Annotated in this window: 51 protein-coding genes and 1 tRNA gene (2 of these 52 only partly in view); 40 read left to right on the top strand and 12 right to left on the bottom strand. The window is 70.9% G+C overall.

The window, feature by feature from the left end; genetic code table 11:
* On the top strand, window positions 1-1906 hold the 3' portion of the coding sequence (locus AQJ54_RS26525) for an exo-rhamnogalacturonan lyase family protein (protein ID WP_062241508.1). The gene continues 833 nt to the left of window position 1, outside the view; only the last 1906 of its 2739 coding nucleotides appear in the window; its start codon lies off the left edge, out of view; it ends in the stop codon at window positions 1904-1906.
* Between the two features lie 69 nt (window positions 1907-1975).
* Here AQJ54_RS26525 and AQJ54_RS26520 read toward each other — a convergent pair whose 3' ends face one another.
* Window positions 1976-4390 (bottom strand): SCO7613 C-terminal domain-containing membrane protein, encoded by a 2415-nt coding sequence (locus tag AQJ54_RS26520; protein WP_248845445.1) that lies wholly within the window; start codon window positions 4388-4390, stop codon window positions 1976-1978.
* Window positions 4391-4474: 84 nt separating this feature from the next.
* Between AQJ54_RS26520 and AQJ54_RS26515 the strand changes: the two genes are divergently transcribed.
* Window positions 4475-4921 carry an SRPBCC family protein gene (locus tag AQJ54_RS26515; protein ID WP_030321425.1) on the top strand — a complete coding sequence of 149 codons (447 nt, stop codon included), beginning with the start codon at window positions 4475-4477 and terminating at the stop codon, window positions 4919-4921.
* A 39-nt stretch (window positions 4922-4960) separates the two neighbouring features.
* Window positions 4961-5032: transfer RNA gene (locus tag AQJ54_RS26510), tRNA-Val, on the top strand.
* 56 nt (window positions 5033-5088) lie between these two features.
* Here AQJ54_RS26510 and AQJ54_RS26505 read toward each other — a convergent pair.
* Complete coding sequence (locus AQJ54_RS26505) at window positions 5089-5814, bottom strand: 3'-5' exonuclease (protein ID WP_062241505.1); 726 nt, start codon at window positions 5812-5814, stop codon at window positions 5089-5091.
* Between the two features lie 191 nt (window positions 5815-6005).
* On the opposite strand from AQJ54_RS26505, the gene AQJ54_RS26500 reads away from it, so the two are divergent.
* The 3 genes from AQJ54_RS26500 to thrS all read left to right on the top strand — a co-directional run bounded on the left by AQJ54_RS26500 (window position 6006) and on the right by thrS (window position 9863).
* Window positions 6006-6572, top strand: a complete 567-nt coding sequence (locus AQJ54_RS26500) for a DUF4365 domain-containing protein (protein WP_020138054.1) — start codon at window positions 6006-6008, stop codon at window positions 6570-6572.
* Complete coding sequence (locus AQJ54_RS26495; protein ID WP_062241502.1) at window positions 6569-7783, top strand: hypothetical protein; 1215 nt, start codon at window positions 6569-6571, stop codon at window positions 7781-7783. Before AQJ54_RS26500 ends, AQJ54_RS26495 begins: the two co-directional genes overlap by 4 nt.
* A gap of 103 nt (window positions 7784-7886) precedes the next feature.
* Window positions 7887-9863 carry a threonine--tRNA ligase gene (thrS, locus tag AQJ54_RS26490; RefSeq protein WP_062241500.1) on the top strand — a complete coding sequence of 659 codons (1977 nt, stop codon included), beginning with the start codon at window positions 7887-7889 and terminating at the stop codon, window positions 9861-9863.
* A 61-nt stretch (window positions 9864-9924) separates the two neighbouring features.
* Here the strand turns inward: thrS and AQJ54_RS26485 are convergent, their stop codons facing one another.
* Complete coding sequence (locus AQJ54_RS26485; protein WP_062241876.1) at window positions 9925-10533, bottom strand: potassium channel family protein; 609 nt, start codon at window positions 10531-10533, stop codon at window positions 9925-9927.
* Window positions 10534-10822: 289 nt separating this feature from the next.
* Between AQJ54_RS26485 and AQJ54_RS26480 the strand changes: the two genes are divergently transcribed.
* Window positions 10823-11401, top strand: coding sequence for an HIT family protein (locus AQJ54_RS26480; protein WP_063802996.1), 579 nt, complete (start codon window positions 10823-10825; stop codon window positions 11399-11401).
* A 99-nt stretch (window positions 11402-11500) separates the two neighbouring features.
* Here AQJ54_RS26480 and AQJ54_RS26475 read toward each other — a convergent pair whose 3' ends face one another.
* Window positions 11501-13162 carry a hypothetical protein gene (locus AQJ54_RS26475; RefSeq protein ID WP_062028286.1) on the bottom strand — a complete coding sequence of 554 codons (1662 nt, stop codon included), beginning with the start codon at window positions 13160-13162 and terminating at the stop codon, window positions 11501-11503.
* 227 nt (window positions 13163-13389) lie between these two features.
* Window positions 13390-15588 carry an elongation factor G-like protein EF-G2 gene (locus AQJ54_RS26470; protein ID WP_062241498.1) on the bottom strand — a complete coding sequence of 733 codons (2199 nt, stop codon included), beginning with the start codon at window positions 15586-15588 and terminating at the stop codon, window positions 13390-13392.
* A gap of 271 nt (window positions 15589-15859) precedes the next feature.
* Between AQJ54_RS26470 and pgsA the strand changes: the two genes are divergently transcribed.
* The 15 genes from pgsA (at window position 15860) to AQJ54_RS26395 (ending at window position 31230) form a co-directional block, all read left to right on the top strand.
* On the top strand, window positions 15860-16576 hold the full coding sequence (gene pgsA, locus AQJ54_RS26465; protein ID WP_062028282.1) for a phosphatidylinositol phosphate synthase: 717 nt from the start codon (window positions 15860-15862) through the stop codon (window positions 16574-16576).
* Complete coding sequence (locus tag AQJ54_RS26460; protein WP_062241497.1) at window positions 16573-17490, top strand: phosphatidylinositol mannoside acyltransferase; 918 nt, start codon at window positions 16573-16575, stop codon at window positions 17488-17490. The genes pgsA and AQJ54_RS26460 overlap by 4 nt, the downstream gene beginning before the upstream one ends.
* Window positions 17487-18656: a glycosyltransferase family 4 protein gene (locus AQJ54_RS26455; protein ID WP_062028278.1), complete on the top strand. Its 1170-nt coding sequence runs from the start codon at window positions 17487-17489 to the stop codon at window positions 18654-18656. Before AQJ54_RS26460 ends, AQJ54_RS26455 begins: the two co-directional genes overlap by 4 nt.
* Window positions 18657-18823: 167 nt before the next feature.
* Window positions 18824-19366, top strand: a complete 543-nt coding sequence (locus AQJ54_RS26450; RefSeq protein ID WP_062028276.1) for a LemA family protein — start codon at window positions 18824-18826, stop codon at window positions 19364-19366.
* A 138-nt stretch (window positions 19367-19504) separates the two neighbouring features.
* Window positions 19505-20410 carry a pyridoxal 5'-phosphate synthase lyase subunit PdxS gene (gene pdxS / locus AQJ54_RS26445; RefSeq protein WP_062028275.1) on the top strand — a complete coding sequence of 302 codons (906 nt, stop codon included), beginning with the start codon at window positions 19505-19507 and terminating at the stop codon, window positions 20408-20410.
* Window positions 20411-20417: 7 nt separating this feature from the next.
* Window positions 20418-21029 (top strand): pyridoxal 5'-phosphate synthase glutaminase subunit PdxT, encoded by a 612-nt coding sequence (pdxT, locus tag AQJ54_RS26440; RefSeq protein ID WP_062241495.1) that lies wholly within the window; start codon window positions 20418-20420, stop codon window positions 21027-21029.
* A gap of 49 nt (window positions 21030-21078) precedes the next feature.
* On the top strand, window positions 21079-21831 hold the full coding sequence (locus AQJ54_RS26435) for a YebC/PmpR family DNA-binding transcriptional regulator (protein ID WP_030321453.1): 753 nt from the start codon (window positions 21079-21081) through the stop codon (window positions 21829-21831).
* A 120-nt stretch (window positions 21832-21951) separates the two neighbouring features.
* A complete protein-coding gene (ruvC, locus tag AQJ54_RS26430; RefSeq protein WP_062028271.1) occupies window positions 21952-22494 on the top strand; it encodes a crossover junction endodeoxyribonuclease RuvC in 543 nt (180 codons plus the stop codon).
* On the top strand, window positions 22491-23096 hold the full coding sequence (ruvA, locus tag AQJ54_RS26425) for a Holliday junction branch migration protein RuvA (protein ID WP_062028269.1): 606 nt from the start codon (window positions 22491-22493) through the stop codon (window positions 23094-23096). The genes ruvC and ruvA overlap by 4 nt, the downstream gene beginning before the upstream one ends.
* 10 nt (window positions 23097-23106) lie before the next feature.
* Complete coding sequence (gene ruvB, locus AQJ54_RS26420; protein ID WP_062241493.1) at window positions 23107-24177, top strand: Holliday junction branch migration DNA helicase RuvB; 1071 nt, start codon at window positions 23107-23109, stop codon at window positions 24175-24177.
* Between the two features lie 174 nt (window positions 24178-24351).
* A complete protein-coding gene (gene yajC / locus AQJ54_RS26415) occupies window positions 24352-24876 on the top strand; it encodes a preprotein translocase subunit YajC (RefSeq protein ID WP_062028265.1) in 525 nt (174 codons plus the stop codon).
* 131 nt (window positions 24877-25007) lie between these two features.
* On the top strand, window positions 25008-26768 hold the full coding sequence (secD, locus tag AQJ54_RS26410) for a protein translocase subunit SecD (protein ID WP_211278590.1): 1761 nt from the start codon (window positions 25008-25010) through the stop codon (window positions 26766-26768).
* 2 nt (window positions 26769-26770) lie between these two features.
* Window positions 26771-27883, top strand: coding sequence for a protein translocase subunit SecF (gene secF / locus AQJ54_RS26405; protein WP_062028262.1), 1113 nt, complete (start codon window positions 26771-26773; stop codon window positions 27881-27883).
* Entirely contained in the window at window positions 27880-28419 is a 540-nt protein-coding gene (locus AQJ54_RS26400; protein ID WP_062241490.1) for an adenine phosphoribosyltransferase, read from the top strand. The genes secF and AQJ54_RS26400 overlap by 4 nt, the downstream gene beginning before the upstream one ends.
* Before the next feature lie 279 nt (window positions 28420-28698).
* Window positions 28699-31230, top strand: coding sequence for a RelA/SpoT family protein (locus tag AQJ54_RS26395; RefSeq protein ID WP_062028260.1), 2532 nt, complete (start codon window positions 28699-28701; stop codon window positions 31228-31230).
* A gap of 82 nt (window positions 31231-31312) precedes the next feature.
* Here AQJ54_RS26395 and AQJ54_RS26390 read toward each other — a convergent pair whose 3' ends face one another.
* Both AQJ54_RS26390 and AQJ54_RS26385 read right to left on the bottom strand, forming a co-directional pair.
* Window positions 31313-32542 (bottom strand): DUF349 domain-containing protein, encoded by a 1230-nt coding sequence (locus AQJ54_RS26390; RefSeq protein ID WP_030321472.1) that lies wholly within the window; start codon window positions 32540-32542, stop codon window positions 31313-31315.
* A 135-nt stretch (window positions 32543-32677) separates the two neighbouring features.
* Window positions 32678-33496 (bottom strand): peptidylprolyl isomerase, encoded by an 819-nt coding sequence (locus AQJ54_RS26385; RefSeq protein ID WP_020138077.1) that lies wholly within the window; start codon window positions 33494-33496, stop codon window positions 32678-32680.
* A gap of 180 nt (window positions 33497-33676) precedes the next feature.
* Between AQJ54_RS26385 and AQJ54_RS26380 the strand changes: the two genes are divergently transcribed.
* Together AQJ54_RS26380 and hisS are read left to right on the top strand one after the other, a co-directional pair.
* A complete protein-coding gene (locus AQJ54_RS26380; protein WP_062241488.1) occupies window positions 33677-34390 on the top strand; it encodes an MBL fold metallo-hydrolase in 714 nt (237 codons plus the stop codon).
* Window positions 34391-34401: 11 nt separating this feature from the next.
* Complete coding sequence (gene hisS, locus AQJ54_RS26375) at window positions 34402-35664, top strand: histidine--tRNA ligase (protein ID WP_062241874.1); 1263 nt, start codon at window positions 34402-34404, stop codon at window positions 35662-35664.
* A 94-nt stretch (window positions 35665-35758) separates the two neighbouring features.
* Here hisS and AQJ54_RS26370 read toward each other — a convergent pair whose 3' ends face one another.
* Genes AQJ54_RS26370 through AQJ54_RS26355 form a run of 4 tightly spaced genes read right to left on the bottom strand, consistent with a single transcriptional unit; the run spans window position 35759 to window position 39286 of the window.
* A complete protein-coding gene (locus tag AQJ54_RS26370; RefSeq protein WP_062241486.1) occupies window positions 35759-36385 on the bottom strand; it encodes a response regulator in 627 nt (208 codons plus the stop codon).
* Window positions 36385-37620 carry a sensor histidine kinase gene (locus AQJ54_RS26365; protein WP_248845444.1) on the bottom strand — a complete coding sequence of 412 codons (1236 nt, stop codon included), beginning with the start codon at window positions 37618-37620 and terminating at the stop codon, window positions 36385-36387. Before AQJ54_RS26365 ends, AQJ54_RS26370 begins: the two co-directional genes overlap by 1 nt.
* On the bottom strand, window positions 37578-38423 hold the full coding sequence (locus AQJ54_RS26360) for an ABC transporter permease (RefSeq protein WP_062241484.1): 846 nt from the start codon (window positions 38421-38423) through the stop codon (window positions 37578-37580). The genes AQJ54_RS26365 and AQJ54_RS26360 overlap by 43 nt, the downstream gene beginning before the upstream one ends.
* Window positions 38420-39286, bottom strand: coding sequence for an ABC transporter ATP-binding protein (locus AQJ54_RS26355; protein ID WP_062241482.1), 867 nt, complete (start codon window positions 39284-39286; stop codon window positions 38420-38422). The genes AQJ54_RS26360 and AQJ54_RS26355 overlap by 4 nt, the downstream gene beginning before the upstream one ends.
* A 145-nt stretch (window positions 39287-39431) precedes the next feature.
* On the opposite strand from AQJ54_RS26355, the gene AQJ54_RS26350 reads away from it, so the two are divergent.
* The 3 genes from AQJ54_RS26350 (at window position 39432) to rpsD (ending at window position 42395) form a co-directional block, all read left to right on the top strand.
* Window positions 39432-40094: a vitamin K epoxide reductase family protein gene (locus AQJ54_RS26350; protein WP_062241480.1), complete on the top strand. Its 663-nt coding sequence runs from the start codon at window positions 39432-39434 to the stop codon at window positions 40092-40094.
* 46 nt (window positions 40095-40140) lie between these two features.
* Window positions 40141-41496 carry a replication-associated recombination protein A gene (locus AQJ54_RS26345; RefSeq protein WP_062028252.1) on the top strand — a complete coding sequence of 452 codons (1356 nt, stop codon included), beginning with the start codon at window positions 40141-40143 and terminating at the stop codon, window positions 41494-41496.
* Between the two features lie 284 nt (window positions 41497-41780).
* Window positions 41781-42395, top strand: a complete 615-nt coding sequence (rpsD, locus tag AQJ54_RS26340) for a 30S ribosomal protein S4 (protein ID WP_020138086.1) — start codon at window positions 41781-41783, stop codon at window positions 42393-42395.
* Window positions 42396-42426: 31 nt separating this feature from the next.
* Here rpsD and AQJ54_RS26335 read toward each other — a convergent pair whose 3' ends face one another.
* Window positions 42427-44760 carry an ATP-binding protein gene (locus AQJ54_RS26335; RefSeq protein ID WP_063806461.1) on the bottom strand — a complete coding sequence of 778 codons (2334 nt, stop codon included), beginning with the start codon at window positions 44758-44760 and terminating at the stop codon, window positions 42427-42429.
* A 150-nt stretch (window positions 44761-44910) separates the two neighbouring features.
* Between AQJ54_RS26335 and AQJ54_RS26330 the strand changes: the two genes are divergently transcribed.
* The 13 genes from AQJ54_RS26330 to nusB all read left to right on the top strand — a co-directional run.
* The gene (locus AQJ54_RS26330; protein ID WP_030321490.1) at window positions 44911-45339 is read left to right on the top strand and encodes a DUF948 domain-containing protein; all 429 of its coding nucleotides are present in this window, start codon (window positions 44911-44913) and stop codon (window positions 45337-45339) included.
* Between the two features lie 10 nt (window positions 45340-45349).
* Window positions 45350-45691: a hypothetical protein gene (locus tag AQJ54_RS26325; RefSeq protein WP_020138089.1), complete on the top strand. Its 342-nt coding sequence runs from the start codon at window positions 45350-45352 to the stop codon at window positions 45689-45691.
* On the top strand, window positions 45691-48363 hold the full coding sequence (gene alaS, locus AQJ54_RS26320) for an alanine--tRNA ligase (RefSeq protein ID WP_062241478.1): 2673 nt from the start codon (window positions 45691-45693) through the stop codon (window positions 48361-48363). The genes AQJ54_RS26325 and alaS overlap by 1 nt, the downstream gene beginning before the upstream one ends.
* Entirely contained in the window at window positions 48363-48827 is a 465-nt protein-coding gene (gene ruvX, locus AQJ54_RS26315) for a Holliday junction resolvase RuvX (protein WP_062028249.1), read from the top strand. The genes alaS and ruvX overlap by 1 nt, the downstream gene beginning before the upstream one ends.
* Before the next feature lie 122 nt (window positions 48828-48949).
* Entirely contained in the window at window positions 48950-50698 is a 1749-nt protein-coding gene (gene mltG, locus AQJ54_RS26310; RefSeq protein ID WP_062241476.1) for an endolytic transglycosylase MltG, read from the top strand.
* Between the two features lie 68 nt (window positions 50699-50766).
* The gene (locus AQJ54_RS26305; protein WP_062241474.1) at window positions 50767-51606 is read left to right on the top strand and encodes a shikimate dehydrogenase; all 840 of its coding nucleotides are present in this window, start codon (window positions 50767-50769) and stop codon (window positions 51604-51606) included.
* A gap of 196 nt (window positions 51607-51802) precedes the next feature.
* Window positions 51803-52987 carry a chorismate synthase gene (gene aroC / locus AQJ54_RS26300; protein WP_062241472.1) on the top strand — a complete coding sequence of 395 codons (1185 nt, stop codon included), beginning with the start codon at window positions 51803-51805 and terminating at the stop codon, window positions 52985-52987.
* 26 nt (window positions 52988-53013) lie between these two features.
* Window positions 53014-53496, top strand: a complete 483-nt coding sequence (locus AQJ54_RS26295) for a shikimate kinase (RefSeq protein ID WP_062028865.1) — start codon at window positions 53014-53016, stop codon at window positions 53494-53496.
* Window positions 53493-54584, top strand: a complete 1092-nt coding sequence (aroB, locus tag AQJ54_RS26290) for a 3-dehydroquinate synthase (protein WP_020138095.1) — start codon at window positions 53493-53495, stop codon at window positions 54582-54584. The genes AQJ54_RS26295 and aroB overlap by 4 nt, the downstream gene beginning before the upstream one ends.
* 235 nt (window positions 54585-54819) lie before the next feature.
* Window positions 54820-55743 (top strand): Pro-rich N-terminal domain-containing protein, encoded by a 924-nt coding sequence (locus AQJ54_RS26285; protein WP_079070022.1) that lies wholly within the window; start codon window positions 54820-54822, stop codon window positions 55741-55743.
* 137 nt (window positions 55744-55880) lie between these two features.
* Window positions 55881-56987, top strand: a complete 1107-nt coding sequence (locus AQJ54_RS26280; RefSeq protein ID WP_062241468.1) for an aminopeptidase P family protein — start codon at window positions 55881-55883, stop codon at window positions 56985-56987.
* 51 nt (window positions 56988-57038) lie between these two features.
* A complete protein-coding gene (efp, locus tag AQJ54_RS26275; RefSeq protein ID WP_020138098.1) occupies window positions 57039-57605 on the top strand; it encodes an elongation factor P in 567 nt (188 codons plus the stop codon).
* A 2-nt stretch (window positions 57606-57607) separates the two neighbouring features.
* Window positions 57608-57671 carry the 5' end (the start) of a transcription antitermination factor NusB gene (nusB, locus tag AQJ54_RS26270; RefSeq protein ID WP_062028239.1) on the top strand. It continues 371 nt past the right edge of the window, so 64 of the gene's 435 nt are visible here — the first part of the coding sequence; the start codon lies at window positions 57608-57610; its stop codon lies off the right edge, out of view.

Raw genomic sequence — 57671 nt, 5'->3', positions numbered from 1 at the left:
CGACCAGGCGTACGACCGCCACATCCGCATCGGCGGCGAGGGCACCGGTCTGCTGCGCGAGGCCGTCAAGGGCATCACCGGGCTGCGGCGCGACCCCGGCATCGCCGTGCAGGAGGCCCAGTACGCGGGCAAGAAGCTGCCGGACCCCGCCACCTGGGACCAGCGCGTCACCACCCGGCTCCAGTACATCCCCGAGTGGGGCGACTACACGCTCTCCCAGCTCTCCGCTGACGGCTTCACCCTGCGCAAGCGCACCAAGAAGGGCCACGGCTGGATCGGCGCGGGCGGCGGCCGACGGGCCTCCGGATTCGGCTACGTCGGTGGCGCGAGCGGCGGACTCTCCTTCGGGCTGCGGGACTTCTGGGAGCGCCACCCCTCCCAGCTCGACATCCGCGACGCCCAGACCGACGAGGCCGAGGTCACCCTCTGGCTCTGGTCGCCCGAGGCGCAGCCCATGGACCTGCGCTTCTACCACGACGGCATGGGCCAGGACACCTTCGCCGAACAGCTCGAAGGCCTCAACATCACCTACGAGGACTACGAACCCGAGTTCGGCACGCCCTACGGCATCGCCCGCACCTCGGAACTGCTGTTCTGGGCCAACGAGTCGACGCCGGCCCCCGAGACCCTGGCCGAACAGGTCGCGGCCGTACGGGTGTTGCCACAGCTCGCCGCGCCGCCGAAACAGCTCATCAAGGCGAAGGTGTTCGGACCGGGCCTGTACTCCGAGCCCGACCGCTCCACCCCGGCCAAGGCGAGGATCGAGGACCACCTCGACTTCCTCTTCACCTACTACAAGGACCAGGTGGAGCAACGCCGTTGGTACGGCTTCTGGGACCACGGCGACATCATGCACACCTACGACACCGTCCGGCACCAGTGGCGCTACGACATCGGCGGCTACGCCTGGGACAACTCCGAGCTGTCGCCCGACCTCTGGCTCTGGTTCGCCTACCTCAGGTCGGGCCGCGCGGACATCTTCCGGTTCGCCGAGTCCATGACCCGGCACACCGGAGAGGTCGACGTCTACCACCTCGGCAAGTGGGCGGGCCTCGGCACCCGGCACGGTGTCCAGCACTACGCCGACAGCGCCAAGCAGCAGCGCATCGCCAACACGACGTATCGGCGCTACTACTACTTCCTCACCGCGGACGAGCGGGTCGGCGACCTCATGCACGCCAACGTCGACTCCGACGAGACGTTCCTCGTACTCGACCCGCTGCGCAAGGTACGCACCGATCCGTACACGCCCGACCGGCACGCCCTGTCCATCGGCTTCGGCACGGACTGGAGCGGGCTGGTCTCGGCCTGGCTGACCGAGTGGGAGCGCAAGGGCCCCAAGTGGGAGAAGGCCAAGGCGCGCGTGCTGTCGACCATGGAGGGCATCGCCGCCCAGCCCAACGGGTTCGTGCAGGGCAGTGGCCTCTACGACCTCGACACGGGGCGTTTCGCCGTGGCCTCGGCGCCCGTCGTGGGCGTGTCCCATCTGTCCGCGGTGTTCGGGCTCAACGAGCTGTGCGCCGAGCTGATCGACCTCGTCGACATGCCGAAGTTCAACGAGGCGTACTTCGACTACTGCCGCTACTTCAACGCGACCAAGGCCGAGCAGGCGGCGCGGTACGGGTCCAACTTCGGGACGCTGCTGCTGTTCCAGGGGCACTCGCGGCTCGACGCGTACGCGGCGGTCAAGACCGGGGACGCGAAGCTGGCCGCTCGGGCGTGGGACAAGTTCTACAACTCCGACGGCTACAAGGAGGCTGCGCCGTGGAGGACGGAGGCGTTGAGCGGGCCGGTGTCTTTGGTCGCGGGGAGTGAAGCGGCCTGGGTGTCGAGCAATGACACCGCGCTGTACGGGCTTGCCGCTATCGAGAACCTGGCGCTTCTTGGGGACAAGATGCCGTCGTAGGGGCTGAGGTGGTGGGGAAGTGCGCGTTCGTTGTGGCTGGTCGCGCAGTTCCCCGCGCCCCTAAGGGAGTCAGCTCATCCTTCCTAGGATGTCCCGCATTCTTCGGACGTCCCTGATGCGGCGCTCGTACGTTGCTCCCAGGGCGAGGAGCAGGAGGCCTGCCAGGGCCGGGGGGACCCAGCGGGGGAGGGCGTCCGCCATCTGGACTATGTACGGGGCCAGTTCGTGGAGGGCGTCCAGGGTCAGGACCGAGCCGCCCAGGACCAGGGGGGCCTGGAGGCTGTAGCCGCCGCCCATCAGGGTGAGGGACAGCGCCGCCAGGCCCAGCAGCAGCGGGCGGGTCCAGTCGGGGTCGCCCCAGGCGGTGACCAGGCTCGGCAGGAGCGTGGCGGCCAGACCCGGGCCGTACGCCGTCCAGGACGAGGTCTCCGGGACGCGCCGCCTGCGCAGGTGGCCGACGAAGAGGGCCGGGATCGTGACCGGGAGGGTGTACGCCTCGGGGGTGCCGACCTCCCAGGCCGCCAGACGGACCCAGGTCGCCAGGAGGAACAGGGCGGCCGCTGCGTAGCCGAGGGGACGGCGGTCCTCGCGGATCGCCGTGCCCGCGCTGATCACCGCACACAGGGCCAGGACCAGGGCGAGGATCGGGAGGTCGGTAACGGCCATGCTGATCGCCACCAGTGCGGTCACCGCACCCGTCAGTTCGATCGGCACGGTCGCGGGGGAGTCGCCGAGCCGCCAGGCCAGCAGGGCCGCGGTCGCCGGGACTGTCAGGACGAGCAGGGCGGTGTGCGGAGCCGACCAGTCGGCGGCGGCGCCGGTCGCGCAGGCGAGGGCGACGGCGTACCCGAGGGCGGTCGGCGCTGTGACGGCCGCGGCCCGCCAGGAGGCCGCCGCGAACAGCACGACCAGGGCGCCCAGCGTGATCAGGGTCGCCGACTGGGTGGCGAGGGACAGGAGGGCGAGGCTCGCGGAGGCGACCAGTGCCGGGACGAGCTCGACGGTCCGGGACCGCCACACGGCCACCGCGAGGGCGCCCGCGGTCGTCGCACCCTGGATCAACAGGCCTGCCGCATAAGGCAGTTCCAGAACCGCCGGGACGGTGACCAGCGCGGCCCAGACCAGGGTCGGAGCGGCCGTCAGGGCCCTCGGGCGCCAGGTCGTGTCGCGCACGGCCAGGAACAGGACGCCGGCCAGCACCGCCAGGACCAACGGGACCGTCCCGGCGTACGGCGGCCACGTCAGGTTGACGGTCACCGCGGCGCGGGCGTCCGGCGGGGTGCCGGTCCACGCCTGCGAGGCCCAGGAGAGCGGCCCCAGCACGACCACGCCGACCACGGGCAGCGTCCACAGGAGGGACAGCGCCTGCACCGCACCGGACGCCCACAGCAGACCCCGCCGTACCGTCTCCGGCAGCCGGTCGGCCCGGAGCGCCGCCAACAGGGCGATGCCGAGGGCCAGATGGACCGGGACCGTCCACACCTCGGGCAGCGCGGACCGGGCCACGCCACCGAGGGCGGCCACCATGAGCAGACCGGCGGTGAGAGCGAGAGCGAGGGAGTGTTCGGCGCCGGGCGCGCGGGTCGGCGTACGGCTGCCCTGCCAGGCTGCGCCCAGGGCGGTCGCGCTCGCGAGGAGGAGGAGCGCCGCCGCACGGGCGGCGGCGCTCGGGCCGGAGGCTGCCCAGGTCAGCCAGCCGGCCGCCAGTGTGCCCGCGGCGCCCACGCCGTACGCGCCGATCGTGGCGATCACACGGACGGACCGGCGCGTCACCCGCAGCGCCAGGACGGTGTCGGAGGCGGCCGTCACGAGAAGCGCTGCCGTGAGCCCGTAGGAGTCGGCGTCGGCTGCGATCGCCCAGAAGAACAGCGGGAGTTGGGCCGCGACCACGGCGGCCGGGCGGGGCAGGCGCAGGGTGTCGGCGCCCGGCAGGAAGCCGTACGCCGTCCACAGGCCGGCCAGCAGCGCGGAGGCGACGGCCGTGTAGGGGGCGCCGGCGGTCTCCGGGAACACGGCCCCGTGCAAGGCGACCGCGTCCAGGACCGTCAGGGCCAGACCCAGGCCCGCCACCGACTCGGCCGTCGAGCGCAGCCCCCGCTTCAGCAGGAGGAGCGGGGAGCCGAGCGCCGCCACGGTGACCGCGCCGAGCACCAGGGCCCGGCCGGTGATCCCCAGGTGACCCCAGCTGACCAGCGTGAACACCATCGCCGCGACCGTGAGCAGGGTGCCGCCGAGGATCAGGAGCACGTTCTGCACGCTCGGTGCGCTCGCGTCGGGGCGGGGGACTGCGGGCGTCGATCCGGGCGGCCTCGGCGCCTGCCACTGCGGCTGGAGCGACGGGCGGGCCTGAGGCGTCTGGAGCTGCTGGAGCGCGGCGACCAGCCAGGCCCGACGGGTCAGCAACTGGGAGCGGCGGGCGTCCAGTTGCCACAGCTCGGCGTCGATGAGCCGCAGCTCCTCGGCCGGGGGCGGGGTGTTCGTCATGTCCTGAAGTGTGGGCTCGGTCACGGCGGGCGACATGAGTACGCGTACTCAAGAGGTACTCGGATCCGATGCCAGACTCTGTCCATGGACTGGTGCCACTACCGTTTCCGCAGCCTGTGGGCCCTGCCCGCGAAGCCCGCCGCCGTCTACGACGCGCTGGAGCGCGCCGAGGACTACCCCCGCTGGTGGCCCCAGGTCCGTGAGGTACGACGGCTCGACGACACCAGCGGCCTGATCACCATCCGGGCCACCCTGCCGTACGACCTGGTCTTCACGGCCCGCGAGGTGCGGCGCGACCGGGAGGCAGGCGTGCTGGAGATCGCGATGGAGGGGGACCTGGAGGGCTGGGCGCGCTGGACCCTCACCGCGGACGGCGAGGGCACACTCGCCCGCTACGACCAGGTCACCGAGGTGAACAAGCCGCTGCTCCGGCGCTTCGCCGTGCCCGGACGCCCCGTCTTCCTGGCCAACCACCGGCTGATGATGCGCGCCGGACGGCGGGGTCTTGTCGCCTACTTGGAAGCGGTTTGAAGGAAGGCCGCGGGGACCTGTATTGTTCAGTGCGTTCCCGGGCGATTAGCTCAGTGGGAGAGCGCTTCGTTCACACCGAAGAGGTCACTGGTTCGAACCCAGTATCGCCCACCGGGAAAAGCCGGTCCGTCCCAGACGGACCGGCTTTCTTCATGAACCCCGCTGTCTCATGCCGCCGCCGGCAGGTCCGGGCGCAGTGGCCACGCCGGGTCCACCAGTTCCTCCTGGCCGCTGCGCGCGAACCAGGCCTGGAGGCCCCGGGCCTGGGCCGCGTGCCAGACCGTCTGGAGGTTGTGCAGCTCCGCGGGCGCGAGCCGCTCCAGCCGGGCGGCGAAACGGCGCCCCAGAGCCCGTACGACATCCAGCGCCGCCTGCGCGTCGGCAGCCGCGTCGTGCGCGCCCTCCAGCTCCACGCCGTAGTGCGCGCAGAGGTCGGTGAGGGTGCGGCGGCCCTTGCGGTAGCGGTCCAGGTGCTTGTCGAGGACCCGCGGATCCAGCACCAGCAGCGGTGAGGTGTCCAGCCAGCGGTCCAGGGACGAGGCCCGATGGCGGCGCAACTCCCGGTCCAGCAGCGTCAGATCGAACGGCGCGTTCATCACCACCAGCGGACGGCCCGCCACCGCCTGCTCCGCCAGCACCTCGGCTATCTCGAACATCACCGGCGCCGGCCAGCGGCCGTTGCGCTGGAGATGCTCGTCCGTCAGCCCGTGCACCGCCGTCGCCCCGGCGGGCACCGGCACACCCGGATTGACCAGCCACCGGCTCACCCGTGGCCGGGTGCCCGCCGCGTCCTGGACGACGACGGCGGCCGACACGATCCGGTCGGTCTCGACGTCCACGCCCGTGGTCTCCGTGTCGAAAGCGGCCAGGGGCCCTTCGTACCAGCACGTCATACCTACACAACCCCTCGTTCACCCACGGCAGCTGACGCCCCGTCTTCTGCCAGTTTGGTGATACCCGGGCTGTTTGCGCCGTACGCCGGAAGGACACAACAGGAGTACGGGTCTTTGCAGTTCAGCGGCCCGGTGTGCGATTCATGTGGCCCCTGTGCGGGCATGTCACTTGGCTTGGAAGGCTGTTGGTCATGGCGATAGCGCAGCCCGAGCGGGGCGGGCTGCTGCCCGAACGTACGGGACCCCTTCGCGGCACGCTCGCCACCACCGCCTGCATGGAGACCTTGCAGGTGGGATATCTGCACGCCGTCGCGGCGGCGGCCGGCTGCTCGCTGTCCCAGCCCTTCCCGGACAACGGCATCGACTGGCACGTCAGCCACGGCTCGCCCGGACACACCGTCGACGACGAGGTCACCATCAAGGTGCAGCTCAAGTGCACCTACCAGGTCGCGCCCAACCCCCCGGGCCGCTTCTTCTCCTTCACGCTCGACAACGACCACCTGCGCAAACTCGCCCGCACTCCGGTGTCGGTCCACAAGATCCTGGTGGTCATGCTCGTGCCGAGAACCCAGGACGACTGGCTGCGCGCCAGCCACGACCGCCTCGACCTGAGGCACTGCTGCTACTGGGTCAACCTGGCCGGCCACCCGATCACCGGCCGCACTCGGACCACCGTGCGGATCCCCACCAACCGCATCTTCGACGACCGGGCCCTGTGCGAGATCATGACGCGGGTCGGGACGGGAGGCAGACCATGACCCACCGCCCCATCGAGGAGCCACTGCGCGCGGTACGCCCCCACCCGGAGGCCCACTGGGACCGTCCGCCGACCCCCGGCGAGGTCGACCCCGCCGTCCTGGGCGCCCTGCTGCACCGGCACGGCTGGCAGCGGCGCGGCGGTGCCCCCGGACGCTACGGCCGCTGGACCCCGCCGGGACCGGGCGCGAGCGGGACCAGCCTGCTCGTGCCCGAGAGCCGCGCCTTCCCGGACAGCGAGGACCTCCTCGGCGAGGCCCTCGTCGCCCTGTCCCGCAGCGGCACGCCCTCCGCACGTGAGGTGCTCGTCGGCCTTGCCGTGCCCAGCGACGAGATCCGCTGGTGGCGGGACGTCCCGAGCGGCCCCGCCGACGCCACGCCCTGGACCGTCGAGGAGCACCTGCGCACCGCCGCCCGCCAGACCCTGCTCGCCGGCGCCCTCGCCACGCGTGCGCGGGCCGGCTACTACGGCGCCCGTTACCGCCGTACGGCCGCCGCCGCCCTGGACAACGTCCTGGTCGGCCCCGCCACGGGCGGCCGCCGGCTCACCGCCTTCGTGCCCGTCGGCACCGGCCGGCCGCTCGCCGTCCGGCTGCACCAGGCGCTCTACGCCGCCCGCGAGGCCATCGACTACCAGCGGGCCACCGGCGGCATGGACGCCTTCGACGGGGCCGTCGAGGCGGGGGTCAGCCGGGAGCTCACCGAGGCGCTGATCTCGCTGGTGCGCGGGACGGAGGGCGCCCGGATCGCCGTCGAGTGGGCGCCCGCGGCCGGGGTGCCCGAAGGGTGCGCGGCGCGCTCCGAGGCCGTCGAGTTCTCCCCGGGGGACCTGCCCGTACTGCGCGAGGCAGGGGCCCGCTACCTGCGCGAGGAGCCCTCCGTGCCGGTGCGGATCACCGGCACGGTCGTACGGATGCGCCGGTCGGGGCCGCGCGGGGACGGGTCGGTACGGCTGCGGGTGATCGCCGGCGCCGAGATCCCGCACCTCAGGCTGACCCTGGACGAGGAGGCCTACCGGATCGCCGGGCAGGCCCACCTCGTCGGGCTGCCGGTGCGGGTGCACGGCCGGCTGGAGAGCCGAGGCGGCTTCCGCAGGCTCACCGGGGCCACGGACGTCGTGCCCGTGCAGGTGGACGAGGCCGAGCGGGACCGGCTGATGAAGTCGCTCCAGGAGAATCTCGACTTCTTCGAGGAGGCCTGCGGAGGGGACTGAGACCGGGACTGATTTCGCGGAGGTGGGGGCCGGGTCGGTACGATCCCCTATTGCGCGCGCTCCCGGTATGGGCGCCGCATCCACCTTCAGTCAGGAGAGACCGGTGTCAGACGTCCGTGTGATCATCCAACGCGATTCCGAGCGGGAAGAGCGCGTGGTGACGACGGGCACTACGGCCGCCGAGCTCTTCGCCGGCGAGCGCTCCATCGTCGCCGCGCGCGTGGGAGGCGAGCTCAAGGACCTCGCCTACGCGCCGGCCGAGGGCGAGGTCGTGGAGCCGGTCGAGATCTCCTCCGAGGACGGTCTGAACATCCTGCGCCACTCCACCGCGCACGTCATGGCGCAGGCCGTGCAGGAGCTGTTCCCCGAGGCCAAGCTCGGCATCGGCCCGCCGGTCAAGGACGGCTTCTACTACGACTTCGACGTCGAGAAGCCGTTCACGCCCGAGGATCTCAAGGCCATCGAGAAGAAGATGCAGGAGATCCAGAAGCGGGGGCAGAAGTTCTCCCGCCGCGTGGTGACCGACGAGGCGGCCCGTGAGGAGCTGGCTTCGGAGCCGTACAAGCTGGAGCTGATCGGCCTCAAGGGCTCGGCCTCCTCGGACGACGGCGCCGACGTCGAGGTCGGCGCCGGTGAGCTGACGATCTACGACAACCTCGACGCCAAGACCGGCGACCTGTGCTGGAAGGACCTGTGCCGCGGTCCGCACCTGCCGTCGACCCGCAACATCCCCGCGTTCAAGCTGATGCGCAACGCGGCCGCCTACTGGCGCGGCAGCGAGAAGAACCCGATGCTCCAGCGCATCTACGGCACCGCGTGGCCGACCAAGGACGAGCTGAAGGCGTACCTCGACTTCCTCGCCGAGGCCGAGAAGCGCGACCACCGCAAGCTGGGCTCCGAACTCGACCTGTTCTCCATCCCCGAGCAGATCGGCTCCGGCCTCGCCGTCTTCCACCCCAAGGGCGGCATCATCCGCCGGGTCATGGAGGACTACTCGCGCCGGCGGCACGAGGAGGAGGGCTACGAGTTCGTCTACACCCCGCACGCGACGAAGGGGAAGCTCTTCGAGCAGTCCGGGCACCTGGACTGGTACGCCGACGGCATGTACCCGCCCATGCAGCTCGACGAGGGCGTGGACTACTACCTGAAGCCCATGAACTGCCCGATGCACAACCTGATCTTCGACGCGCGCGGCCGCTCGTACCGTGAACTGCCGCTGCGCCTCTTCGAGTTCGGGACCGTGTACCGCTACGAGAAGTCGGGCGTGGTGCACGGCCTCACCCGTGCCCGCGGCTTCACGCAGGACGACGCGCACATCTACTGCACCCGTGAGCAGATGTCGGAGGAGCTCGACAAGACGCTCACCTTCGTCCTCGGCCTGCTGCGCGACTACGGTCTGACCGACTTCTACCTGGAGCTGTCCACCAAGGACCCGGAGAAGTTCGTCGGCTCGGACGAGGTCTGGGAGGAGGCGACCGAGACCCTGCGCCAGGTCGCCGAGAAGCAGGGCCTGCCGCTGGTTCCCGACCCGGGCGGCGCCGCCTTCTACGGCCCGAAGATCTCCGTCCAGACCAAGGACGCGATCGGCCGCACCTGGCAGATGTCGACGATCCAGCTGGACTTCAACCTGCCGGAGCGCTTCGAGCTGGAGTACACCTCGCCCGACGGCTCCAAGCAGCGTCCGGTCATGATCCACCGCGCGCTGTTCGGCTCCATCGAGCGGTTCTTCGCGGTGCTCCTGGAGCACTACGCGGGCGCCTTCCCGGCATGGCTGGCCCCGGTCCAGGCGGTTGGCATCCCGATCGGCGACACGCACGTCGAGTACCTGGAGAAGTTCGCGGCCGCGGCCAGGAAGCAGGGCCTGCGCGTCGAGGTGGACTCCTCCTCCGACCGGATGCAGAAGAAGATCCGCAACGCCCAGAAGCAGAAGGTGCCCTTCATGGTCATCGCGGGCGACGAGGACATGTCGGCCGGCTCGGTGTCCTTCCGCTACCGCGACGGCTCGCAGGAGAACGGCATCCCCTTCGACGAGGCCATCGCGAAGATCGCGAAGGTCGTGGAGGAGCGGGCGCACGTCTGACGTTCCGTACGCCTGAAGTTCCGTACGTCTGATGTTGCGTACGGCGGGGCCCTCGGGGAGTTCAGCTCCCCGGGGGCCTTTCGTCGTCCTCGCGGGCGAAGACCTGGAGCAGCCAGGAGGCGAAGGTGCCGGTCACGGCGGCGAGCAGGGCCAGCCCGATCATCATCACGCCGACCGCGATCAGACGCCCCAGCGGAGTCACCGGGGCGACATCGCCGTAGCCGACGGTGGTGAGGGTGGCGCAGGTCCACCAGACGGCGTCGCCGAAGGTGGGCATGGTCGTGCCGGGGGCATCGCGTTCCTGCTGGAAGACGGCCAGGGCACCGGTGAAGCCCAGCAGGAGGGTCGACAGGCCGGAGTACGCCATCACCCGCCCGTGCAGCGGGAGCCGGGGCTGTCCGTGCCGGCGCTGGATGGCCTCGTACGCCTTGACGATCCTGAGGGGCCGCAGCAGCGGCAGCAGCAGCACGACGGTGTCCAGCACGTGTCGCCGTACGAAGCGCCGCCCCTGCCCGCTGAGCCGCCAGCGCACCGCGTAGTCGACGGCGAACAGCGCCCAGGCGGCCATGGTGACCGCCAGACAGAGATCGAGCGCGGCCTGGGGAAGACCGGTGGCCAGGACGCGGACGGCGTAGGCGACGAGGAAGGCCATGGAGGCGACGGCGAGCATGATCTCGGTGCGCTGCTCCCAGAGGGTGAGGCGGTGGGGGGCGCCGGGGGCGTGGGCGGAGGGGCTTGTGTCGGTGCCTGGATGGGTGCCGGTGCCGGTGCCGGTGCGCGGGGGCCGGTCGGTGCCGTGGCTCTGGTGCCCACCCGTGCCATGGCCTTCGTGCCCGCCGTCGCCGTGGTCCATGTGATCGTCGTCGGGGTGTGTGCCGGTGTCGTCGTCCACGTGCCCAGCTTGGCCCGGGCCGCTTTTCGCACAACCCCGCCGACACGGCGCGAACGGGCGAAGCCATATGCTGCATGGCATGACGAGTGAGCCGGAGCAGCAGTTGGGAGTGGGGACGCAGGACGCGTTCCAGCGTCTGTGGACACCCCACCGGATGGCCTACATCCAGGGTGAGAACAAGCCGACCGGCCCGGGTGCCGACGACGGCTGTCCCTTCTGCTCGATCCCGGCCAAGTCCGACGAGGACGGCCTGATCGTCCGCCGCGGCGAACTGGTGTACGCGGTGCTCAACCTCTACCCGTACACCGGCGGCCACCTCATGGTCGTGCCCTACCGTCATGTGGCCGACTACACCGACCTCACCGAGCCGGAGACCGCCGAGCTGGCCGCGCTGACCAAGCAGGCGATGACGGCTCTGCGCACGGCCTCCGGCGCGCACGGTTTCAACATCGGCATGAACCAGGGCACGGTTGCGGGCGCGGGCATCGCCGCCCACCTCCACCAGCACATCGTCCCCCGCTGGGGCGGCGACACGAACTTCATGCCGGTCGTCGGCCACACGAAGGTGCTGCCGCAGCTGTTGGGCGACACGAGGAAGATGCTGTCGGAGGCCTGGCCTAAGACAGGCAGCCCGTCCGGCGTTTGAGGACGAGGCCGCAGGCCGAAGGGGGGTCTGGGGGCGCAGCCCCCAGGGACCGCAACCCCGACCCACCCGCACGCCAAAGACGGCCCAACCGCCGGAGGCCTACGCGTCGTAGACGTCCGCCTTCCGCGGCGACACATCCTGCACCTGCGTGCTCAGGAACCCCGCGCGCGTGCCGAACTTCTCGGTGTCCACGCCGTTCTCCGCCAGGACCCTTATCGCCGCCGAGTGCACGACCCGCAGGACCGGAGTCGCGGCGCGCAGCGCGTCGTCGGCCATGAAGCGGTGCCGCCACGGCCGGTCCGCCCAGGCGTGCCGCAGACCGAACGGCTCGGGCAGGGCGAGCGAGCCGCCGAGCCAGTTGAGCAGCGGGGGATAGCGGGTCAGGGGGGCCCGGGCGGCGAGGCGGACCACCTCGTCGGCGTCGACCAGCGGGAGCTTGATCTTCCGGGTCTCCCAGAACCGGATCGACTTGGCGACCTCCTTCTCCTTGGCCGCCGGCTTCGACGTGAACAGTCCGTGCACCGGCCCCAGCGCGTGCCCGGTGACCTCGATGCGCAGCGTCTCGTGCAGCACGGTCACGGTGATCAGCATGGTGAGGACCAGCTGGCCCTCCCACAGCGTCCACTGCACGCCCAGGTAGTGCCGGTCGCCGCCGCCGAACTGCTGCTTGTTGCAGATGTCCTGTATCGCGTGGCTCTTGACCTGGTACGCGTCCACGTCGGTGCCGCCGGGCCGGGACACCTCCTTCGAGCCTTCCGCGATCGGGGTGACGATCCAGTGCCGTACGGTCGGCTTCGGGAAGCCTCCGGTGTTGATGGTGTTGCGCTCCAGCATCCGCAGCTGGTCGTGGATGGAGCGGATGACGTCCCAGCTGCGGAAGGGGTGGATCTCCCGGGTGGGGTCGGCGGAGACCAGGTCCTCGGCCAGCTGCCAGCTGCCCCAGCGGGTGCCCATGCCGAGTATGCCCTTGGGCCCGGCGTAGAAGACCGAGTTGGACTGCTGCTCGGCGCTGAGGTGGGCGAGGGACTGGCGCAGTTGCTCGGCCGCGGTCTCGCCGGGGTTGCTCGGCACCGCCTCGGGCACCTTGGCGCCCACGCTGCTGCCGGCCAGCAGACTCGCCCAGCGCTCCCGCAGATCCGTCGCGGTGCGCTCGCAGATCTGCTTGGCCCAGAACCAGCCGACCACGGGCAGGACCACGCACGCGCGTGCGTACCAGCCCCAGAAGCCTGCGAACGGCATCTTGATCAGGAAGAGCACGGCGAGCGCGCCCACCGCGACCAGCAGTGCGGTGGCGAGCGCCCCGGCCTGCTTGTCCTCGCGCCGGGCGACATTGGTGCGCAGGGTGAAGATCAGCAGCCAGACCAGGAGGCCGGGCAGGAAGAGCAGCCCGCACAGCACCATGACGGCGGTCAGCCAGTTGTCCCGGTCCCGGCGGATGTTGTTGGCCGCGAGGCAGTGCTCGACCACGACCTGGGGCTCCGCGCCGAAGGACTGGATGAGGGGCTTGCGGCCCTTTCCGAGCATGCGGATGATCACCGCAGTGGAGAAGGCCTCGCCCAGGTTGGGGCGGAAGATCCTCGCCCACTTGCGGCCGCCCTTGACGGCCGACTCGTGCCATTCGTTGTTGGCCTTGAGGATCTCCTCCACCGGACTGTCCCGATAGGCCGCCGAGGCCAGCGCGAAGGTGGCCGTCTGTGCCTCGTCACCCGTGCGCGGCACCTGCGGACCGAAGATGTCCGCGTAACCGCCGTCAACGGTCATTCCCGCCCCCGATCGCCGCCGGACTCACCCACTGCGGCCTTCCCGACTTCCGTACTCCGCACACCTGTTGATCAGGTCATCAGCGTATCTGTCGGCGCTGACATTAGTCGGCGGACGGCCGAAGCCGCCCGCCGAATCGGAAGGAAGCGTTCCGTACGGGTCACTTGTGGGGCGCGGAACGCCACCCGTGCGCCGCCGGAAGCCACTTGTCCCCGGTCCCGCACCAACTACGAGGCCTCACGCGCCTCTTCACGGATCCTCTCGGCGATCTGCGGCGGCATGGGTTCGTGCCGCGCGTAGGAACGGCTGAAACGCGCGGTGCCGTGCGACAGGGACCTCAGGTCGACCGCGTACCGGCCGATCTCGATCTCGGGCACCTCGGCCTTGATCAGCGTGCGTGCGCCGTTGGTCTGCTCGGTGCCGAGCACCCGGCCCCGCCGCCCGGACAGGTCGCTCATCACGGCGCCCACGTAGTCGTCGCCGACCAGCACGGACACCTCGGCGACCGGCTCCAGCAGATGGATGCGGGCGTCCGCCGCGGCCTCCCTGAGCGCCAGCGCGCCGGCGGTCTGGAACGCGGCGTCCGAGGAGTCCACGGAGTGCGCCTTGCCGTCCAGGAGCGTCACCCGTACGTCGATGAGCTGATGGCCGGTCGCGACCCCCTTGGCGGCCTGCGCCCTGATCCCCTTCTCGACGGACGGGATGAACTGCCGTGGCACCGCGCCGCCGACGACCTTGTCCACGAACTCGATGCCCGAACCGCCCGGCAGCGGCTCCACCTCGATCTCGCAGATGGCGAACTGCCCGTGCCCGCCGGACTGCTTGACGTGCCGCCCGCGCCCAGCCGCCTTCTGGGCGAACGTCTCCCGCAGCGACACCCGGTGCGGTACGACGTCCACCTGCACGCCGTACCGGCTGCGCAGCCGCTCCAGGGCCACGTCGGCGTGCGCCTCGCCCAGGCACCACAGCACCACCTGGTGGGTGTCCTGGTTCTGTTCGAGCCGCATGGTCGGGTCCTCGGCGACCAGCCGGGACAGGCCCTGGGAGAGCTTGTCCTCGTCCGCCTTGCTGTGCGCCTGGATGGCGAGCGGCAGCAGCGGGTCGGGCATCTCCCACGGCTCCATGAGCAGCGGGTCGTCCTTGGCGGAGAGCGTGTCGCCGGTCTCCGCGCGGCTGAGCTTCGCCACGCACGCGAGGTCGCCCGCGATGCAGTGCGACAGCTGCCGGTGCTGCTTGCCGAAGGGCGCGGACAGGGCGCCGATGCGCTCGTCGACGTCGTGGTCCTCGTGCCCGCGGTCGGCGAGCCCGTGCCCGGAGACATGGACCGTCTCGTCCGGGCGCAGGGTCCCGGAGAAGACCCGCACCAGCGAGATACGGCCGACGTACGGGTCGGACGCGGTCTTCACGACCTCCGCGACCAGCGGGCCCTCGGTGTCGCACGCCTTGATCTCGCGCGGCTTGCCGTCGATGGTCGTGACGCCCGGTGTGGGGTGCTCGAACGGCGTCGGGAAGCCGCCCGTGACCAGTTCCAGCAGCTCGACCGTGCCGAGCCCCTGCCGGGCGCCGTCGGCGGCCGGGGCGGCGGCCAGGACCGGATGGAACACCCCCCGCGCGACGGCCCGCTCCAGGTCCTCCACGAGCGTCTTGAAGTCGATCTCCTCGCCGCCCAGATAGCGGTCCATGAGGGTCTCGTCCTCGCTCTCCGAGATGATCCCCTCGATGAGCCGGTTGCGGGCCTCCTCGATCTCCGGCAGCAGGTCCTCGCCGGGCTCCGACTCCTTGCGCTCCCCGGACGAGTAGTCGAACAGCTTCTGCGACAACAGCCCGGTCAGACCGGTCACGGGCGCGTGCCCGTCGGGTCCCTGCGGGCCGCGCAGAGGCAGGTAGAGCGGCAGTACGGCGTCGGGGTCGTCGCCGCCGAAGGTCTCCGCGCAGATCCGGGTCATCTCCTCGAAGTCCGCCCGCGCGGCCTCCAGGTGCGTGACGACGATGGCCCGGGGCATCCCGACGGCCGCGCACTCCTCCCACACCATGCGCGTGGAGCCGTCCACCCCGTCCGAGGCCGAGACGACGAAAAGGGCCGCGTCCGCCGCTCGCAGACCGGCCCTGAGCTCCCCGACGAAGTCGGCGTATCCGGGGGTGTCCAGAAGGTTGATCTTGTACCCGTCCCATTCGACGGGCACCAGGGAGAGCTGGACCGAGCGCTGCTGCCGGTGCTCGATCTCGTCGTAGTCCGAGACGGTGCCGCCGTCCTCCACGCGGCCCGCCCGGTTCACCGCCCCCGCCGTCAGCGCGAGAGCTTCCACCAATGTCGTCTTGCCCGAACCGGAGTGGCCGACCAGCACCACATTCCGTACGGACGCGGGGTGGTCGGCCGCTGTTGCCCTGCCGGCGGCTCCGGGGTGTGCGTTCGCCTTGTCGCCCATGGCCTTGCCTCCCGTGCACGGTGAGGTCATCTGTGGGCGCGGACATGCGGACCCGCGTGCGGTGCGGCTCCGGTGACGCCCGCGGTCCTTCGAGCTTTCCACTCCCGTCACGGTGCGTCCATACGACGGACGCGATCCCGCCGCGGTCCGGGGCGGCACGTCCGCCACGGACGCTCCGGGTGCCCGGCCGCCGCCCGCGCGCGCGTGGCTACGATGGGCCAGCCGGTGGCCAGCAGGGGCCGAGCCGGCCACACCGACCGTCGGGAAGGCCATGCTGAACAAGTACGCGCGTGCATTCTTCACGCGTGTCCTCACCCCGTTCGCCTCATTTCTGATCAGAAGGGGCGTCAGCCCCGACACGGTCACGCTCCTCGGCACGGCCGGCGTGATGGCGGGCGCGCTGGTCTTCTACCCCATGGGCGAGTTCTTCTGGGGCACGGTCGTGATCACGCTGTTCGTGTTCTCCGACCTCGTCGACGGCAACATGGCCCGCCAGCTCGGCCGCTCCAGCCGCTGGGGCGCCTTCCTCGACTCCACGCTCGACCGCGTCGCCGACGGCGCGATCTTCGGCGGCTTCGCCCTCTGGTACGCCGGGGGCGGCGACGACATCGCCCTGTGCGCGGTCTCCATCTTCTGCCTGGCCAGCGGCCAGGTGGTGTCGTACACCAAGGCCCGGGGCGAGTCGATCGGGCTGCCGGTCGCCGTCAACGGCCTCGTGGAGCGCGCCGAGCGCCTGGTGATCTCCCTCGTCGCGGCCGGTCTCTCGGGCCTGCACAAGTTCGGTGTGCCGGGCATCCAGTACCTGCTGCCGGTCGCCCTGTGGATCGTCGCCGTCGGCAGCCTCGTCACGCTGATCCAGCGGGTCGTCACGGTCCGCCGCGAGTCGGCGGAGGCCGAGGAGGCCGCAGCCGCGGCCCCCGGCACGACATCGACCCCAGCCACGGCCGAGGAGCAGCCCCGGCAGCAGGGGAGCGAGGCCGCGAAGTGAGCGCCCAGGAGCGGCTGACGGACTCGCTGTACGGCCTCGGCTGGGGCGTGGTCAAGAAGCTCCCCGAGCCGGTCGCCGTGCGTCTCGGGCGGAGCATCGCCGACCTGGCCTGGAAGAAGCGCGGCAAGGGCGTCCTCAGGCTGGAGAGCAACTACGCGCGCGTGGTGCCCGACGCGAGCCCCGAGCGCCTCGCGGAGCTCTCGCGCGCGGGCATGCGGTCGTATCTGCGCTACTGGATGGAGTCCTTCCGGCTGCCCGCCTGGAGCAAGGACCGCATCAAGGCCGGCTTCGACCCCAAGGGCCTGCACCACCTCACCGACGGCCTCGCCGCCGGCAAGGGCGTCATCCTCGCGCTGCCCCACATGGCCAACTGGGACCTCGCCGGCGCCTGGGTCACCACCAAGCTGGAGACGCCCTTCACCACGGTCGCCGAACGGCTCAAGCCCGAGACGCTCTACGACCGTTTCGTCGCCTACCGCGAGGGCCTCGGCATGGAGGTCCTCCCGCACAGCGGCGGCACCGCCTTCGGCACCCTGGCCCGGCGGCTGCGCGACGGCGGCCTGGTCTGCCTGGTGGCCGAGCGCGACCTGTCGTCGTCCGGCGTCGAGGTGCGGTTCTTCGGCGAGGCCACCCGCATCCCGGCGGGCCCCGCCCTGCTGGCCCAGCAGACGGGCGCGCTGCTGCTGCCGGTGACACTCTGGTACGACGACTCGCCCGTCATGCAGGGGAGGGTGCACCCCCCGGTCGAGGTGCCCGAGTCAGGTACCCGGGCCGAGAAGACGTCTGTCATGGCACAGGCGCTGGCCGATGCCTTCGCCACCGGGATCGCCGACCATCCGGAGGACTGGCACATGCTCCAGCGCTTGTGGCTGAAGGATCTCGAACCCCGCCCGTCGGACGGGGCCCGCCCGTGAGAATCGGCATCGTCTGCCCGTACTCCTGGGACGTGCCAGGAGGCGTGCAGTTCCACATCCGCGACCTCGCCGAGTACTTCATCCGCCTCGGCCACGAGGTGTCCGTCCTCGCCCCGGCCGACGACGACACCCCGCTGCCGCCGTACGTCGTCTCGGCCGGGCGTGCGGTGCCGGTGCCGTACAACGGCTCGGTGGCCCGGCTGAGCTTCGGCTTCCTGTCGGCGGCCCGGGTGCGGCGCTGGCTGCACGACGGCGAGTTCGACGTGGTCCACATCCACGAGCCGTCCTCGCCGTCCCTCGGGCTGCTGACCTGCTGGATCGCGCAGGGCCCGATCGTCGCCACCTTCCACACCTCGAACCCGCGCTCCCGGGTCATGGTCGCCGCGTACTCGATCCTCCAGGCCGCCCTGGAGAAGATCAGCGCCCGCATCGCGGTCAGCGAGTACGCCCGCCGCACGCTCGTCGAGCACCTCGGCGGGGACGCCGTGGTGATCCCGAACGGCGTGGACGTCGACTTCTTCGCCGAGGCCGAGCCGAAGCCCGAGTGGCAGGGCGGCACGATCGGCTTCATGGGCCGTATCGACGAGCCCCGCAAGGGCCTTCCCGTGCTGATGAAGGCCCTGCCGAGGATCCTCGCCGAGCGCCCGGGCACGCGGCTCCTGGTCGCAGGGCGCGGCGACGAGGAGGAGGCCGTGGAATCCCTCCCCGAGGAACTGCGCGCGCGGGTGGAGTTCCTCGGCATGGTCAGCGACGAGGACAAGGCCCGCTTCCTGCGCAGCGTCGACCTGTACGTCGCCCCCAACACCGGCGGCGAGAGCTTCGGGATCATCCTGGTCGAGGCCATGTCGGCGGGCGCCCCGGTGCTGGCCTCGGACCTGGACGCCTTCGCCCAGGTCCTGGACCACGGCTGGGCCGGCGAGCTCTTCGCCAACGAGGACGCGGACGCGCTGGCGGACGCGGCGGTACGACTCCTCGGCGACCCCGGTCGGCTGGCCGAACTGCGCGAGCGCGGCAGCGCCCACGTCCGCCGCTTCGACTGGTCGACCGTCGGCGCGGACATCCTGTCGGTCTACGAGACGGTGACCGCGGGCGCGGCGGCGGTGGCGGCGGCGGACGACGACCGGGGCACGGGTCTGAGGGCTCGGCTGGGACTGGCACGGGACTGAGCGGCACCGGGGCCCGCGGGCCCAGGGTGCGGTGCGGTGGGGCTTGTGGGCCGAGGGTGCGGTGGGTCTTGAGGGCTGGGGGTGCGCTGGGGCTTGCTTGACCGCCCCCAGTCGAGGCCCCGTGCCTGCCCCACTCCTCCCCACCCGGCCCCGATAGCCTGCTCCCCGTGACTGCCACCCTCATCTGGATCGTCGTCGCGCTCGTCGCGGTCGGCCTCTACCTCAGCTGGACCGCGGGCCGTCTCGACCGCCTGCACGCCAGGATCGACGCCACGCGCGCCGCGCTGGACGCCCAGCTGGTGCGACGGGCCTCCGTGACCCAGGAGCTGGCCACCTCCGGAGTCCTCGACCCGGCCGCGTCGATCGTGCTGTACGAGGCCGCGCACGCCGCCCGGCAGGCCGAGGAGGAGCAGCGGGAGGTCGCCGAGAGCGAGCTGAGCCAGGCGCTGCGGGCCGTGTTCGCCGAACCGGACCAGGTGGAGGCCGTACGGGAGGCGCCCGGCGGGGAGTCGGCGGCCCATGAACTCACCGAGACCGTACGACGGGTCCCGATGGCCCGCCGCTTCCACAACGACGCGGTGGGAGCCGCCCGCAGGCTCCGCCAGCACCGCAAGGTCCGCTGGTTCCGGCTGGCCGGCCACGCCCCCTTCCCGATGGCCTTCGAGATGGACGACGAGCCGCCCGCGGCACTGGTCGACCGGGCCGCGTAGAGCTACGCGTGGGGCCTGAGGGGACCAGGGAGGGCAAAAACGATCCACCGGCTCCTCATTGGCCCTTGCTGTGGCCTGGTCCGATGACGTTTCCTCGGTGCTGCACAAATCCTCTTTTCACTTCAGCGAGGTCAACCCGTGTCCAGCACCGAGAACCAGGCTCCCGAGACCGGCACCGCGCGCGTGAAGCGCGGTATGGCGGAGCAGCTCAAGGGCGGCGTGATCATGGACGTCGTCACGCCGGAGCAGGCGAAGATCGCGGAGGACGCGGGCGCCGTCGCCGTCATGGCCCTTGAGCGGGTCCCCGCCGACATCCGCAAGGACGGCGGCGTGGCCCGGATGTCCGATCCGGACATGATCGAGGGCATCATCGAGGCCGTGTCCATCCCGGTCATGGCGAAGTCCCGCATCGGCCACTTCGTCGAGGCCCAGGTCCTGCAGTCCCTCGGCGTCGACTACATCGACGAGTCCGAGGTCCTCACCCCCGCCGACGAGGTCAACCACTCCGACAAGTGGTCCTTCACGACCCCCTTCGTCTGCGGTGCCACCAACCTGGGCGAGGCCCTGCGCCGCATCGCCGAGGGCGCGGCCATGATCCGCTCCAAGGGCGAGGCCGGCACCGGCAACGTCGTCGAGGCCGTCCGCCACCTGCGCCAGATCAAGAACGAGATCGCCCGCCTGCGCGGCTTCGACAACCACGAGCTGTACGCCGCCGCCAAGGAGCTGCGCGCCCCGTACGAGCTGGTCAAGGAGGTCGCCGAGCTCGGCAAGCTCCCCGTGGTGCTGTTCTCCGCCGGTGGTGTGGCCACCCCCGCCGACGCCGCGCTCATGCGCCAGCTCGGCGCCGAGGGCGTCTTCGTCGGCTCCGGCATCTTCAAGTCCGGCGACCCGGCCAAGCGCGCCGCCGCCATCGTGAAGGCCACCACCTTCTACGACGACCCGAAGATCATCGCGGACGCGTCCCGCAACCTCGGCGAGGCCATGGTCGGCATCAACTGCGACACCCTCCCCGAGGCCGAGCGCTACGCCAACCGCGGCTGGTAACCACCCCATGTCCCACGAAGCCCCTGTCATCGGCGTCCTGGCCCTCCAGGGCGACGTCCGGGAGCACCTCGTCGCCCTGGCCGCGGCCGACGCCGTGGCCAGGCCGGTGAGGCGCCCGGAGGAACTCGCGGAGGTGGACGGCCTCGTCGTCCCCGGCGGCGAGTCCACCACCATCTCCAAGCTGGCCGTCCTGTTCGGCGTGATGGAACCCCTCCGCGCGCGCGTACGGGCCGGCATGCCCGTCTACGGCACCTGCGCGGGCCTGATCATGCTCGCCGACAAGATCCTGGACCCGCGCTCGGGCCAGGAGACGATCGGCGGCATCGACATGATCGTGCGCCGCAACGCCTTCGGACGTCAGAACGAGTCCTTCGAGGCGGCGGTCCACGTGAAGGGCGTCGCGGGGGACCCCGTGGAGGGCGTCTTCATCCGCGCCCCCTGGGTCGAGTCCGTCGGTGCCGAGGCCGAGGTGCTCGCCGAGCACGACGGCCACATCGTCGCGGTCCGCCAGGGCAACGCGCTCGCCACGTCCTTCCACCCGGAACTGACCGGCGACCACCGGGTGCACGCCCTCTTTGTCGACATGGTGCGCGCGAACCGGGCGCCGGAGTCCTTGTAGGATCTCAGGCGTTGGTTGCAGGGATGGGTAACGCGAAGGAGACAGGCAGATGTCCGGCCACTCTAAATGGGCTACGACGAAGCACAAGAAGGCCGTGATCGACGCCAAGCGCGGCAAGCTCTTCGCGAAGCTGATCAAGAACATCGAGGTCGCGGCCCGCATGGGCGGCGTCGACATCGAGGGCAACCCGACGCTCTACGACGCCATCCAGAAGGCGAAGAAGCAGTCGGTCCCGAACAAGAACATCGACTCCGCGGTCAAGCGCGGCGGCGGCCTCGAGGCCGGCGGCGCCGACTACGAGACGATCATGTACGAGGGCTACGGCCCGAACGGTGTCGCGGTGCTCATCGAGTGCCTCACCGACAACCGCAACCGCGCCGCCTCCGACGTCCGCGTCGCCATGACCCGCAACGGCGGCTCCATGGCCGACCCGGGCTCGGTGTCCTACCTCTTCAACCGCAAGGGCGTCGTCATCGTCCCCAAGGGCGAGCTCAGCGAGGACGACGTCCTCGGTGCCGTCCTGGACGCGGGCGCCGAGGAGGTCAACGACCTGGGCGAGTCCTTCGAGGTGCTCAGCGAGGCCACCGACCTGGTCGCCGTCCGCACCGCCCTCCAGGACGCCGGGATCGACTACGACTCCGCCGAGGCCAACTTCGTCCCGACCATGCAGGTCGAGCTGGACGAGGAGGGCGCCAGGAAGATCTTCAAGCTGATCGACGCCCTCGAGGACAGCGACGACGTCCAGAACGTCTTCGCCAACTTCGACGTCAGCGACGAGGTCATGGAGAAGGTCGACGCGTAGCGCTGCCGCGTGCTGAGCCGTTTCGGCGGGCCGGTTGGGACACGTCCCACCGGCCCGCCGCCGTTGTCGGTGGCAGCGGATAGCCTGGCGTGAAGTCAAAGATCACCGAGGGGAGGGCGCGTGCGGGTACTCGGGGTGGACCCCGGACTCACGCGGTGCGGCGTCGGTGTCGTCGAGGGCGTCGCCGGGCGGCCCCTGACGATGCTCGGTGTCGGGGTCGTACGGACGCCCGCGGACGCCGAGTTGGGCCAGCGGCTCGTCGCCGTCGAGCAGGGCATCGAGAGGTGGCTGGACGAGCACCGGCCTGAATTCGTCGCTGTCGAGCGGGTGTTCAGCCAGCACAACGTCCGTACGGTGATGGGCACCGCCCAGGCCAGTGCCGTCGCCATGCTGTGCGCCGCCCGCCGCGGCATCCCCGTCGCCCTGCACACCCCCAGCGAGGTCAAGGCCGCCGTCACCGGCAGCGGCCGCGCCGACAAGGCCCAGGTCGGCGCCATGGTCACCCGGCTGCTCCGGCTCGACGCCCCGCCCAAGCCGGCCGACGCCGCCGACGCCCTCGCGCTCGCCATCTGCCACATCTGGCGTGCCCCCGCCCAGAACCGCCTCCAGCAGGCCGTCGCCCTGCACACAGCCAAAGCAGCACCGAAAGGCCGTCTCGCATGATCGCGTTCGTCAGCGGCACCGTCGCCGCCCTCGCCCCCGACGCCGCGGTGCTCGAGGTGGGCGGTGTGGGCATGGCCCTCCAGTGCACCCCGAACACCCTGTCCACGCTCCGGCTCGGGCAGCCCGCCAAACTGGCCACCTCGCTCGTGGTGCGGGAGGACTCCCTCACCCTGTACGGCTTCGTCGACGACGACGAGCGGCAGGTCTTCGAGCTGCTCCAGACCGCCAGCGGGGTCGGTCCGCGCCTCGCGCAGGCCATGCTGGCCGTGCACGCGCCGGACGCGCTGCGCCGCGCGGTCGCCACCGGTGACGAGAAGGCCCTGATCGCGGTGCCCGGCATCGGCAAGAAGGGCGCCCAGAAGCTGCTGCTCGAGCTGAAGGACCGGCTCGGCGAGCCGATCGGGGCGCCCGTGGTCGGCGCCCCCGTCACCCAGGGCTGGCGCGACCAGCTGCACGCCGCCCTCATCGGCCTCGGCTACGCCACGCGCGAGGCCGACGAGGCCGTCACCGCCGTGACCCCGCAGGCGGAGGCCGTCGAGGGCACGCCCCAGGTGGGCCAGCTGCTGAAGGCCGCCCTCCAGACCCTGAACCGCGCCCGCTAGGAGAACGTCAGTGAACTGGGACGACACCACCGACGACACCGCCGCCGAGCGGCTCGTCGGTGCGTCCGCCGACCGCGAGGACCAGGCCGTCGAGGCCGCCCTGCGCCCCAAGGACCTGGATGAGTTCATCGGCCAGGAGAAGGTCCGCGAACAGCTCGACCTGGTCCTGCGCGCCGCCCGCGCGCGCGGCGCCACCGCCGACCACGTGCTGCTCTCCGGCGCTCCCGGCCTCGGCAAGACCACCCTGTCGATGATCATCGCGGCCGAGATGGGCGCCCCGATCCGCATCACCAGCGGGCCGGCCATCCAGCACGCCGGCGACCTCGCGGCGATCCTCTCCTCCCTCCAGGAGGGCGAAGTCCTCTTCCTCGACGAGATCCACCGCATGTCGCGGCCCGCCGAGGAGATGCTCTACATGGCGATGGAGGACTTCCGCGTCGACGTCATCGTCGGCAAGGGCCCCGGCGCCACCGCCATCCCCCTGGAGCTGCCCCCCTTCACCCTGGTCGGCGCCACCACCCGCGCGGGCCTGCTGCCGCCCCCGCTGCGCGACCGCTTCGGCTTCACCGCGCACATGGAGTTCTACGAACCGGCCGAGCTGGAGCGGGTCATCCACCGCTCGGCCAACCTCCTCGACGTCGAGATCGGCGCCGACGGCGCCGCCGAGATCGCGGGCCGCTCCCGCGGCACGCCCCGGATCGCCAACCGTCTGCTGCGCCGGGTCCGCGACTACGCCCAGGTCAAGGCCGACGGGATCATCACCCGGGACATCGCGGCGGCCGCGCTCAAGGTCTACGAGGTCGACGCCCGCGGTCTCGACCGGCTGGACCGCGGGGTCCTGGAAGCCCTGCTCAAGCTGTTCGGCGGCGGCCCGGTCGGCCTCTCCACGCTCGCCGTCGCGGTGGGGGAGGAGCGCGAGACCGTCGAGGAGGTCGCCGAACCGTTCCTGGTCCGCGAGGGCCTGCTCGCGCGCACCCCGCGCGGCCGGGTCGCCACCCCCGCCGCCTGGGCCCACCTCGGCCTCACCCCGCCGCGCTCCGTGTCCACGGGAAACGGACAACAGGACCTGTTCGGGACGTGATGCCTTTGTGACGGCACGGCATTGGCCGGGGCAGGAACCCAGGTGCGATGCTGAGCGTTGTTCCCTGCGCGCGGACTCGCTTAGACTCCGCCGATGCCGCCTTTGTCGGCGGCATGCACACCCCCAACCATCAGGCCGCTCACCATCGCGGTCGCGTGAAGGAAGTTCCGACCCGTGAGTCTCGTGACCCTCCTCCCGTTCATCGTGCTCATCGGGGCCATGTTCCTGATGACCCGGTCGGCCAAGAAGAAGCAGCAGCAGGCCGCCAGCATGCGGAACGAAATGCAGCCCGGCAGCGGCGTCCGCACGATCGGGGGTATGTACGCCACGGTCAAGGAGGTCGGCGACGACACCGTCCTCCTCGACGCGGGCCCGGGCGTGGAACTGCTCTTCGCGAAGAACGCCATCGGTGCCGTACTGACGGACGACGAGTACAACCGCATCGTCCACGGCATCGAGCACGACCTGAAGTCCGACTCCGACGTCGTCCCGGACGACGCCTCCTCCCTCACCGACGACGAGCCCGCCGACGAAGCTGCCGCCGCCTCCGACGAGAAGTCCGTCGACCTCGGTAAGAAGGACACGGCCGACGAGGCCCCCGTCGACACGCCTGCCAAGGCCGACGCCGACGTGGAGGACGCCGAGGCGAAGTCGGACGACGAGCCGAAGAAGACCGACGGCGACTCCGGCGCGAAGTAGTCGTTTTCCGGGGCGCGCGGTCACCTCCGCGCGCCCCGGAATCCGCGCAGCTCGCACGGAATCCCCAACCATGTCATGGCCGCCCGCCCGCCGACCCGGCGCGAGAGCGGCCCGAGAGGGAGTACGAGAAGGTGGCAGCACCTAAAAGGGGGCGGAGCGCGAGTGCCCAGAGCAAGCCAGGGCGCGCGCTGGCCCTGATCCTGATCGCCATCGTGGCGCTCACCGGTGGAATGTTCCTCTCCGGACACACCACCCCGCGCCTCGGCATCGACCTCGCCGGAGGCACCAGCATCACGCTGGAGGCCAAGGCCGACCAGGGGTCCGCGATCAACAAGGCCAACATGGACACCGCGGTCGAGATCATGAACCGTCGTGTCAACGGCCTGGGCGTCTCCGAGGCGGAGGTGCAGACCCAGGGTGATCGCAACATCATCGTGAACATCCCCAAGGGCACCAACTCCAAGGAGGCCCGCGACCAGGTCGGCACCACCGCCAAGCTGTACTTCCGTCCGGTCCTCGCCCAGGACGCCACCGGCGTCGCGGCCGCCACGCCGAGCCCGTCCGCCAGCGGCTCCTCGAAGGCCTCGCCGAGCCCCTCCGCGAGCAAGTCCGGCACCGGTGAGAAGGCGACCTCGTCGTCCTCCCCGTCGGCCTCCGCCACCTCGCAGGGTCGCGCCGTCACCGACGCCCTGAAGGCCGACTCCACTCCGTCGGCGTCCGCGAGCGCGTCGGGCTCCCCCTCGCCGTCGGCCTCCGCGACCGGCGGCACCGGCACCTCCGCCTCCGACGCCAAGCTCCAGGCCCAGTACGCCGCCCTGGACTGCTCCAAGCAGGCGCAGCGCAACAAGGCGGGCGAGGGCGCCAAGCCCACCGAGACCACCGTGGGCTGCGGCGAGTTCAACGGCGTCTGGTACAAATACCTGCTTGGCCCCGCCGCCGTCGCCGGCACCGAGGTCAAGAAGGCCCAGGCGGTCTTCGACACCCAGACCGCCGCCGGCTGGCAGGTCACCATGACCTTCAACAGCAAGGGCGCCAGCAAGTTCGCCGACATCACCGGCAAGCTCGCGCAGAACACCCAGCCGCTCAACGAGTTCGGCATCGTCCTCGACGGCCAGGTCGTCTCCAGCCCCACCGTGAGCTCCTCGATCACCGGCGGCAACGCGCAGATCTCCGGCAGCTTCACCCAGGAGGAGGCCCAGAGCCTCGCCAACATGCTGTCGTACGGCGCCCTCCCGCTCTCCTTCCAGGAGCAGAGCGTGACCACGGTGACCGCCGCGCTCGGCGGTGAGCAGCTGCACGCCGGTCTGCTCGCCGGCGCGATCGGCCTGGCGCTGGTCGTCATCTACCTGGTGGCCTACTACCGCGGTCTGTCCGTCGTCGCGATGGCCTCGCTGCTGGTCTCGGCGATCCTCACCTACGTGATCATGGCCCTGCTCGGCCCGGCGATCGGCTTCGCGCTGAACCTGCCGGCCGTGTGCGGTGCCATCGTCGCCATCGGTATCACCGCGGACTCGTTCATCGTGTACTTCGAACGCATCCGGGACGAGATCCGCGAGGGCCGCTCGCTGCGACCCGCCGTCGAGCGGGCCTGGCCGCGCGCCCGGCGCACCATCCTGGTCTCCGACTTCGTGTCGTTCCTCGCCGCCGCCGTCCTGTTCATCGTGACGGTCGGCAAGGTCCAGGGCTTCGCGTTCACGCTCGGCCTGACCACCGTGCTGGACGTCGTCGTGGTCTTCTTCTTCACCAAGCCGCTCATGACGCTGCTGGCCCGCCGCAAGTTCTTCGCGAGCGGCAGCAAGTGGTCCGGCCTCGACCCGAAGAGCCTGGGCGCCAAGCCCCCGCTGCGCCGCACCCGCCGTCCCGCCGCCCCCGCCCACACGAAGGAGGCGTGAGCATGTCGAAACTCGGCAACATCGGCGCCCGACTGCACCGTGGCGAGATCAGCTACGACTTCATCGGTCACCGCAAGCTCTGGTACGGCATCTCGATCCTGATCACCATCACGGCGATCCTGGGCCTCGCGGTGCGCGGCCTGAACATGGGCATCGACTTCCAGGGCGGCGCGGTCTTCACCACCGAGAAGACCAGCGTCTCCGTCTCCCAGGCCGAGGACTACGCGAAGGAGGCCTCCGGCCACGACGCGGTCGTCCAGAAGCTGGGCAACGGCACGCTGCGCATCCAGATCGCCGGCATGGACACCCAGCAGTCCGACGAGATCAAGAACAAGCTCGCCTCGGACTTCAAGGTCGACCCGGAGAAGATCGCCGCCGACCTCGTCGGTCCCAGCTGGGGCGACCAGATCGCCAACAAGGCCTGGCAGGGTCTGGCGATCTTCATGGTCCTCGTCGTGATCTACCTGGCGATCGCCTTCGAGTGGCGCATGGCCATCGCGGCACTCGTCGCCCTGATCCACGACATCACCATCACCGTCGGCATCTACGCCCTCGTCGGCTTCGAGGTCACGCCGGGCACGGTGATCGGTCTGCTGACCATCCTCGGTTACTCGCTCTACGACACGGTGGTCGTCTTCGACTCCCTCAAGGAGCAGACGAAGGACATCACCAAGCAGAACCGCTGGACCTACAGCGACATCGCCAACCGCTCGATCAACGGCACCCTGGTCCGCTCGATCAACACCACGGTGGTCGCGCTGCTGCCGGTGGCGGGCCTGCTGTTCATCGGCGGCGGCTTCCTCGGCGCGGGCACGCTCAACGACATCTCGCTGTCGCTGTTCGTCGGCCTCGCCGCCGGTGCGTACTCCTCGATCTTCATCGCCACCCCGCTCGTCGCCGACCTCAAGGAGCAGGAGCCGGCGATGAAGGCGCTCAAGAAGCGGGTCCTCGCCAAGCGCGCCCAGGCCGAGGCGGAGGAGGAGTTCGCGGACGCCCGCGGCGACGCCGTGGACGACGACGAGCCCGAGGACACCGGGCACGCGGTCGTCGGTCCCCGCACCCAGCCCGCCTCGCGCGGCCGGGGCCGTGGCCGTCCCTCGGGGAAGCGCCGATGACCGACATCGAGGAGCTGCTGCTCAGCCGTATCCGCGATGTGGCGGACTACCCGGAGCCGGGTGTGATGTTCAAGGACATCACCCCGCTCCTGGCGGACCCGGCGGCCTTCACCGCGCTCACCGACGCGCTGGCGGCGGTCGCCGCGAGCACCGGCGCCACCAAGGTCGTCGGCCTGGAGGCCCGGGGCTTCATCCTCGGCGCCCCGGTCGCCGTCCGCGCCGGCCTCGGGTTCATCCCGGTGCGCAAGGCGGGCAAGCTCCCCGGAGCGACCCTCAGCCAGGCGTACGACCTGGAGTACGGCTCGGCGGAGATCGAGGTGCACGCGGAGGACCTGTCCTCCGGCGACCGCGTCCTGATCGTCGACGACGTGCTGGCCACCGGCGGTACGGCCGAGGCGTCCATCGAGCTGATCCGCCGCGCGGGCGCGGAGGTCGCGGGCCTCACGGTCCTGATGGAGCTGGGCTTCCTGGGCGGCCGGGCCCGTCTGGAGCCGGCGCTGGCGGGGGCCCCGCTGGAGGCACTGCTCGTGGTCTGACCGCGAAAGCATGGAGAAACGGCCGTTCCGGAACCTCGGGACGGCCGTTTCGTATGGGGGAGCGAAGTGCTGTGACGGCTGTCGCGCCGTCGTGGCTGGTCGCGCAGTTCCCCGCGCCCCTTCAGGGCGCTCCAGCCGCCGGAATGCGGGCGGCAGCCCCTCGTGTTCCACAGGTAGACGTCCCTCACATCGGGCTGGAGGCGATCCCGGGGCGCGGGATCGCTACCATGGGGGTCCGGAGCCTGACCTGGGGACCCGGATCGCGCACGAGGAGTCCTCTTGCCAGACGAGGCCCAGCCCCTGACCGCCGCCAAGCCCGAGTCCGCCTCGGAGCCCGCGGCCAAGCCCGCGCCGGACGCGAAGACCGCGACGAACGACGCCCACGGGCCGGTCGAGCACGCCCAGTCCGCGCCCGTCGACAAGCCCGCAGAGCCGGCCAGGCCCAAGCCCGCCCCGCCCGAGCAGCCGTCGGCCGCGGCGGCCCGCCCCGCCACCGGCCAGCCCGCCCGCAGCGGCTCCTCCAACCGTGTCCGCGCCCGCCTCGCCCGTCTCGGCGTGCAGCGCTCCAACCCGTACAACCCCGTCCTGGAGCCGCTGCTGCGGATAGTGCGCAGCAACGACCCGAAGATCGAGACGGCCACCCTCCGCAAGATCGAGACCGCCTACCAGGTCGCCGAGCGCTGGCACCGCGGCCAGAAGCGCAAGAGCGGCGACCCGTACATCACCCACCCGCTCGCGGTGACCACCATCCTCGCCGAACTCGGCATGGACCCGGCCACCCTCATGGCGGGCCTGCTGCACGACACCGTCGAGGACACCGAGTACGGACTCGACCAGCTGCGCCGCGACTTCGGCGACTCGGTCGCCCTGCTCGTCGACGGCGTCACCAAGCTGGACAAGGTCAAGTTCGGCGAGGCCGCGCAGGCCGAGACCGTGCGCAAGATGGTCGTGGCGATGGCCAAGGACCCGCGCGTCCTGGTCATCAAGCTCGCCGACCGGCTGCACAACATGCGCACCATGCGCTACCTCAAGCGCGAGAAGCAGGAGAAGAAGGCGCGCGAGACGCTGGAGATCTACGCTCCGCTCGCCCACCGCCTCGGCATGAACACCATCAAGTGGGAGCTGGAGGACCTCGCCTTCGCGATCCTCTACCCCAAGATGTACGACGAGATCGTACGGCTGGTGGCCGAGCGGGCGCCCAAGCGCGACGAGTACCTGGCCATAGTGACCGACGAGGTGCAGTCCGACCTGCGCGCCGCCCGGATCAAGGCCACCGTCACCGGCCGCCCGAAGCACTACTACAGCGTCTACCAGAAGATGATCGTCCGCGGCCGTGACTTCGCGGAGATCTACGACCTGGTCGGCATCCGCGTCCTGGTGGACACCGTCCGCGACTGCTACGCGGCCCTGGGCACCGTCCACGCCCGCTGGAACCCGGTTCCGGGGCGGTTCAAGGACTACATCGCGATGCCCAAGTTCAACATGTACCAGTCGCTGCACACGACGGTCATCGGGCCCAACGGCAAGCCGGTCGAGCTCCAGATCCGCACCTTCGACATGCACCGCCGCGCCGAGTACGGCATCGCCGCGCACTGGAAGTACAAGCAGGAGGCCGTCGCCGGCGCCTCCAAGGTGCGCTCGGACCAGCCGCGGACCACCGGCAAGGACGACCACCTCAACGACATGGCGTGGCTGCGCCAGCTCCTCGACTGGCAGAAGGAGACCGAGGACCCCGGCGAGTTCCTGGAGTCGCTGCGCTTCGACCTGTCGCGCAACGAGGTCTTCGTCTTCACTCCCAAGGGCGATGTCATCGCGCTGCCGGCCGGGGCCACCCCCGTGGACTTCTCCTACGCGGTGCACACCGAGGTGGGCCACCGCACGATAGGAGCACGGGTCAACGGCCGTCTGGTGCCGCTGGAGTCGACCCTCGACAACGGCGACCTCGTCGAGGTCTTCACCTCCAAGGCACCCGGGGCCGGACCCTCCCGGGACTGGCTGAACTTCGTCAAGTCGCCGCGCGCCCGCAACAAGATCCGCGCCTGGTTCTCCAAGGAGCGCCGCGACGAGGCCATCGAGCAGGGCAAGGACGCCATCGTCCGTGCGATGCGCAAGCAGAACCTGCCGATCCAGCGCATCCTCACCGGCGACTCCCTCGTCACGCTCGCCCACGAGATGCGCTACTCCGACATCTCCGCCCTGTACGCGGCGATCGGCGAGGGCCATGTCTCCGCGCAGAACATCGTGCAGAAGCTCGTCCAGGCGCTCGGCGGCGAGGAGGCGGCCACCGAGGAGATCGACGAGACGGTCCCGCCGACCCATGGCCGCAGCCGCAAGCGGCGCACCAGCGCCGACCCGGGTGTCATCGTCAAGGGCGTCGAGGACGTGTGGGTCAAGCTGGCCCGCTGCTGCACTCCCGTGCCGGGCGACCCGATCATCGGGTTCGTCACCCGCGGTAGTGGCGTATCGGTTCACCGCAGCGACTGCGTCAACGTGGAGTCACTGTCCCGGGAGCCGGAGCGCATCCTGGACGTCGAGTGGGCCCCCACCCAGTCCTCGGTCTTCCTGGTCGCCATCCAGGTCGAGGCACTGGACCGCTCCCGGCTCCTCTCGGACGTCACCCGCGTCCTGTCCGACCAGCACGTCAACATCCTCTCCGCGGCCGTCCAGACCTCCCGCGACCGCGTCGCCACCTCCCGCTTCACCTTCGAGATGGGCGACCCCAAGCACCTGGGCCACGTCCTGAAGGCGGTCAGGGGCGTGGAGGGCGTGTACGACGTGTACCGCGTGACGTCGGCGCGGAACCGGTCGTAGGGCCTACGACGAGAGGGGCCCCGTACGTGTCACGTACGGGGCCCCTCTCGTCGTAGCCGAAGCCGACGGGCTGATCAGCCGATCAGCCGCCGAACTCCTGGAGTCCCTTCAGGGCCTGGTCCAGAAGGGCCTGGCGGCCTTCCAGCTCGCGCTCCAGCTTGTCGGCCTTGCTGGTGTTGCCCTGGGCGCGGGCCTGCTCGATCTGGCCCTTGAGCTTGTCCACGGCGGCCTGGAGCTGGCCGGTCAGACCCGCGGCACGTGCGCGTGCCTCCGGGTTGGTCCGGCGCCACTCGGTCTCCTCGGCCTCCTGGAGCGCGCGCTCGACGGCGTGCATACGGCCCTCGACCTTCGGCCGGGCGTCCCGCGGGACGTGACCGATGGCCTCCCAGCGCTCGTTGAGCGTGCGGAAGGCGGCACGGGCCGTCTTCAGGTCGCCGATGGGCAGGAGCTTCTCGGCCTCCTCGGCCAGCTCCTCCTTCAGCTTGAGGTTCTCCGTCTGCTCGGCGTCCCGCTCGGCGAAGACCGAGCTGCGGGCCGCGAAGAACACGTCCTGGGCGCCGCGGAAGCGGTTCCACAGGTCGTCCTCGTGCTCGCGCTGCGCACGGCCCGCTGCCTTCCACTCCGCCATCAGCTCGCGGTAGCGGGCGGCCGTCGGACCCCAGTCCGTCGAACCGGACAGCGCCTCGGCCTCGCCGACCAGGCGCTCCTTGGTCTTGCGGGCCTCCTCGCGCTGCGCGTCCAGCGACGCGAAGTGGGCCTTGCGTCGCTTGGAGAACGCCGAGCGGGCGTGCGAGAAGCGGTGCCACAGCTCGTCGTCCGACTTGCGGTCCAGGCGCGGCAGACCCTTCCAGGTGTCCACCAGGGCGCGCAGCCGCTCGCCGGCGGCCCGCCACTGGTCGGACTGGGCCAGCTGCTCCGCCTCGACGACCAGCGCCTCCTTGGCGTGCCGGGCCTCGTCGGACTGCTTGGCGCGCTGCTGCTTGCGCTCCTCGCGACGCTTGTCGACCGTCTCCACCAGCTTGTCGAGCCGCACCTTGAGCGCGTCCAGGTCGCCGACCGCGTGATGCGCGTCGACCTGTTCGCGAATGTGGTCGATCGCGGTCTGCGCGTCCTTCGCCGACAGGTCGGTGGTCTTCACTCGCTTCTCGAGGAGGCCGATCTCGACAACCAGGCCCTCGTACTTGCGCTCGAAATAGGCCAGGGCTTCCTCGGGGGAACCCGCCTGCCAGGAACCGACGACCTGCTCGCCGTCGGCCGTACGCACGTACACGGTCCCCGTCTCGTCGACGCGGCCCCACGGGTCGCTGCTCACAGCGCCTCCTCCACATGATGCCCGCGGGAGGCTTCCGCGCCCCCGGGCATCGTCCACAGTTTCGTCACGGCCAACATAGGCGACCGGCGGGTGGCCTGTCCGCATCCCGCGCGACCGAAATTTCGCAGTTGGCGGTCAGGATTTGGTGACGGTCGCCTTGTTGATCACGACGGTCGCGTTCGGCGCGCCGTCGCCCGCTCCGGTGCTCTCACCGGCCGCGGCGATCTTCTTCAGCACCTTCATACCGGATTCCGAGATGGTCCCGAACGGGGTGTAGCTCGGGGGCAGCTGGCTGTCCTGGTAGACGAGGAAGAACTGGCTGCCTCCAGTGTGCGCCTGTCCGGTGTTCGCCATCGCGACGGTGCCCGCCGGGTAGGTGTTCGCCTTGAGGCTCTTGTCCTTCAGATTCTCGTCCGGGATGGTGTAGCCCGGTCCGCCGCTGCCGGAGCCCGTCGGGTCGCCGCACTGAAGGACGTAGATGCCGTTGGTGGTCAGGCGGTGGCACTTCGTGTGGTCGAAGAAGCCCTTGCCCGCGAGGAAGTCGAACGAGTTCACGGTGTGCGGGGCCGCCGACGCCTTCAGCGCGATGTCGATCGTGCCGCAGGTCGTCGAGAGGTCGAAGGTGTACTTCGCCGACTTGTCGATGGTCATCGCCGGCTCCTTCTTCCAGGTCTCCGTCTTGACCTTGCCGGGAGCGGCCTTCTCGCACGGGTCCGGCGCCTTCTTGGACGCCTGGGCGCTCGGGGTGGCCTCCGCGCTCGCGTTGGCCTTGTCGTCGTCCTTCAGGACCCCGGACGTGTAGAGCGCCAGGCTGCCCACCAGGATCACGCCGAGCACCGACCCGATCACAGAGTTGCGCAGACGGGCCTTGCGTCGCGCCTCCGTGCGCCGCTGCTGCTGCCGCAAGAACTTCTCCCGCGCGAGCTGCCGCTTCCGCTGTTCCTGGGTGACCACGGGGTTCTCTCCTCATGCGTCTCGTCCACCGACCGTTACGCATGCGTCCTATGAGCCGACCGCCTGCGTGTGCCCCGTACCGTATATGGGTTCGCTGAGGAATCGGCAGCGCCGGTAGGCTCTGACCACTGGGGCAGCCGCCCGGAAGACCGCCCGTACCCACACAAAACGAGGACGATCGTGCTCATTGCCGGGTTCCCCGCCGGGGCCTGGGGGACGAACTGTTATCTCGTCGCCCCCGCCGCCGGTGAGGAGTGCGTGATCATCGACCCCGGCCACCAGGCCGCCGAGGGAGTCGAAGAGGCGCTCAAGAAGCATCGGCTCAAGCCCGTCGCCGTCATCCTCACCCACGGCCACATCGATCATGTGGCCTCGGTCGTCCCGGTGTGCGGCGCGCACGACGTGCCCGCCTGGATCCACCCCGAGGACCGGTACATGATGACCGACCCGTCGATGGGTCTCGGCCGTTCGATCGGCATGCCGCTGATGGGCGAGATCACCGTGGGCGAGCCGGACGACGTCCGGGTGCTGACCGACGGCACCAGGCTGGAGCTGGCGGGTCTGGAACTGTCCGTCGCGCACGCGCCGGGCCATACCAAGGGGTCGGTGACCTTCCAGATGCCCGAGACGGCCGAGATCCCCTCGGTCTTCTTCTCCGGGGATCTGCTCTTCGCCGGCTCCATCGGACGCACCGACCTGCCCGGCGGTGACATGGCCGAGATGCTCGACTCGCTGGCCCGCGTGTGCCTGCCGCTCGACGACTCGACCGTGGTGCTGTCCGGCCACGGCCCCCAGACGACCATCGGCCAGGAGCGCGCCACCAACCCGTACCTGCGGGAAGTGGCGGCCGGCCAGGGAGCGGGTCCGCAGACCCCTCCCCGACGAGGAATGTGACGAGAGACTTCGTGAGCACCTTTCAGGCCCCCAAGGGCACGTACGACCTGCTGCCCCCCGACTCGGCCAAGTACCTCGCCGTCCGCGAGGCGATCGCCGCCCCGCTGCGCACCTCCGGCTACGGCTACATCGAGACGCCCGGCTTCGAGAGCGTCGAGCTGTTCGCGCGCGGTGTGGGTGAGTCCACCGACATCGTGACCAAGGAGATGTACGCCTTCGAGACCAAGGGCGGCACGAAGCTCGCCCTGCGCCCCGAGGGCACCGCCTCCGTGCTGCGCGCGGCGCTGGAGGCCAACCTGCACAAGGCGGGCAACCTCCCCGTCAAGCTCTGGTACTCCGGCTCGTACTACCGCTACGAGCGCCCCCAGAAGGGCCGTTACCGCCACTTCTCCCAGGTGGGCGCCGAGGCGATCGGCGCGGAGGACCCGGCGCTCGACGCCGAGCTGATCATCCTGGCCGACCAGGCGTACCGCTCGCTGGGCCTGAGGAACTTCCGCATCCTGCTCAACAGCCTGGGCGACAAGGAGTGCCGGCCGGTGTACCGGGCCGCGCTCCAGGACTTCCTGCGCGGTCTCGACCTCGACGAGGACACCCTGCGCCGGGCCGACATCAACCCGCTGCGCGTCCTCGACGACAAGCGCGAGTCGGTGCAGAAGCAGCTCGGGGACGCGCCGCTGCTGCGGGACTACCTGTGCGACGCCTGCAAGGCGTACCACGAGGAGGTCCGTGAGCTGATCACCGCGGCGGGCGTGGCCTTCGAGGACGACCCGAAGCTGGTGCGCGGCCTCGACTACTACACCCGCACGACGTTCGAGTTCGTGCACGACGGTCTGGGCTCCCAGTCCGCGGTGGGCGGCGGCGGCCGCTACGACGGACTGTCCGAGATGATCGGCGGCCCCGCACTGCCGTCCGTCGGCTGGGCCCTCGGCGTGGACCGCACGGTCCTCGCCCTGGAGGCGGAGGGCGTCGAGCTCGAACTCCCCTCCGCCACCAGCGTGTTCGCGGTCCCGCTGGGCGAGGAGGCCCGCCGGGTGCTCTTCGCCAAGGTCACGGAGCTGCGCAAGGTCGGCATCGCCGCGGACTTCTCCTACGGCGCCAAGGGCCTCAAGGGCGCCATGAAGAACGCCAACCGCAGCGGCGCCCGCTACACCATCGTGGCCGGCGAGCGCGACCTCGCCGAGGGCGTCGTACAGCTCAAGGACATGGAGTCCGGGGAGCAGTCGGCGATCGGCGTCAACGAGATCGTGGCGGAACTGGAGTCCCGGCTCGGCTAGCGGTACGTGACGGAGGGCGCTGGTCGTGCGACCGGCGCCCTTGTCGTCGGTGCTGTCCCTGCCCGACCGCACCGGCAGCGCCTGACGGTCGCCCTCACTGGTCGAGAAGGCCGTACCGCAGGGCGCTGGTGACGGCGGCCGTGCGGTCGTCGACGCCCAACTTGGCGAAGGCGCGCAGGAGATGGGTCTTCACCGTCGACTCGCCGATGAACAGCCTGCGTCCGATCTCCGCGTTGGTGCAGCCCTCCGCCACCAGACGCAGCACCGCGGTCTCGCGCTCCGACAGCCGCGGCCGTTCGGGCCTGGTGCGCAACTGGTCGACCAGCCGCGCGGCGACCGTCGGGGCCAGGACCGTCTCACCGCGTGCGGCCGCCCGCACGGACTCGGCGAGTTCCGCCCGGGGCAGGTCCTTGAGGAGGTAACCGGCGGCCCCCGCCTCCACGGCCCGCAGGATGTCGCGGTCCGTCTCGTACGTCGTCAGCACGATCACCCGGCAGGGCAGCCCTGCCTCCGTCATCCGCGCGATCGACTCCACCCCCGAGCCACCCGGCATCCGCAGGTCCATCAGCACGATGTCCGGCCGGAGTTCGGCCGCCAGTGCCTCGGCCTGCGGCCCGTTGGACGCGTCGGCGACCACCTCCAGGTCCGGCTCGGCGGTCAGCATCGCCCGCAGGCCCTCCCGTACGACCGGGTGGTCGTCGGCCAGGATGATCCGGATCATCAACCACTCCTCGGAGGCGGTACGGGCAGCCGGACGGTGACCGTGGTGCCGCCGCCGGGCGCGCTGTGCACCCGGACCGTCCCGCCGACCTCGGTGGCGCGGGCCCGCAGCCCCGCGAGACCGTAGCCGTCATGCGCGGCCCCGGGATCGAAGCCGTGCCCGTCGTCGCGCACCGACAGGGTGAGGCGGTCGTCGGCGTAGTCCAGGCCGATGGACGCGGACGCCGAACTCCCCGCGTGTCTACGGCAGTTCGTGAGGGCTTCCTGGCATGCGCGCAGGGCGACGACCTCGGGTCCGGCGGGCAGCGGACGGGCCGGCCCGGTCACCTCGAGCGTCGCCGCGTGGCGGGCCGCCAGCCTGCCCAGCGCGTCCGGCAGCGAGGCGCCGTCCAGGTCCGCGGGAGCGCCACCGGCGACCAGGGCCCGGGCCTCGGCCAGGTTCAGCCGGGCCGTCTCGTCCATCAGGGCCAGATGCCTGCGGGCCCCCGCGAGGTCGTGGTCGAGCTCCGCCTCGACGGCCTGGACCAGCATCAGCAGGCTGGTGAAGCCCTGCGCGAGGGTGTCGTGGATCTCCCGGGCCATCCGCTCCCGCTCGGCCAGCGCCCCGTGCGCCGCCGACAGCCGGGACACCTCGTGCCGGCTCGTGGCCAGCTCCGCGATCAGGGCCGCCCGCTCCTGGCTCTGCTCGATGATCCGGATCACCCAACTGCCCACGGCCACCGAGAAGACGAGGGTGACCACCGCGAACAGCCCGTTGAAGAAGACGGCTCGCTCGCTCGGCCACCACAGCAGCGCCCAGCCCGCCACGGGCGCCAGGTTGATGACGGCCACCATGGTGATCGCCCACCGCATCCGCAGGGTCATGAAGCACTGGGGGACCAGCGCGAAGGTCATCAACCGGGTCTCGCCCACCAGGATCGCCGAGGGCAGGAACAGGGCGATCATGGCGACCAGATAGCCGAGGGCCCGGCGCTCGGGCGGCGGGTCCCCCCGCAGCAGCGGACGGCCCGTCCACGCGAACAGCGGGACCAGCGGCACCAGCAGCGCCGCCGCGGCGAGGCGCACGGGCCGGCCCGGCTGGTCCGCGCCGAGCACGAACGCCAGGGTGGCCAGCCAGATCAGGGCGAAGTAGGTGTCCCACAGCCGGAACGAACGCTCCCAGCTGTAGGCGCCGGACGCCTCCGCCACCGCCGTCACCCGTCGCGCCGGTGCTTCCACCGGAAGGTCAGCAGGCACAGCAGCAATCCTCCGACGCACCAGGCCCCGAGCACCAGGGCCACGCGCCCGAACTCCCAGCCCCCGGCCTGCTCCAGGACCTGCGCCGAGTCCGGCAGGAACACCCCGCGCAGCCCCTGGCACATCCACTTCAGCGGGAACAGCGCGCCGACGTCCAGCATCCAGTCGGGGATGGTGCCGATCGAGATGTACACCCCGGAGATGAACTGGAGGACCAGGAACGGCAGGACGACCACGGAGGACGCGCTCTTGCTGGACTCGGGGACCGAACTGATCGCGATGCCCAGCAGCGCGCAGGCCGTCAGACCGAGCACGAAGACCCAGGCGAAGGTGAACCAGCGCCCTGCGTCCGAAGGCAGCTCGACGTCGTACAGCGTGGTGCCGACGAGCAGCAGGAGCGCCGTCTCCATGAGACCGGTGACCAGAATCAGCCAGATCTTGCCCAGGAAATAGGCTGCGGGAGGCATCGGCGTGCCGCGCAGCCGGCGCAGCACCTTCTCGTCCCGCTCGACGGCGATCGAGATGCCCAGCGACTGGAAGCTCGTGGACATGATGCCGGCGGCCATCATCGCCGGGACGTACAGCTGCGAGGCCTTGATGCCCGCGCCCTCCACGTCGTCGCTGAAGATCGACGCGAACAGGAACAGCAGGACCACGGGGAAGGCGAAGGTGAACACCACGTGGTCGCGCTGCCGGAAGAACATCTTGATCTCCAGGGCGCCCCGTCGCAGACCCAGTCCCCAGGCGCCCGGCAGCCGCACCCGGGCCTCCTCACGTGCTTCCCGTACGGCGGCCGTGGTCATCGCGCCTCCTCCTGTCCGGTGAGCCGGAGGTAGACGTCCTCCAGCGTGGGGCGGGTCACCGTCAGGCCCGGGATCTCGCCGTCGAAGCGGTGGGCCAGCTCGGCCACCGTCCTGGTCGGCGTGTCCGTGCGCACCGCGCGCGCGGTGCCGTCCGGCTCCGTCCACTCGACGGTGGCCCCGGTACCGAACCGTTCCCGCAGCGTGGCCGGCTCGCCCGTCGCCACGACCCTTCCCCGGGTCACGACCGCCAGCCTGTCGGCGAGCGCCTCGGCCTCCTCCAGATAGTGCGTGGTGAGCAGGATCGTGGTGCCCTCGACGGCCAGCTTGCGGATCAGGTCCCAGAACTGTCGGCGGGCCGCCGGGTCGAAGCCGGTCGTCGGCTCGTCCAGGAGCAGCAGCTCGGGCCCGCCGATCACACCGAGCGCCACGTCGAGGCGGCGCCGCTGGCCCCCCGACAGGGCCTTGATCCGGCTGTCCGCCTTGGCCTCGAGACCCACCAGGGCGATCACCTCCGCCGGGTCCCGCGGGGCCGGGTAGTAGCGGGCGAAATGCCGGACCGTCTCCGCCACCGTCAACTCGGCGGGCGCGGATTCGTCCTGCCAGACGATGCCGACCCGGGACCGCCACGCGCGGGTGCCGTGCGCCGGGTCCGCGCCGAGCACCGAGACCTCGCCCGCGTCCCGGTCCCGGTTGCCCTGGAGGATCTCCACGGTCGTGCTCTTGCCCGCCCCATTGGGTCCGAGCAGGCCGAACACCTCGCCCGCGCGGATGCCGAGATCGAGTCCGTCGACCGCGGTCACGTCGCCGTAGCGCTTGCGCAGCCCCCGAACATCCACCGCAAGGTCGTTCGTGTGTGTGGTCATGGCTCAGAGCGTCGGCCGGAACCGAACGTTCGGGGACGACCGTGCGTACTTCCTTATGTCCACCGAACGGTGGACGAGGCCCCGTGTGCGGCACAATGGCCCCTGCCAGAAGAAGGTCCAACTCTCAAGCAGACGGATCGGCGTGATGAGCAAGACGACAGTGAAAGACGTCTCCACGGAGTCCGAGCCCTCGACGGCGGGCGTCGACACCGCGCCCCGCACCGTGGGCGGCAGCCGGGCCTTCGCCCTGCTGCTGGTGATCACCGGCGCGGCCGGACTGCTCGCCGCGTGGGTCATCACGATCGACAAGTTCAAGATCCTCGAGGGCAAGGTCAGCGGCAAGACGTTCACGCCGAGCTGCTCCCTCAACCCGATCATCTCCTGCGGCAGCGTGATGGAGAGCAAGCAGGCCGCCGCCTTCGGGTTCCCCAACCCGATGCTGGGCCTGGTCGCCTACGGCATCGTGATCTGCGTCGGGATGAGCCTGTTGGCCCGCGCCACCTTCCCGCGCTGGTACTGGCTCACCTTCAACTTCGGCACCCTTTTCGGCGTGGCCTTCGTCACCTGGCTCCAGTTCCAGTCCCTGTACCGGATCAACGCCCTGTGCCTGTGGTGCTCGCTGGCCTGGGTCGCCACGATCACGATGTTCTGGTACGTCACCTCGTTCAACATCCGCAACGCCTTCCTGCCGTCCCCGGGCTGGCTCAAGCGCTTCCTCGCCGAGTTCACCTGGGTCCTGCCCGTCACGCACTGCGGCATCATCGCGATGATGATCCTGACCCGCTGGGGTAGCAGCCTCTGGGCCTGACCGACGCCCGACGGCGTTGTCAGTGCGGTGAACTAGGGTTTCTGTCGTGGAGCCCGATCTGTTCACCGCGGCGGCGGAAGAGCGCCAGGAGAAGGACCCGGCCGGCAGCCCCCTGGCGGTCCGGATGCGCCCGCGCACCCTCGACGAGGTGGTGGGCCAGCAGCACCTGCTGAAGCCCGGCTCGCCGCTGCGCCGACTGGTCGGCGAGGGCAGCGGCGGCCCCGCCGGACCCTCCTCCGTGATCCTCTGGGGCCCGCCCGGCACCGGGAAGACGACCCTGGCGTACGTCGTCTCGAAGGCCACCAACAAGCGCTTCGTGGAGCTCTCCGCGATCACCGCGGGCGTCAAGGAGGTCCGCGCGGTCATCGACGGGGCCCGCCGCGCCACCGGCGGCTTCGGCAAGGAGACCGTCCTCTTCCTCGACGAGATCCACCGCTTCAGCAAGGCCCAGCAGGACTCCCTGCTCCCCGCGGTCGAGAACCGCTGGGTGACCCTGATCGCGGCGACCACCGAGAACCCCTACTTCTCGGTGATCTCCCCACTGCTGTCCCGCTCGCTCCTGCTGACCCTCGAACCCCTCACGGACGACGACCTCAGAGGACTCCTCAAGCGGGCGCTGAGCGACGAGCGCGGCCTGAAGGACGCTGTCACCCTCCCCGAGGACACCGAGGACCACCTCCTGCGGATCGCCGGCGGCGACGCCCGCCGCGCCCTGACCGCCCTGGAGGCCGCCGCCGGGGCCGCCCTCGACAAGGGCGAGCCGGAGATCTCCCTCACCACGCTGGAGGAGACGGTCGACCGCGCGGCCGTGAAGTACGACCGCGACGGCGACCAGCACTACGACGTCGCCAGCGCCCTGATCAAGTCGATCAGGGGCTCCGACGTCGACGCGGCCCTGCACTACCTGGCCCGCATGATCGAGGCCGGCGAGGACCCCCGCTTCATCGCCCGGCGCCTGATGATCTCCGCCAGCGAGGACATCGGCCTCGCCGACCCGAACGCCCTGCCCATAGCCGTGGCCGCCGCCCAGGCCGTCGCCATGATCGGCTTCCCCGAGGCCGCGCTGACCCTGAGCCATGCCACCATCGCGCTGGCCCTCGCCCCCAAGTCCAACGCGGCGACCACGGCGATCGGCGCCGCCATGGCGGACGTACGCCAGGGCCTGGCCGGTCCCGTCCCGCCCCATCTGCGCGACGGCCACTACAAGGGCGCCGCCAAGCTCGGGCACGCCCAGGGGTACGTCTACCCGCACGACCTGCCCGAGGGCATCGCCGAGCAGCAGTACGCCCCGGACGACATCAAGGACCGCGAGTACTACGAACCCACCCGGCACGGCGGCGAGGCGCGGTACGCGGACGCGGTGGAGTGGACCAGGAAGCACCTCGGTCGTAAGCGGTCCTGAGCAGCCTGTAGAATCCCTCGAAGTGCCGAGTCCCGCGCAGTCAGAGCGGGACACCCGGCCGGAGCCCCCAGCGGGTTCCAGGAGCGTCGCGCACCGTTCGAATGGTGTCGCGGGCAGCCCACCACCGTACGCGGTAGGTGGGCCACTCGCGTGCTGCACGTATGTGCCCAGACCAGGGGAGCGGCTGCCCACCAGGTCCTGATCCAGGATCCGGCGGGTTTCCCCGGCTGCGGATTGCGACCTCCCTCAACGCTGACAAGCCGAAAACCAAGAAATGAGAGATCGTGGCGAACCAGTCCCGCCCCAAGGTCAAGAAGTCGCGTGCCCTCGGCATCGCGCTGACCCCGAAGGCCGTCAAGTACTTCGAGGCCCGTCCCTACCCCCCGGGTGAGCACGGCCGCGGCCGCAAGCAGAACTCGGACTACAAGGTCCGTCTGCTCGAGAAGCAGCGTCTGCGTGCGCAGTACGACGTGTCCGAGCGTCAGCTCGTCCGCGCCTACGAGCGTGCCTCCAAGGTTCAGGGCAAGACCGGTGAGGCCCTGATCATCGAGCTCGAGCGCCGTCTCGACGCGCTGGTCCTGCGTTCGGGCATCGCCCGCACGATCTACCAGGCCCGCCAGATGGTCGTCCACGGCCACATCGAGGTCAACGGCCAGAAGGTCGACAAGCCGTCCTTCCGCGTCCGTCCCGACGACGTCGTGATGGTCCGCGAGCGCAGCCGCAGCAAGACGCTGTTCGAGGTCGCCCGTGCCGGTGGCTTCGCCCCCGACGGTGAGACCCCGCGCTACCTCCAGGTGAACCTCGGCGCCCTGGCGTTCCGCCTGGACCGCGAGCCGAACCGCAAGGAGATCCCGGTGATCTGCGACGAGCAGCTCGTCGTCGAGTACTACGCCCGCTGATCACCGGCAGGCCGTAGCACCACGCACCACCTCAGCCCGCCGTCTCCCCGCCCTTACGGGTGGGCGAGGCGGCGGGCTCGTGCGTTCCCAGGGTCTGGTGAGTCGGTCGCACGGGTCCTCGGGGCGCCGGCAGCACCGCGTGCGGACGGGCCCGCCCCAGCGCCCGGGCCACCGCAGCCTCCCGCCCCAGGGCCCGCCCCTGCCGTACGCACTCCTCGTACCGTCCGTCGCCCAGCCGCTGCCGGGCCTTCGCCTCGCACAGTTCGTGCGGGGCGTTGTAGTAGGCGGAGCCGAACAAGGGGAGACCCACCGAGGGCCACAGCGCCGCCGCCGCGCCCTGGAGCACCGCCGCCTCGGCCGGGTCGCCCTGGGCGACCGTGACCAGGGCGAGCAGTTCGATCGACAGGACCGAGCCGAGCAGGTCGCGGAAGGTGTGCGCACAGCTCAGACAGTCGGTGAGCAGCGCACGCGCACGTGCGGTGTCGCCCTCGCTCCAGGCCGCGTACGCCAGGACGTACAGCGCGTACGACCGCGCCCACCGCTCACCGTGGTCCTCGCAGACCCGCCTGACCTCCTCGCACAGCCGCACGGCGTCCGGCAGGTCGCCCAGGAAGGCGCGGGCCATCGCGAGCTCGACCTGGCCCATCAGCACATTGCTGTTGAGCTCGCCGATCTCCTCGTAGCGCGCCAGGGCCGAGCGCAGCAGGGTTTCCGCGCGCGGCATGTCGTCCGAGACCAGCGCCAGACAACCGGTGCGGTGCTCGGCGTACGCCACCGCGGTCGGGTCCGCGGCCCGCTCGGCCTCCTCGCGGCACCGCTGGAGGGCCGCCAGCGCGGGGACGGTGTCGCCCTGGAGGATCGCCACGTAGCCGAGCACCCACAGCGCCTTCAGCCGGGCGTGCTCGCCGCCGGACCCCGACTCGGGCAAGCCGTGCGGCTCGGGCAAGCCGTGCGGCTGGGGCTCGCGGTGCGCCTCCAGCTCCACGCGCGGGTCGGGCTCGCGGTGCGCCTCCAGCTCCACGCGCGGCTCGGGCTCGCGGTGGTGCGTCCCTGGCTCACCGTGCGCCCCGGGTTCTCCGTGCGGCTCGGGTTCCAGGCTGCGTTCCAGCCAGTGCCGGCCCTCCGAGAGCCGGCCGCAACCGACCCAGCAGAACCAGAGGGAGCCCGCGAGATGCCGGGCCAGTTCCATGCCGTCGGGCTCGGTCAGACAGTGCTCCAGGGCGCAGCGAAGGTTCGGCAGCTCGGCCTCGATCCGGGCGGCCACCTCGTTCTGCCGCGGCGAGAACCAGTCCAGCTCGCACCAGGTGGCCAGGCCCACGTACCAGTCGCGGTGCCGCCTGCGCAGCCGGACCGCGTCACCGGTCGCCTCCAGCCACTCGGCGCCGTACGCGCGCACCGTGTCGAGCATCCGGTAGCGGACCCCGGTCGCGGTCTCCTCGCGGGCCACCACGGACTGGGCGAGCAGCGCGGACAGCACGTCGAGGACGTCGTCGTGGTGCAGACCGCCGCCGCTGCACACGTACTCGGCGGCCTCCAGGTCGAACCGCCCCGCGAACACCGAAAGCCGCGACCACAGCAACCGCTCCTCGGGCGTGCACAGTTCATGGCTCCAGCCGATGGCCGTGCGCAGCGTCCGATGCCGGGGCAGGGCGTCCCGGCCACCGCCGGCCAGCAGCCGGAACCGGTCGTCGAGCCGCTCCAGCAACTGATCCGGGGACAGCGCCCCCAGCCGCCCCGCGGCCAGCTCGACCGCCAGCGGGATGCCGTCCAGACGCCGGCACAGCTCCCGCACATGAGGATCGTCCGCCACCGGCACACCCCGGCGTCCGGCCCGTTCCCGGAACAGCTCCACGGCCTCGTCCTCGGCCAGCGGGCCCAGCGCGAGGAGCTGCTCGCCGGACACCGCCAGCGGCCGGCGCCCCACGGCGAGGACGGAAAGCCCCGGCAGCCGCTCCAGCAGCTCGACGACCAGGTCCGCGCACGCGTCCACCAGATGCTCGAAGCCGTCCAGGACCAGCAGGAGCCGGCGTCCGGCGAGGTGGGCCAGCAGGGTCTCGCGCGGCGCCCGCGTGGTGTGGTCCGTCAGACCGAGCGACTCCACGACCGCGTGGTCGACGAACTCGGGATCGCGTACGGCGGTCAGCTCGACGCGCCACGTTCCGTCGGGCGGTGCACACCTGCCGCCGGTCACCCGCGCCGCGAGCCGGGACTTGCCGATGCCGCCGGGGCCCGTCACCGTGACCAGTCGCGAGGAGTCGAGCGCCCGCGCCAGATCCCGGAGTTCGGCCTGCCGGCCCACGAAGCCGTCGAGCTCCAGGGGGAGGTTGCCGTTCGCCCCGGTGTCCCCGGGCTGATGACCGCGCATGGAACACGGAGCGTACTCAAGCGTGTTCACTCCGTACAATCGCCGTCGGCGACCCGGCCGTGGGCGAGGGGTAATCCGGTGCGGAGCGCCGTGCTCGGCGCGATAGGCTCGGCTGCGTTATCTACAGGTGTTTATGAGAGCAGGTGTCAGGTGTCCGGTGGAGAGGTTGCCGGGATCCTGGTGGCCGTCTTCTGGGCGATCCTGGTCTCCTTCCTCGCCGTCGCGCTGGCGAGGCTGGCCCAGACGCTCAAGGCGACCACCAAGCTCGTCGCGGACGTGACCGACCAGGCGGTGCCGCTGCTGGCCGACGCCTCCACCGCCGTGCGCTCGGCGCAGACCCAGATCGAACGGGTCGACGCGATCGCCTCGGACGTCCAGGAGGTCACGTCGAACGCCTCCGCGCTGTCCACCACCGTCGCCTCCACCTTCGGCGGCCCCCTGGTCAAGGTCGCGGCCTTCGGCTACGGCGTGCGCCGGGCGCTCGGCGGCCGCAAGGACGACGAGGTGCCCGCGAAGGCCTCCCGACGTACCGTGATCGTGGGCCGGGCGGTATCCCGGGGCCGCGGGAAGAGGGACTGAGGCTCTAGAGATGTTCCGCCGTACTTTCTGGTTCGGCACGGGCGTTGCCGCCGGTGTCTGGGCCACCACCAAGGTCAACCGCAAGCTGAGGCAGCTGACTCCCGAGAGCCTCGCGGCCACCGCGGCCAACAAGGCGATCGAGACGGGCGCCCGCATCAAGGACCGCGCGGTCGGGTTCGCGCTCGACGTCCGCGACAACATGGCCCAGCGGGAGGCCGAACTGACGGACGCGCTCGGGATCCGCGAGAGTCCCGAACTGCCCGCTCCCCGGCGCATCGCCGCCATCGAGAACACCACGTACACCACGAAGTCGTACAAGACGCACCCGTACAACCGGAATGAGGACCACTGATGGAGTCGGCCGAGATTCGCCGCCGCTGGCTGAGCTTCTTCGAGGAGCGCGGGCACACCGTCGTCCCTTCGGCGTCGCTCATCGCGGACGACCCGACTCTGCTGCTCGTCCCCGCCGGCATGGTGCCCTTCAAGCCCTACTTCCTGGGTGAGGTCAAGCCGCCGTTCGCGCGCGCGACCAGCGTCCAGAAGTGCGTGCGCACGCCCGACATCGAAGAGGTCGGCAAGACCACCCGCCACGGCACGTTCTTCCAGATGTGCGGCAACTTCTCCTTCGGCGACTACTTCAAGGAAGGCGCCATCAAGTACGCCTGGGAGCTGCTCACCAGCCCCCAGGACAAGGGTGGTTACGGCCTTGAGGCCGACCGGCTGTGGATCACCGTCTACAAGGACGACGACGAGGCCGAGCGCATCTGGCACGAGGTCGTCGGGGTGCCGAAGGAGCGCATCCAGCGCCTCGGCATGAAGGACAACTACTGGTCCATGGGCGTCCCCGGACCCTGTGGCCCCTGTTCCGAGATCAACTACGACCGCGGCCCCGAGTTCGGTGTCGAGGGCGGCCCGGCCGTCAACGACGAGCGGTACGTGGAGATCTGGAACCTCGTCTTCATGCAGTACGAGCGCGGCGAGGGCATCGGCAAGGACAACTTCGAGATCCTCGGCGAGCTGCCCAGCAAGAACATCGACACCGGCCTCGGACTCGAGCGCCTGGCGATGATTCTCCAGGGCGTGCAGAACATGTACGAGATCGACACCTCGATGGCCGTCATCAAGAAGGCCACCGAGCTGACCGGTGTCGCCTACGGCGACGCCCACGACTCGGACGTCTCCCTGCGCGTGGTCACCGACCACATGCGCACCTCCGTGATGCTCATCGGAGACGGCGTCACCCCCGGCAACGAGGGCCGCGGTTACGTCCTGCGCCGCATCATGCGCCGCGCCATCCGCAACATGCGGCTCCTCGGCGCCACCGGTCCGGTCGTGCTCGACCTGATCGACACCGTGATCGCCATGATGGGCCAGCAGTACCCCGAGCTGGTCACCGACCGCGAGCGGATCGAGAAGGTCGCCGTCGCCGAGGAGAACGCCTTCCTCAAGACGCTGAAGGCCGGCACCAACATCCTCGACACCGCGGTCACCGAGACCAAGGCCTCGGGCGGTTCGGTCCTCGCCGGCGACAAGGCGTTCCTGCTCCACGACACCTGGGGCTTCCCGATCGACCTCACCCTCGAAATGGCCGCCGAGCAGGGCCTTTCGGTGGACGAGGACGGCTTCCGGCGCCTGATGAAGGAGCAGCGGGAGCGCGCCAAGGCCGACGCCCAGGCCAAGAAGACCGGGCACGCGGGCGCCGGTGCCTACCGGGAGATCGCCGACAAGACCGGCGAGACCGAGTTCATCGGCTACAGCGACACCGAGGGCGAGTCCACGATCGTCGGCATCCTCGTCGACGGCGCCTCCTCCCCGGCCGCGACCGAGGGCGACGAGGTCGAGATCGTCCTGGACCGCACCCCCTTCTACGCCGAGGGCGGCGGCCAGATCGGCGACACCGGGAAGATCAAGGTCGACTCCGGTGCCGTCATCGAGGTCCGCGACTGCCAGAAGCCGGTCCCGGGCGTCTACGTCCACAAGGGCGTCGTCCAGTTCGGCGAGGTCACCGTCGGTGCCAAGGCCCACGCCTCCATCGACAGCCGTCGTCGTACGGCCATCGCCCGCGCCCACTCGGCCACCCACCTCACCCACCAGGCGCTGCGGGACGCGCTCGGCCCGACGGCCGCCCAGGCCGGTTCCGAGAACCAACCCGGCCGTTTCCGCTTCGACTTCGGCTCGCCGTCCGCCGTACCCACGGCCGTGATGACCGACGTCGAGCAGCAGATCAACGAGGTCCTCGCCCGCGAACTCGACGTCCGCGCCGACATCATGGGCATCGACGAGGCCAAGAAGCAGGGCGCCATCGCCGAGTTCGGCGAGAAGTACGGCGAGCGGGTCCGGGTCGTCACCATCGGCGACTTCTCCAAGGAGCTGTGCGGCGGCACCCACGTGCACAACACCGCGCAGCTGGGTCTGGTGAAGCTGCTCGGCGAGTCGTCCATCGGCTCCGGTGTCCGCCGTATCGAGGCGCTCGTCGGTGTGGACGCCTACAACTTCCTCGCCCGCGAGCACACCGTCGTCGCCCAGCTCCAGGAGCTGATCAAGGGACGTCCGGAGGAGCTCCCGGAGAAGGTCTCCGCCATGCTCGGCAAGCTGAAGGACGCCGAGAAGGAGATCGAGAAGTTCCGCGCCGAGAAGGTCCTCCAGGCCGCGGCCGGTCTCGCCGAGTCCGCCAAGGACGTCCGCGGGATCGCCGTCGTCACCGGCCAGGTCCCGGACGGCACCACCCCGGACGACCTGCGCAAGCTGGTCCTCGACGTGCGCGGCCGCATCCAGGGCGGCCGGGCCGTCGTCGTGGCCCTCTTCACCGTCAACAACGGCAAGCCGCTCACGGTCATCGCCACCAACGAGGCGGCCCGCGAGCGCGGTCTCAAGGCCGGTGACCTGGTCCGTACGGCCGCCAAGACCCTCGGCGGCGGCGGTGGCGGCAAGCCGGACGTCGCCCAGGGCGGTGGCCAGAACCCGGCCGCGATCGGCGAGGCCGTGGACGCGGTCGAGCGCCTGGTCGGGGAGACGGCCAAGTAATGCGCAGAGGCCGTCGGCTCGCGATCGACGTCGGGGACGCCCGGATCGGGGTCGCCTCGTGCGACCCCGACGGGATCCTCGCCACTCCGGTGGAGACGGTCCCGGGGAGGGACGTTCCCGCAGCTCAGCGCCGGTTGAAGCAGCTGGTCGAGGAGTACGAGCCGATCGAGGTGGTCGTCGGCCTCCCTCGCTCCCTCAAGGGGGGCGAGGGCCCGGCCGCGGTCAAGGTCCGCGGCTTCGCCCAGGAGCTCGCGAAGGGCATCTCACCCGTTCCGGTCCGGCTGGTCGACGAGCGGATGACGACCGTGACGGCCGGCCAGGGGCTGCGCGCGTCCGGGGTGAAATCCAAAAAGGGCAGATCGGTCATTGACCAGGCAGCCGCCGTGATCATCCTCCAGCAGGCCCTGGAATCCGAACGGGTGTCAGGTAAAGCACCCGGCGAGGGCGTCGAAGTGGTCATCTGATCGCGATACGGTAACGTTCCGCGCGACTGCGACACTGTTCGAACAGGTGCCGCACAGAGAGAGGCGGATCGGATGCCGGGCCACAAGCCGCGCGACTGCCGCCTCGCGGCTCTAGGGGATCGATGACTGAGTATGGCCGGGGCCAGGAAGGCTCCGAACCGTGGCATCCGCAGGACCCGTACCACGGGGACGGCGGATGGGAAGGGCAGCAGGCCCACACCGGGCATCAAGCTGCCTACGGTGGCCAGCAGCAGTATCCCCAGGCCCAGCAGCAGGAGTACGGCGACTGGGGCAACGGTCAGCAGGGCGACTACGGACAGGCCCAGCAGCAGTACCAGCAGTACGACCCTAACCAGGGCTATGACCAGCAGGGTCACCAGCAGGGTCAGGGGTACGACCAGCAGGGCCAGGGCTACGACCAGCAGCAGTACGCCGCTCAGCAGCACCAGCAGCAGTACGCCCAGCAGCAGTACGCCCAGCAGTACGACAACGGCGGCTGGGGCGCCGGCACACAGGTCCCGTATCCGGACGCCTCGGACCCGTACGGTCAGCAGGCCGCCGCGTACGCCACCGGTGAGCAGTCCGACCAGTACGCCGCCCCCGACGCGTATCCGCCGCCGGAGCCGCCGAACCGTCGCCAGGCCGAGCCGGAAGCGCAGCCGACCGACTGGGATCCCGGCCCTGACGAGGGCGAACACGCCTTCTTCGCGGGCGGTGGCGACGACGAGGACGAGGTCGACGACGAGGGCGGCCGGGGCGACCGCCGGGGCCGCGGCGGCAAGAAACCCAAGAAGCGGCGCAGCGGATGCGCCTGCCTGGTGGTCCTGCTGGTGTTTGGCGGCGGGCTCGGCACGGTCGGGTATTTCGGCTACCAGTTCTACCAAAATCGTTTCGTCTCGGCGCCGGACTACACGGGTGACGGCACCGCCGACAAGGTCGCCATCACCATTCCGTCGGGCGCCAACGGAGCCGAGATGGGGCGGCTCCTCAAGGCGGCGGGCGTGGTCAAGAGCGTCGACGCCTTCGTGGCCGCGTTCGCGCACAACAGCGACTCGGGCAAGATCCAGGCGGGCTCGTACCTGCTGAACAAGGAGATGTCCGCCGAGAGCGCCGTCGCGCTGATGCTCGACCCCAAGAGCCAGAACAACCTGATCGTCCGCGAGGGCGAGCGCAACATCGACGTGTACGACGACATCGACGCACGCCTCAAGCTGTCGAAGGGCACCACGGCGAAGGTCGCCAAGCAGAAGTACAAGGACCTCGGGCTGCCCGACTGGGCGCTTGGCCACTCCAACCTGAAGGACCCGCTCGAAGGGTTCCTCTACCCGTCCGCCTACGCGATCCCCAAGGGCGGGAAGCCGGAGGACGTGCTCAAGGACATGGTCGGCCGGGCCAGCCAGAAGTACGAGGACTTCGGCCTGGAGAAGAAGGCCGAGAGCCTGGGCCTGGACGGCCCCTGGCAGCTGCTCACCGTCGCGAGTCTCGTGCAGGCCGAGGGCACCAGCCACGACGACTTCCGCAAGATGGCCGAGGTCGTCTACAACCGCCTCAAGCCGGGCAACCCGCAGACCTACGGCTCCCTGGAGTTCGACTCCACGTACAACTACGTCAAGAACCAGAGCAAGATCGACCTGACGATCGCGGAGCTCAAGCGGTACAACAACCCGTACAACACGTACTACGTCAAGGGTCTGCCGCCCGGGCCGATCGACAACCCCGGCGAGGAGGCCATCAAGGGGGCGCTCAACCCGACCCATGACGGCTGGTACTACTTCATCTCGCTGGACGGCAAGACCAGCAAGTTCACCAAGACGCTCGCCGAGCACGACAAGCTCGTGCAGGAGTTCAACGCGTCACGGAAGAAGGGCTGAGGACCGCACGTCACCGCCGGGCGGTCGGTCCCTGGTCCTCGCGTGACAACGGATCAAGGAACGGTTCCATGACATCTCGGGCCACCGCCGCCCGCCGGGCCGCCGTCCTCGGCAAGCCCATCGCCCACTCCCTCTCGCCGGTCCTGCACCGGGCCGCCTACGAGGAACTGGGGCTCACCGACTGGTCGTACGACCGCTTCGAGCTCGACGAGGCAGCCCTGCCCGGCTTCGTCGAGGGCCTCGGCCCCGAGTGGGCCGGGCTGTCGGTGACCATGCCGCTCAAGCGCGCGGTCATCCCGCTGCTCGACGGGATCAGCGAGACGGCCGCCTCGGTGGAGACGGTCAACACGGTCCTGTTCACCGAGGACGGCCGCCGCCTCGGCGACAACACCGACATCCCCGGCATGGTCGCCGCACTCCGCGAGCGCGGAATCGAACAGGTCGACTCGGCGGCCATCCTCGGCGCCGGTGCCACCGCCTCCTCCGCGCTCGCCGCGCTCGCCCGGATCTGCACCGGTGAGGTCGTCGCCTATGTCCGCAGCGAGGCCCGGGCCGCCGAGATGCGGCAGTGGGGCGAGCGCCTCGACGTCGAGGTGCGGACCGCGGACTGGGCGGACGCCGCCGAAGCCCTGCGGGCCCCCCTGGTGATCGCCACCACCCCCGCCGGCGCCACGGACGCGCTCGCCCACGCCGTGCCGGAACGCCCCGCCGCCCTCTTCGACGTGCTCTACGACCCCTGGCCCACCGAACTCGCGGCCCGCTGGTCGATGATCGGCGGGGCCGTGGTCGGCGGACTCGACCTGCTGGTGCACCAGGCGGTGCTCCAGGTCGAGCTGATGACGGGCCTCGGGTCGGCGCCCGTGGAGGCGATGCGCAAGGCGGGGGAGCACGCGCTCGCGGCTCGCTGACGTCCGTCTGCCGGCCGGGGACGACGCGCTCGCCGCCCGCCGACGTCCGTCTGCTGGACCTGTGACCGGTTCCCGGCGCCGGACGTGGGAGGATCGGAGACGGCGGGCCGGGGCCGCGCACCTGGTCGCGCCGTTGCCGTACGCGAGGACGCGCGTAAGCAGGGCAGTACCAGGGCGCGAGCACTGAGGAGCACCGTTGAGCAGGTTGCGCTGGCTGACCGCGGGGGAGTCCCACGGTCCCGCACTCGTGGCGACGCTGGAGGGCCTTCCCGCCGGTGTGCCGATCACCACGGAGCTGGTGGCGGACCATCTGGCGAGGCGTCGGCTGGGGTATGGCCGCGGTGCCCGGATGAAGTTCGAGCAGGACCAGGTCACCTTCCTCGGCGGGGTCCGGCACGGCCTCAGCCTCGGCTCCCCGGTCGCGATCATGGTGGGTAACACCGAGTGGCCCAAGTGGGAGCAGGTCATGGCGGCCGACCCCGTCGACCCGGAGATCCTCGCCGGCCTCGCGCGCAACGCCCCGCTGACCCGGCCGCGCCCCGGCCACGCCGACCTCGCGGGCATGCAGAAGTACGGCTTCGACGAGGCCCGGCCGATCCTGGAGCGGGCCTCCGCGCGGGAGACGGCGGCCCGGGTGGCGCTGGGCGCGGTGGCCCGGTCGTACCTCAAGGAGACGGCCGGCATCGAGATCGTCAGCCATGTCGTCGAGCTGTGCTCGGTGAAGGCCCCGGCCGGGGTGTACCCGACCCCGGCCGACGTCGAGAAGCTGGACGCGGACCCGCTGCGCTGCCTGGACGCGGATGCGTCGAAGGCGATGGTGGCCGAGGTCGACCAGGCCCACAAGGACGGCGACACCCTCGGTGGCGTGGTCGAGATCCTGGCCTACGGCGTCCCCGTGGGCCTGGGCTCCCATGTGCACTGGGACCGCAAGCTGGACGCCCGGCTCGCCGGTGCGCTGATGGGCATCCAGGCGATCAAGGGCGTGGAGCTCGGCGACGGGTTCGAGCTGGCCCGGGTGCCCGGATCGAAGGCGCACGACGAGATCGTGAACACTCCCGAGGGCATCCGCCGGGTCTCCGGCCGCTCCGGCGGGACCGAGGGCGGGCTGTCCACGGGTGAGCTGCTGCGCGTGCGGGCGGCGATGAAGCCGATCGCGACCGTGCCGCGGGCCCTCCAGACCGTCGACGTGACCACCGGTGAGGCCGCACAGGCCCACCACCAGCGCTCCGACGTCTCCGCCGTCCCGGCCGCCGGCATCGTGGCCGAGGCCATGGTCGCCCTCGTCCTCGCGGACGCGGTGGCGGAGAAGTTCGGCGGCGACAGCGTGCCCGAGACCCGTCGCAACGTGACCTCGTACCTCGAGAACCTGGCCATCCGGTGAGCCCCCTGGTGGTGCTCGTCGGCCCGATGGGCGTGGGCAAGTCGACGGTCGGGCGGCTGCTGGCCGAGCGGCTCGGCACCGGCTACCGGGACACCGACGACGACATCGTCGCCGAGCAGGGCCGCGCCATCGCGGAGATCTTCGTCGACGAGGGCGAGGCTGCATTCCGTGCCATCGAGAAGGCCGCCGTGGCCCGCTCGCTCGCCGAGCACGACGGCGTTCTCGCGCTCGGCGGCGGCTCGATCCTCGACGCGGACACCCGCGCCCTGCTGGCCGGGCAGCGGGTCCTGTACCTGTCGATGGACGTCGAGGAAGCGGTCAAGCGGACCGGCCTGAACGCGGCCCGCCCGCTGCTCGCGGTCAACCCGCGCAAGCAGTGGCGCGAGCTGATGGAGGCCCGGCGCTCGCTGTACGAGTCGATCGCCACGGCGGTCGTGGCCACCGACGGCCGTACCCCCGAAGAAGTCACCGACATCGCGCTGGACGCACTGGAGTTGAAGGAAGCATGAGCGAGGCAGTGACGCGCATCCAGGTCGGCGGCACCGCGGGCAGCGAGCCGTACGAGGTCCTGGTGGGACGTCAACTCCTGGGTGAACTGGGCGCGTTGGTCGGGGAGAAGGCCCAGCGGGTCGCCGTCATCCACCCCGAGGCGCTCGCCGACACCGGTGACGCGCTGCGCGCCGACCTCGCCGAGCAGGGCTTCGAGGCCGTCGCCATCCAGGTGCCGAACGCGGAGGAGGCCAAGACCGCCGAGGTCGCCGCCTACTGCTGGAAGGCGCTCGGACAGTCCGGCTTCACCCGCTCCGACGTCGTGGTCGGCGTCGGCGGCGGTGCCACCACCGACCTCGCCGGGTTCGTGGCCGCGACCTGGCTGCGCGGAGTGCGCTGGATCGCCATCCCCACCACCGTCCTCGCCATGGTCGACGCGGCCGTCGGCGGCAAGACCGGCATCAACACCGCCGAGGGCAAGAACCTCGTCGGCGCCTTCCACCCGCCCGCCGGCGTCCTGTGCGACCTGGCCGCGCTGGACTCCCTGCCGGTCAACGACTACGTCTCCGGACTCGCCGAGATCATCAAGGCCGGCTTCATCGCCGACCCGGTGATCCTGGAACTCATCGAGTCCGACCCCGAGGCCGCGCGGACCCCGGCGGGACCGCACACCGCCGAGCTCATCGAGCGCTCGATCCGGGTCAAGGCCGAGGTCGTCTCCTCCGACCTCAAGGAGTCGGGCCTCAGGGAGATCCTCAACTACGGCCACACACTGGCCCACGCGATCGAGAAGAACGAGCGGTACAAGTGGCGGCACGGCGCCGCCGTCGCCGTGGGCATGCACTTCGCCGCCGAACTGGGCCGTCTGGCGGGCCGGTTGGACGACGCCACGGCCGACCGGCACCGCACCGTCCTGGAGTCCGTCGGACTGCCGCTGCACTACCGCTACGACCAGTGGCCCAAGCTCCTGGAGACCATGAAGGTCGACAAGAAGTCCCGCGGCAACCTGCTGCGGTTCATCGTCCTCGACGGACTGGGCAAGCCGACCGTTCTGGAGGGCCCGGACCCGGCCGTCCTGCTCGCCGCGTACGGAGAGGTCGGCCAGTAGCTCCCCGTGACGGGCGTTGCGTCGCGGGCGGCGCGGCCGGTCGGTAGGTCCCGTGACGGGCGTTCCGCCGGATTCGCCTTGCGCCAGGGGCACTTCGGGCCGTCCTCGGTCGTTTCACCGAATGCGGGTCCAGGGCGGTACCGTTCGGTGGCGAGCGGGGTAGGTACCGCCCTGTAACCAGCGCCGGCGCCCCGACGGGGCGCGAGCCGACCAAGACGAGACGGAGTGGCACCGGATGCAGCACGCAGTGGGTTCTCCGCTGCCGCCGCCCCACCAGCCGGGGCACGGACCCGCCGGCGGCTGGACGCCGGCCGCACACCACCCGGGACCGCATCACCCGGGTGCGCACCAGGGTTCCGCCCCGGTGCCCCCACCGCCACCGGCTCCGGGCTTCACCCCGGCTCCGGTGCCGCCGACGCCCCCGCACGCCTCGGTTCCCCCGACGCCTCCGCATGCGTCGGTGCCGCCCGCGCCCCAGCACGCACCGGGCCCGCCCGTGCCGGCGCACGCGCCGGGGCCGGTCCCCGACACCACCGGCCATGTTCCGCTGCCCCCCGGCGCCCCGGTGGGCGCGCCGCCCCCCGTCGCGTCCGACTCCGCGGGCACCACGCTGGCCGTGCTGCTGATCGGTCCCGCGGGCGCCGGCAAGACGAGCGTCGCCAAGTACTGGGCCGACCACCGCCGCGTCCCCACCGCCCACATCAGCCTCGACGACGTCCGCGAATGGGTCCGCTCGGGCTTCGCCGACCCCCAGTCCGGCTGGAACGACCACTCCGAGGCCCAGTACCGCCTCGCCCGCCGCACCTGCGGCTTCGCCGCCCGCAACTTCCTCGCCAACGGCATCTCCTGCATCCTCGACGACGCCGTGTTCCCGGACCGGCCCGTGGTCGGCCTCGGCGGCTGGAAGCGGCACGTGGGACCGGGCCTGCTCCCGGTGGTCCTGCTGCCCGGCCTGGAGATCGTCCTGGAGCGCAACGCGGAGCGGTCCGGCAACCGCCGTCTGACGGACGAGGAGGTCGCCCGGATCCACGGCCGGATGGCCGGGTGGTACGGCTCGGGCCTGCCGATCATCGACAACAGCCAGATGGACGTGGAGCAGACGGCGAAGGTCCTGGACGACGTACTGGCGAGGTCGATAGCCAGCCCGCCGAGCTGGTAATCGGGGGTCGCTGTACTTACTCAAGGGGCGCGAGGAACTGCGCGACCAGCCCCCACCGGGCCGCACCCGATCGAGGCCCTTCCCCACTCGGACTCTCTCAGACAGCGCGCTACCTGCGAAGCTCCTACGCTCAAGTCATGTCAGAGGTGTACGCCACCCGAAGAGCCCGCCTGCGCGACCGTTGCCAGGCCGGCGGCAGCCAGTCCGCGCTGATCTCCCGCCCGGCCAACGTCCGCTATCTCGCGGGCGCCGCGCCGCGGGGCAGCGTCCTGCTGCTCGGCAGGACCGAGGACCTGCTGGTGTGCGCCGGCCCTCCGGACGACCGTCCCGGCAGCGGACGCCCCGACGAGACCCTGCGACGGCATCACCTGCCCGGCGCCGGGGGCGACCCCGCCGTCGCCGCCGCCGACCTCGCCACCGGGCAGGGCGTGGACTCGCTCGCCGTGGAGGAGGAGCACCTCACGGTCTCCCGGCACCGGGCCATCCGCTCGGTCGTCCCGCGGCTGCGCCTCGGCGACCTCGCGGGCGCGGTCGAACAGCTGCGCGTCATCAAGGACGAGGAGGAGATCTCCTGCCTGCGCATCGGCGCCGAGATCGCCGACCAGGCCCTGGGCGAACTCCTCGAGTCGATCCTCGTGGGCCGCACGGAGAGACATCTCGCCCTGGAACTGGAGCGCCGGCTCGTCGACCACGGCGCCGACGGCCCGGCCTTCGCCACCTCCGTCGGAACCGGCCCGAACTCCGGCCGGCGCGGCCACCGCCCCACCGACCGCCGGGTCGAGGAAGGTGATTTCCTCTCCGTCTGCCTGGGCGCGAGCTACCGCGGCTACCGCTGCGAGATCGGTCGTACGTTCGTCATCGGCACGTCCCCCGCCGACTGGCAGATCGAGCTGTACGACCTCGTCTTCGCCGCTCAGCGGGCCGGACGGGAGTCCCTGGCACCCGGCGCGGCCTACCGCGACGTGGACCGGGCGGCCCGGCAGGTGCTGGAGTCCGCGGGGCACCACGAGGGCCTGTCATCCCTCACCGGACACGGTGTGGGACTCGAAATCGACGAGGACCCGCAGCTGGCCCCCGCGGCCATGGGTAAACTGGACGCTTGCGTGCCGGTCACCGTCGAACCGGGGGTCCACCTCCCGGGACGGGGCGGGGTCCGGATCGATGACACGCTCGTCGTACGCCCCGAGGCGGACGGCGGACCCGAGCTACTCACCATCACGACCAAGGAGCTGCTCGCCCTGTAGGCAGAGGCGTGCGCCGGGGTCGTCCACGTCAGTCCAGGAGATTCCGCAACCGTGGCTTCCACGAACGACCTCAAGAACGGCCTGGTGCTCAAGCTCGAAGGCGGCCAGCTGTGGTCCGTCGTCGAGTTCCAGCACGTCAAGCCCGGCAAGGGCCCCGCCTTCGTGCGCACCAAGCTCAAGAACGTGCTGTCCGGCAAGGTCGTCGACAAGACGTTCAACGCCGGCGTCAAGGTCGAGACGGCCACTGTCGACAAGCGCGACATGCAGTTCTCGTACATGGACGGCGAGTACTTCGTCTTCATGGACATGGAGACCTACGACCAGCTGATGATCGACCGCAAGACGGTCGCCGACGCCGCGAACTTCCTCATCGAGGGCTTCACGGCCACCGTCGCGCAGCACGAGGGCGAGGTGCTCTTCGTCGAGCTGCCGGCCGCCGTCGAGCTGACGATCCAGGAGACCGAGCCGGGCGTCCAGGGCGACCGCTCCACGGGCGGCACCAAGCCCGCCACCCTGGAGACCGGTCACCAGATCCAGGTCCCGCTCTTCATCACCACCGGTGAGAAGATCAAGGTCGACACCCGCACGAGCGACTACCTCGGCCGGGTGAACAGCTAACCGTGGCTGCCCGCAACACGGCCCGCAAGCGCGCCTTCCAGATCCTCTTCGAGGGCGACCAGCGCG

This window comes from Streptomyces griseorubiginosus (genome assembly GCF_001514195.1).
GTDB classification, from domain to species: Bacteria; Actinomycetota; Actinomycetes; order Streptomycetales; family Streptomycetaceae; genus Streptomyces; species Streptomyces griseorubiginosus.
This window is presented reverse-complemented; position numbering and strand designations above follow the sequence as displayed.

Excerpts from the sequence above, each read along its gene's own strand:
- AQJ54_RS26520 (WP_248845445.1), bottom strand. The coding sequence starts at position 4,390 with ATGACGAACACCCCGCCCCCGGCCGAGGAGCTGCGGCTCATCGACGCC.
- AQJ54_RS26515 (WP_030321425.1), top strand. The coding sequence starts at position 4,475 with ATGGACTGGTGCCACTACCGTTTCCGCAGCCTGTGGGCCCTGCCCGCG.
- AQJ54_RS26505 (WP_062241505.1), bottom strand. The coding sequence starts at position 5,814 with ATGACGTGCTGGTACGAAGGGCCCCTGGCCGCTTTCGACACGGAGACC.
- AQJ54_RS26500 (WP_020138054.1), top strand. The coding sequence starts at position 6,006 with ATGGCGATAGCGCAGCCCGAGCGGGGCGGGCTGCTGCCCGAACGTACG.
- AQJ54_RS26495 (WP_062241502.1), top strand. The coding sequence starts at position 6,569 with ATGACCCACCGCCCCATCGAGGAGCCACTGCGCGCGGTACGCCCCCAC.
- AQJ54_RS26485 (WP_062241876.1), bottom strand. The coding sequence starts at position 10,533 with ATGCTCGCCGTCGCCTCCATGGCCTTCCTCGTCGCCTACGCCGTCCGC.
- AQJ54_RS26480 (WP_063802996.1), top strand. The coding sequence starts at position 10,823 with ATGCTGCATGGCATGACGAGTGAGCCGGAGCAGCAGTTGGGAGTGGGG.
- AQJ54_RS26475 (WP_062028286.1), bottom strand. The coding sequence starts at position 13,162 with ATGACCGTTGACGGCGGTTACGCGGACATCTTCGGTCCGCAGGTGCCG.
- AQJ54_RS26470 (WP_062241498.1), bottom strand. The coding sequence starts at position 15,588 with ATGGGCGACAAGGCGAACGCACACCCCGGAGCCGCCGGCAGGGCAACA.
- pgsA (WP_062028282.1), top strand. The coding sequence starts at position 15,860 with ATGCTGAACAAGTACGCGCGTGCATTCTTCACGCGTGTCCTCACCCCG.
- pdxT (WP_062241495.1), top strand. The coding sequence starts at position 20,418 with ATGTCCCACGAAGCCCCTGTCATCGGCGTCCTGGCCCTCCAGGGCGAC.
- AQJ54_RS26435 (WP_030321453.1), top strand. The coding sequence starts at position 21,079 with ATGTCCGGCCACTCTAAATGGGCTACGACGAAGCACAAGAAGGCCGTG.
- ruvA (WP_062028269.1), top strand. The coding sequence starts at position 22,491 with ATGATCGCGTTCGTCAGCGGCACCGTCGCCGCCCTCGCCCCCGACGCC.
- secF (WP_062028262.1), top strand. The coding sequence starts at position 26,771 with ATGTCGAAACTCGGCAACATCGGCGCCCGACTGCACCGTGGCGAGATC.
- AQJ54_RS26400 (WP_062241490.1), top strand. The coding sequence starts at position 27,880 with ATGACCGACATCGAGGAGCTGCTGCTCAGCCGTATCCGCGATGTGGCG.
- AQJ54_RS26370 (WP_062241486.1), bottom strand. The coding sequence starts at position 36,385 with ATGATCCGGATCATCCTGGCCGACGACCACCCGGTCGTACGGGAGGGC.
- AQJ54_RS26360 (WP_062241484.1), bottom strand. The coding sequence starts at position 38,423 with ATGACCACGGCCGCCGTACGGGAAGCACGTGAGGAGGCCCGGGTGCGG.
- AQJ54_RS26355 (WP_062241482.1), bottom strand. The coding sequence starts at position 39,286 with ATGACCACACACACGAACGACCTTGCGGTGGATGTTCGGGGGCTGCGC.
- AQJ54_RS26350 (WP_062241480.1), top strand. The coding sequence starts at position 39,432 with ATGAGCAAGACGACAGTGAAAGACGTCTCCACGGAGTCCGAGCCCTCG.
- AQJ54_RS26335 (WP_063806461.1), bottom strand. The coding sequence starts at position 44,760 with ATGCGCGGTCATCAGCCCGGGGACACCGGGGCGAACGGCAACCTCCCC.
- AQJ54_RS26325 (WP_020138089.1), top strand. The coding sequence starts at position 45,350 with ATGTTCCGCCGTACTTTCTGGTTCGGCACGGGCGTTGCCGCCGGTGTC.
- alaS (WP_062241478.1), top strand. The coding sequence starts at position 45,691 with ATGGAGTCGGCCGAGATTCGCCGCCGCTGGCTGAGCTTCTTCGAGGAG.
- ruvX (WP_062028249.1), top strand. The coding sequence starts at position 48,363 with ATGCGCAGAGGCCGTCGGCTCGCGATCGACGTCGGGGACGCCCGGATC.
- mltG (WP_062241476.1), top strand. The coding sequence starts at position 48,950 with ATGACTGAGTATGGCCGGGGCCAGGAAGGCTCCGAACCGTGGCATCCG.
- AQJ54_RS26305 (WP_062241474.1), top strand. The coding sequence starts at position 50,767 with ATGACATCTCGGGCCACCGCCGCCCGCCGGGCCGCCGTCCTCGGCAAG.
- AQJ54_RS26295 (WP_062028865.1), top strand. The coding sequence starts at position 53,014 with ATGGGCGTGGGCAAGTCGACGGTCGGGCGGCTGCTGGCCGAGCGGCTC.
- aroB (WP_020138095.1), top strand. The coding sequence starts at position 53,493 with ATGAGCGAGGCAGTGACGCGCATCCAGGTCGGCGGCACCGCGGGCAGC.
- AQJ54_RS26285 (WP_079070022.1), top strand. The coding sequence starts at position 54,820 with ATGCAGCACGCAGTGGGTTCTCCGCTGCCGCCGCCCCACCAGCCGGGG.
- AQJ54_RS26280 (WP_062241468.1), top strand. The coding sequence starts at position 55,881 with ATGTCAGAGGTGTACGCCACCCGAAGAGCCCGCCTGCGCGACCGTTGC.